Origin of the sequence: Ureibacillus chungkukjangi (assembly GCF_003217295.1) — a bacterium.
Lineage (GTDB): Bacteria > Bacillota > Bacilli > Bacillales_A > Planococcaceae > Ureibacillus > Ureibacillus chungkukjangi.
Genome location: NZ_QJTJ01000008.1, coordinates 57672 through 115342, shown reverse-complemented (window position 1 = coordinate 115342; position 57671 = coordinate 57672). Strand labels below are relative to the sequence as shown.

Annotated in this window: 58 protein-coding genes, 2 pseudogenes and 1 riboswitch (2 of these 61 cut by a window edge); of the genes and pseudogenes, 45 read left to right on the top strand and 15 right to left on the bottom strand. The window is 36.3% G+C overall.

Annotated features, from left to right (window positions below):
- Positions 1 to 896: the 5' portion of a bifunctional metallophosphatase/5'-nucleotidase gene (locus BJ095_RS08440; RefSeq protein ID WP_107934678.1), read on the bottom strand. Its footprint begins 574 nt before the window's first position; 896 of the gene's 1470 nt are visible here — the first part of the coding sequence; the start codon lies at positions 894 to 896; the stop codon falls past the left edge of the window.
- A gap of 86 nt (positions 897 to 982) precedes the next feature.
- Positions 983 to 1159: riboswitch (cobalamin riboswitch) on the top strand.
- A gap of 132 nt (positions 1160 to 1291) precedes the next feature.
- On the opposite strand from BJ095_RS08440, the gene BJ095_RS08435 reads away from it, so the two are divergent.
- Genes BJ095_RS08435 through nrdF form a run of 4 tightly spaced genes read left to right on the top strand, consistent with a single transcriptional unit; the run spans position 1292 to position 4924 of the window.
- Positions 1292 to 1516: a glutaredoxin family protein gene (locus tag BJ095_RS08435; RefSeq protein ID WP_107934679.1), complete on the top strand. Its 225-nt coding sequence runs from the start codon at positions 1292 to 1294 to the stop codon at positions 1514 to 1516.
- Complete coding sequence (gene nrdI, locus BJ095_RS08430; RefSeq protein WP_107934680.1) at positions 1513 to 1869, top strand: class Ib ribonucleoside-diphosphate reductase assembly flavoprotein NrdI; 357 nt, start codon at positions 1513 to 1515, stop codon at positions 1867 to 1869. Before BJ095_RS08435 ends, nrdI begins: the two co-directional genes overlap by 4 nt.
- Positions 1869 to 3962, top strand: coding sequence for a class 1b ribonucleoside-diphosphate reductase subunit alpha (nrdE, locus tag BJ095_RS08425; RefSeq protein ID WP_107934681.1), 2094 nt, complete (start codon positions 1869 to 1871; stop codon positions 3960 to 3962). The genes nrdI and nrdE overlap by 1 nt, the downstream gene beginning before the upstream one ends.
- Positions 3950 to 4924, top strand: a complete 975-nt coding sequence (gene nrdF, locus BJ095_RS08420; RefSeq protein ID WP_107934682.1) for a class 1b ribonucleoside-diphosphate reductase subunit beta — start codon at positions 3950 to 3952, stop codon at positions 4922 to 4924. The genes nrdE and nrdF overlap by 13 nt, the downstream gene beginning before the upstream one ends.
- Here the strand turns inward: nrdF and BJ095_RS19530 are convergent.
- Positions 4921 to 5028: pseudogene (locus tag BJ095_RS19530) on the bottom strand (hypothetical protein); the annotation flags it as partial. The gene nrdF and the pseudogene BJ095_RS19530 sit on opposite strands and share 4 nt — an antisense overlap.
- A 27-nt stretch (positions 5029 to 5055) precedes the next feature.
- Between BJ095_RS19530 and BJ095_RS08415 the strand changes: the two are divergent.
- From BJ095_RS08415 to BJ095_RS08395, 5 genes are all read left to right on the top strand, one after another.
- Positions 5056 to 5631, top strand: coding sequence for a MerR family transcriptional regulator (locus tag BJ095_RS08415; protein WP_107934683.1), 576 nt, complete (start codon positions 5056 to 5058; stop codon positions 5629 to 5631).
- Positions 5632 to 5773: 142 nt separating this feature from the next.
- Positions 5774 to 6766 carry a bile acid:sodium symporter family protein gene (locus BJ095_RS08410; RefSeq protein WP_107934684.1) on the top strand — a complete coding sequence of 331 codons (993 nt, stop codon included), beginning with the start codon at positions 5774 to 5776 and terminating at the stop codon, positions 6764 to 6766.
- A gap of 168 nt (positions 6767 to 6934) precedes the next feature.
- A complete protein-coding gene (locus BJ095_RS08405; RefSeq protein ID WP_107934685.1) occupies positions 6935 to 8155 on the top strand; it encodes a methyl-accepting chemotaxis protein in 1221 nt (406 codons plus the stop codon).
- Between the two features lie 167 nt (positions 8156 to 8322).
- Positions 8323 to 9510 (top strand): MDR family MFS transporter, encoded by a 1188-nt coding sequence (locus BJ095_RS08400; protein ID WP_306460156.1) that lies wholly within the window; start codon positions 8323 to 8325, stop codon positions 9508 to 9510.
- Positions 9511 to 9528: 18 nt separating this feature from the next.
- Positions 9529 to 10038, top strand: coding sequence for a YfiT family bacillithiol transferase (locus tag BJ095_RS08395; RefSeq protein WP_107934686.1), 510 nt, complete (start codon positions 9529 to 9531; stop codon positions 10036 to 10038).
- Between the two features lie 261 nt (positions 10039 to 10299).
- On the opposite strand, the gene BJ095_RS08390 is transcribed toward BJ095_RS08395, so the two are convergent.
- A complete protein-coding gene (locus BJ095_RS08390) occupies positions 10300 to 12057 on the bottom strand; it encodes a sulfatase-like hydrolase/transferase (RefSeq protein ID WP_235867614.1) in 1758 nt (585 codons plus the stop codon).
- 135 nt (positions 12058 to 12192) lie between these two features.
- Here BJ095_RS08390 and BJ095_RS08385 point away from each other — a divergent pair, with 135 nt between their 5' ends.
- The 3 genes from BJ095_RS08385 (at position 12193) to BJ095_RS08375 (ending at position 13285) form a co-directional block, all read left to right on the top strand.
- Positions 12193 to 12423: a hypothetical protein gene (locus BJ095_RS08385; RefSeq protein WP_107934687.1), complete on the top strand. Its 231-nt coding sequence runs from the start codon at positions 12193 to 12195 to the stop codon at positions 12421 to 12423.
- Positions 12424 to 12524: 101 nt separating this feature from the next.
- Complete coding sequence (locus BJ095_RS08380; protein ID WP_107934688.1) at positions 12525 to 12953, top strand: SRPBCC family protein; 429 nt, start codon at positions 12525 to 12527, stop codon at positions 12951 to 12953.
- Entirely contained in the window at positions 12953 to 13285 is a 333-nt protein-coding gene (locus tag BJ095_RS08375) for an ArsR/SmtB family transcription factor (protein ID WP_107934689.1), read from the top strand. Before BJ095_RS08380 ends, BJ095_RS08375 begins: the two co-directional genes overlap by 1 nt.
- 107 nt (positions 13286 to 13392) lie before the next feature.
- Here the strand turns inward: BJ095_RS08375 and BJ095_RS08370 are convergent, their stop codons facing one another.
- Positions 13393 to 13644, bottom strand: a complete 252-nt coding sequence (locus tag BJ095_RS08370; RefSeq protein ID WP_107934690.1) for a hypothetical protein — start codon at positions 13642 to 13644, stop codon at positions 13393 to 13395.
- A 135-nt stretch (positions 13645 to 13779) separates the two neighbouring features.
- Here BJ095_RS08370 and BJ095_RS08365 point away from each other — a divergent pair, with 135 nt between their 5' ends.
- From BJ095_RS08365 to corA, 6 genes are all read left to right on the top strand, one after another.
- A complete protein-coding gene (locus tag BJ095_RS08365) occupies positions 13780 to 14619 on the top strand; it encodes a DUF2268 domain-containing protein (RefSeq protein WP_107934691.1) in 840 nt (279 codons plus the stop codon).
- A 529-nt stretch (positions 14620 to 15148) separates the two neighbouring features.
- Positions 15149 to 16330: a betaine/proline/choline family ABC transporter ATP-binding protein gene (locus tag BJ095_RS08360; protein WP_107934692.1), complete on the top strand. Its 1182-nt coding sequence runs from the start codon at positions 15149 to 15151 to the stop codon at positions 16328 to 16330.
- Positions 16327 to 16974 carry an ABC transporter permease gene (locus tag BJ095_RS08355; protein ID WP_107934693.1) on the top strand — a complete coding sequence of 216 codons (648 nt, stop codon included), beginning with the start codon at positions 16327 to 16329 and terminating at the stop codon, positions 16972 to 16974. Before BJ095_RS08360 ends, BJ095_RS08355 begins: the two co-directional genes overlap by 4 nt.
- Positions 16971 to 17885 carry an osmoprotectant ABC transporter substrate-binding protein gene (locus tag BJ095_RS08350; protein ID WP_107934694.1) on the top strand — a complete coding sequence of 305 codons (915 nt, stop codon included), beginning with the start codon at positions 16971 to 16973 and terminating at the stop codon, positions 17883 to 17885. Before BJ095_RS08355 ends, BJ095_RS08350 begins: the two co-directional genes overlap by 4 nt.
- Positions 17885 to 18574, top strand: a complete 690-nt coding sequence (locus BJ095_RS08345; protein ID WP_107934695.1) for an ABC transporter permease — start codon at positions 17885 to 17887, stop codon at positions 18572 to 18574. The genes BJ095_RS08350 and BJ095_RS08345 overlap by 1 nt, the downstream gene beginning before the upstream one ends.
- 231 nt (positions 18575 to 18805) lie before the next feature.
- Positions 18806 to 19768, top strand: a complete 963-nt coding sequence (gene corA, locus BJ095_RS08340) for a magnesium/cobalt transporter CorA (RefSeq protein WP_107934696.1) — start codon at positions 18806 to 18808, stop codon at positions 19766 to 19768.
- A 13-nt stretch (positions 19769 to 19781) separates the two neighbouring features.
- On the opposite strand, the gene BJ095_RS08335 is transcribed toward corA, so the two are convergent.
- From BJ095_RS08335 to BJ095_RS08320, 4 genes are all read right to left on the bottom strand, one after another.
- Positions 19782 to 20054: a YqhV family protein gene (locus BJ095_RS08335; protein WP_235867613.1), complete on the bottom strand. Its 273-nt coding sequence runs from the start codon at positions 20052 to 20054 to the stop codon at positions 19782 to 19784.
- A gap of 131 nt (positions 20055 to 20185) precedes the next feature.
- Entirely contained in the window at positions 20186 to 20413 is a 228-nt protein-coding gene (locus BJ095_RS08330) for a phosphate-starvation-inducible protein PsiE (RefSeq protein WP_107934697.1), read from the bottom strand.
- A gap of 154 nt (positions 20414 to 20567) precedes the next feature.
- Entirely contained in the window at positions 20568 to 21689 is a 1122-nt protein-coding gene (locus BJ095_RS08325; RefSeq protein WP_107934698.1) for an alpha/beta hydrolase, read from the bottom strand.
- A 151-nt stretch (positions 21690 to 21840) separates the two neighbouring features.
- Positions 21841 to 22143 (bottom strand): YunC family protein, encoded by a 303-nt coding sequence (locus BJ095_RS08320; RefSeq protein ID WP_107934699.1) that lies wholly within the window; start codon positions 22141 to 22143, stop codon positions 21841 to 21843.
- Positions 22144 to 22576: 433 nt separating this feature from the next.
- Here BJ095_RS08320 and BJ095_RS08315 point away from each other — a divergent pair, with 433 nt between their 5' ends.
- Positions 22577 to 22732 carry a YpzG family protein gene (locus BJ095_RS08315; protein ID WP_107934700.1) on the top strand — a complete coding sequence of 52 codons (156 nt, stop codon included), beginning with the start codon at positions 22577 to 22579 and terminating at the stop codon, positions 22730 to 22732.
- A 146-nt stretch (positions 22733 to 22878) separates the two neighbouring features.
- Entirely contained in the window at positions 22879 to 24444 is a 1566-nt protein-coding gene (locus BJ095_RS08310; RefSeq protein WP_235867612.1) for a BCCT family transporter, read from the top strand.
- A 47-nt stretch (positions 24445 to 24491) separates the two neighbouring features.
- On the opposite strand, the gene BJ095_RS08305 is transcribed toward BJ095_RS08310, so the two are convergent.
- The gene (locus BJ095_RS08305) at positions 24492 to 24866 is read right to left on the bottom strand and encodes a hypothetical protein (RefSeq protein WP_107934702.1); all 375 of its coding nucleotides are present in this window, start codon (positions 24864 to 24866) and stop codon (positions 24492 to 24494) included.
- Positions 24867 to 25178: 312 nt separating this feature from the next.
- On the opposite strand from BJ095_RS08305, the gene BJ095_RS08300 reads away from it, so the two are divergent.
- From BJ095_RS08300 to BJ095_RS08240, 14 genes and pseudogenes are all read left to right on the top strand, one after another.
- Positions 25179 to 25739, top strand: a complete 561-nt coding sequence (locus BJ095_RS08300; protein WP_107934703.1) for a C40 family peptidase — start codon at positions 25179 to 25181, stop codon at positions 25737 to 25739.
- Positions 25740 to 25902: 163 nt separating this feature from the next.
- Entirely contained in the window at positions 25903 to 27159 is a 1257-nt protein-coding gene (locus tag BJ095_RS08295) for a cytochrome P450 (protein WP_107934704.1), read from the top strand.
- Positions 27160 to 27272: 113 nt separating this feature from the next.
- Positions 27273 to 27752 (top strand): DinB family protein, encoded by a 480-nt coding sequence (locus BJ095_RS08290; RefSeq protein ID WP_107934705.1) that lies wholly within the window; start codon positions 27273 to 27275, stop codon positions 27750 to 27752.
- 131 nt (positions 27753 to 27883) lie between these two features.
- Positions 27884 to 28306: a VOC family protein gene (locus BJ095_RS08285; RefSeq protein WP_107934706.1), complete on the top strand. Its 423-nt coding sequence runs from the start codon at positions 27884 to 27886 to the stop codon at positions 28304 to 28306.
- Positions 28307 to 28316: 10 nt separating this feature from the next.
- A complete protein-coding gene (locus BJ095_RS08280) occupies positions 28317 to 28763 on the top strand; it encodes a VOC family protein (RefSeq protein WP_107934707.1) in 447 nt (148 codons plus the stop codon).
- A 359-nt stretch (positions 28764 to 29122) separates the two neighbouring features.
- Positions 29123 to 30766, top strand: a complete 1644-nt coding sequence (abc-f, locus tag BJ095_RS08275) for a ribosomal protection-like ABC-F family protein (protein ID WP_107934708.1) — start codon at positions 29123 to 29125, stop codon at positions 30764 to 30766.
- 129 nt (positions 30767 to 30895) lie between these two features.
- A pseudogene (locus BJ095_RS08270) lies at positions 30896 to 32512 on the top strand (spore germination protein).
- The gene (locus BJ095_RS19245; protein WP_235867611.1) at positions 32502 to 32957 is read left to right on the top strand and encodes a GerAB/ArcD/ProY family transporter; all 456 of its coding nucleotides are present in this window, start codon (positions 32502 to 32504) and stop codon (positions 32955 to 32957) included. Before BJ095_RS08270 ends, BJ095_RS19245 begins: the two are co-directional and overlap by 11 nt.
- Positions 32954 to 33601, top strand: a complete 648-nt coding sequence (locus BJ095_RS19240) for a GerAB/ArcD/ProY family transporter (protein WP_235867610.1) — start codon at positions 32954 to 32956, stop codon at positions 33599 to 33601. The genes BJ095_RS19245 and BJ095_RS19240 overlap by 4 nt, the downstream gene beginning before the upstream one ends.
- On the top strand, positions 33598 to 34803 hold the full coding sequence (locus BJ095_RS08260; protein ID WP_107934709.1) for a Ger(x)C family spore germination protein: 1206 nt from the start codon (positions 33598 to 33600) through the stop codon (positions 34801 to 34803). The genes BJ095_RS19240 and BJ095_RS08260 overlap by 4 nt, the downstream gene beginning before the upstream one ends.
- A gap of 183 nt (positions 34804 to 34986) precedes the next feature.
- Positions 34987 to 35847: an EAL domain-containing protein gene (locus tag BJ095_RS08255; RefSeq protein ID WP_107934710.1), complete on the top strand. Its 861-nt coding sequence runs from the start codon at positions 34987 to 34989 to the stop codon at positions 35845 to 35847.
- 39 nt (positions 35848 to 35886) lie between these two features.
- Positions 35887 to 36870, top strand: a complete 984-nt coding sequence (locus BJ095_RS08250; RefSeq protein ID WP_107934711.1) for a GGDEF domain-containing protein — start codon at positions 35887 to 35889, stop codon at positions 36868 to 36870.
- A 279-nt stretch (positions 36871 to 37149) separates the two neighbouring features.
- Positions 37150 to 37416 (top strand): CD3324 family protein, encoded by a 267-nt coding sequence (locus tag BJ095_RS08245; protein ID WP_107934712.1) that lies wholly within the window; start codon positions 37150 to 37152, stop codon positions 37414 to 37416.
- Between the two features lie 108 nt (positions 37417 to 37524).
- A complete protein-coding gene (locus BJ095_RS08240) occupies positions 37525 to 38157 on the top strand; it encodes a FusB/FusC family EF-G-binding protein (protein ID WP_107934713.1) in 633 nt (210 codons plus the stop codon).
- A gap of 49 nt (positions 38158 to 38206) precedes the next feature.
- Here BJ095_RS08240 and BJ095_RS08235 read toward each other — a convergent pair whose 3' ends face one another.
- Positions 38207 to 38977 (bottom strand): TSUP family transporter, encoded by a 771-nt coding sequence (locus BJ095_RS08235; protein ID WP_107934714.1) that lies wholly within the window; start codon positions 38975 to 38977, stop codon positions 38207 to 38209.
- A gap of 241 nt (positions 38978 to 39218) precedes the next feature.
- Here BJ095_RS08235 and BJ095_RS08230 point away from each other — a divergent pair, with 241 nt between their 5' ends.
- The 10 genes from BJ095_RS08230 to BJ095_RS08185 all read left to right on the top strand — a co-directional run bounded on the left by BJ095_RS08230 (position 39219) and on the right by BJ095_RS08185 (position 51152).
- Positions 39219 to 39551 carry a PadR family transcriptional regulator gene (locus tag BJ095_RS08230; RefSeq protein ID WP_107934715.1) on the top strand — a complete coding sequence of 111 codons (333 nt, stop codon included), beginning with the start codon at positions 39219 to 39221 and terminating at the stop codon, positions 39549 to 39551.
- 1 nt (position 39552) lies between these two features.
- Entirely contained in the window at positions 39553 to 40548 is a 996-nt protein-coding gene (locus BJ095_RS08225; protein ID WP_107934716.1) for a hypothetical protein, read from the top strand.
- Positions 40549 to 41071: 523 nt separating this feature from the next.
- Positions 41072 to 42706, top strand: a complete 1635-nt coding sequence (locus BJ095_RS08220) for a peptide ABC transporter substrate-binding protein (RefSeq protein ID WP_107934791.1) — start codon at positions 41072 to 41074, stop codon at positions 42704 to 42706.
- Positions 42707 to 43289: 583 nt separating this feature from the next.
- Positions 43290 to 44918, top strand: a complete 1629-nt coding sequence (locus tag BJ095_RS08215) for a peptide ABC transporter substrate-binding protein (protein WP_107934717.1) — start codon at positions 43290 to 43292, stop codon at positions 44916 to 44918.
- Positions 44919 to 45050: 132 nt separating this feature from the next.
- The gene (locus BJ095_RS08210) at positions 45051 to 45980 is read left to right on the top strand and encodes an ABC transporter permease (RefSeq protein ID WP_107934718.1); all 930 of its coding nucleotides are present in this window, start codon (positions 45051 to 45053) and stop codon (positions 45978 to 45980) included.
- Complete coding sequence (locus tag BJ095_RS08205) at positions 45980 to 46909, top strand: ABC transporter permease (RefSeq protein ID WP_107934719.1); 930 nt, start codon at positions 45980 to 45982, stop codon at positions 46907 to 46909. The genes BJ095_RS08210 and BJ095_RS08205 overlap by 1 nt, the downstream gene beginning before the upstream one ends.
- 16 nt (positions 46910 to 46925) lie before the next feature.
- The gene (locus BJ095_RS08200) at positions 46926 to 47984 is read left to right on the top strand and encodes an ABC transporter ATP-binding protein (protein ID WP_107934720.1); all 1059 of its coding nucleotides are present in this window, start codon (positions 46926 to 46928) and stop codon (positions 47982 to 47984) included.
- On the top strand, positions 47974 to 48882 hold the full coding sequence (locus BJ095_RS08195) for an ABC transporter ATP-binding protein (RefSeq protein ID WP_107934721.1): 909 nt from the start codon (positions 47974 to 47976) through the stop codon (positions 48880 to 48882). Before BJ095_RS08200 ends, BJ095_RS08195 begins: the two co-directional genes overlap by 11 nt.
- A 374-nt stretch (positions 48883 to 49256) precedes the next feature.
- Positions 49257 to 50327 (top strand): ribosome small subunit-dependent GTPase A, encoded by a 1071-nt coding sequence (gene rsgA / locus BJ095_RS08190; protein ID WP_107934722.1) that lies wholly within the window; start codon positions 49257 to 49259, stop codon positions 50325 to 50327.
- Between the two features lie 216 nt (positions 50328 to 50543).
- Positions 50544 to 51152, top strand: a complete 609-nt coding sequence (locus BJ095_RS08185; RefSeq protein ID WP_107934723.1) for a DedA family protein — start codon at positions 50544 to 50546, stop codon at positions 51150 to 51152.
- Positions 51153 to 51418: 266 nt separating this feature from the next.
- Here BJ095_RS08185 and BJ095_RS08180 read toward each other — a convergent pair whose 3' ends face one another.
- Positions 51419 to 52627, bottom strand: coding sequence for an MFS transporter (locus BJ095_RS08180; RefSeq protein WP_107934724.1), 1209 nt, complete (start codon positions 52625 to 52627; stop codon positions 51419 to 51421).
- Between the two features lie 511 nt (positions 52628 to 53138).
- Between BJ095_RS08180 and BJ095_RS08175 the strand changes: the two genes are divergently transcribed.
- Positions 53139 to 54377 carry an MFS transporter gene (locus tag BJ095_RS08175; RefSeq protein ID WP_107934725.1) on the top strand — a complete coding sequence of 413 codons (1239 nt, stop codon included), beginning with the start codon at positions 53139 to 53141 and terminating at the stop codon, positions 54375 to 54377.
- Positions 54378 to 54461: 84 nt separating this feature from the next.
- Here BJ095_RS08175 and BJ095_RS08170 read toward each other — a convergent pair whose 3' ends face one another.
- The 4 genes from BJ095_RS08170 to BJ095_RS08155 form a co-directional block, all read right to left on the bottom strand.
- On the bottom strand, positions 54462 to 55646 hold the full coding sequence (locus tag BJ095_RS08170; protein WP_107934726.1) for an NAD(P)/FAD-dependent oxidoreductase: 1185 nt from the start codon (positions 55644 to 55646) through the stop codon (positions 54462 to 54464).
- A gap of 37 nt (positions 55647 to 55683) precedes the next feature.
- Positions 55684 to 56106, bottom strand: a complete 423-nt coding sequence (locus BJ095_RS08165; protein WP_107934727.1) for a DUF1641 domain-containing protein — start codon at positions 56104 to 56106, stop codon at positions 55684 to 55686.
- Positions 56107 to 56493: 387 nt separating this feature from the next.
- On the bottom strand, positions 56494 to 57057 hold the full coding sequence (locus BJ095_RS08160; RefSeq protein ID WP_181418002.1) for an isoprenylcysteine carboxyl methyltransferase family protein: 564 nt from the start codon (positions 57055 to 57057) through the stop codon (positions 56494 to 56496).
- Positions 57058 to 57059: 2 nt separating this feature from the next.
- Positions 57060 to 57671, bottom strand: the 3' portion of a protein-coding gene (locus BJ095_RS08155) for a type III polyketide synthase (protein WP_107934728.1). Its footprint extends 471 nt past the window's final position; 612 of the gene's 1083 nt are visible here — the last part of the coding sequence; the start codon falls outside the window, past its right edge — the gene reads right to left on this strand; its stop codon occupies positions 57060 to 57062.

Genomic DNA, 57671 nt, shown 5'->3' with positions numbered 1-57671 from the left:
AGCCTGGAGGACAATAAACCCTTATATGAATAGTCATCCTGTATGTATGTGAGCTCTTGATCTAACCATTCTTCAACTTCTGCTGGATAAGAAAATTGACTATCCTCTAGTTGATGGAAGATTGCATGACTATGTCCCTCTTCAAAATCGATTTGAACCTCGAAAAAACCATTGCTGTGAGAAGTCGGTTGAATAATCAAAGTGTTCTGCAGCCTTGTATTTATATATAAATGCTGGTGACCAGTGATAAGTAAATCAATATCCTGAATCGTTTCTAGAATTTCATTTGCTTGATTTTCACCGGTTCTCGCTTGGAATACAGCCTCTGTTGAAGGGTCCTCGGAAAAGCCTCCATGATAGGAAACGATGAGATAATCAGGTTTTTCATGCTCTTTTACATAATCTACCCAGAAATGCAGTGCTTTTAAAGCGTCCTCAAATATTAGCTCCTTCACATATCCATGCTCGTCCCACATAGGTGTAAAGTGAGTAGTAGCACCTACAATGACAAACTTTTTTTCGTTAATGTTTTGCACGTAATACGGTTTAGCGAAGTCTTTGATATTGCAGCTAATCCAAGGAAAACGACAATCAGAGCGTAATTTTTCTAGAGCTAGAAGACTGTTATGAAATTCATGATTTCCTAAAATCGCAATATCATAGATTTGATTTGCTAGCTCAATCATTGGATGCTGGCTTTTTTGGATGTGCTGATAATAAAAAGTGGCTGGACTACCATCAAGAAAATCTCCGTTATCAATTACTAAATCAGCATTTAAGGATTTCATTTGCTTGACTAATTTCTCAAAACGATCGAGTCGTCCATGGATATCACTCGTAACTAAGATGGAAAAGGACATATTTTTCACCACTAATTCTCTGTCTTTTTTTATCATATTTTTAGTATAGCAAATGAAGATTTACTCATTTACATAATATTAGAATTTATGCTACACTTATCTTCGTAAATTAAAACTATATATTGTGTTTGTTTTAACTAGGTACTACTACATGTAGTTTAATAGGGAAGTTCGGTGTAATTCCGACGCTGTCCCCGCAACTGTGATGCTGACAATGATTCGATACCACTGTGTTTTCATGGGAAGGGAATCAAAGGGTGAAGCTAAGCCAGGAGACCTGCCTAGTAAAACAGATCATTCATTTCTTCGGGGATTGAGAAATGGGGACGTACCCTTTTTCAATTCACTTAGGACGTTTCCATTTTTAGGCTATCTCTTTTCGAAGAGATAGCCTTTTTATTTTGAAAAATTACCACAAGGAGAGAGATTCGATGAAATTATATACAAAAACGGTATGTCCAAAATGCATGTGGGTAAAATCAGAGCTGGAAAAAGCGAAAGTTATAGTCGAAGAGGTCAATATCGATCATGAACCACATGAAAAAGAATTTCTTATTCAGTCAGGGTTACTAACAGTTCCAGTTTTAGAAATTGAAGGGCGCTTGATAGGGGACGTTAAAGAGATCATTTCGCAAATCGAGTTGGTTGCACAATGATTGCTTACGCAAGCAGAACTGGGAATGTACGTTATGTCGTTTCCAAAATACAGGGTGAAGCCGTGGAGATTAAAGAAGGACTTCAGCTGGACAAGCCTTATTTATTAATTACTTATACAGATGGGTTTGGAGATATTCCGACAAAGGTTGCCCAATTTTTAGAACATAATGGCTCTCTCTGTAAAGGTGTTGTAGTCAGTGGCAATAGCAACTTTGGTCATCACGTATTTGGTGGAGCAGGAGACAAAATAGTCTCACGCTATCAGGTGCCATTGGTACGGAAAATAGAATTGCGTGGATATCAAAAGGATTATGAAATGATTCAACAGTTTTATGAAACGAGGGTGATGTAATGAAGACGTATTTAAAGTTAAATAATGATGTGCTCAATCGCTATAACACAACGGGACAATTAGAGCTAGAAAAGGATCGTGAGGCTACACGACGTTACTTTTTAGAATATGTGAACGTTCGCTTGCGGTACTTTATCGATATTGAAGAAAAGCTTCGTTATTTAGTAGAGGAAGGTTATTACGAGAAAGAGTTTATTGAACTGTATGACTTAGAATTTATTAAACATTTATATAAAAAAGCATATGATTACAACTTTCGCTTTCCCTCTTTTATGAGTGCAAGTAAATTTTACGATAGTTATGCTATGAAGAGTCGTGATGGTGAAGAGATTCTTGAAAAATATGAGGATCGTATTGTGATAATTGCGTTGTATCTGGCTCAAGGAGATGCAGAATTAGCAGAACGAGCTGTGGAGGCGATGATGGAAGCCTATCAACCTGCTACACCAACAGCTTTAAATAGCGGGAAGAAGGCACGTGGGGAACTAGTAAGCTGCTTTAAGCTATCGATGGACGACTCTATGAATAGTATTGCTGAAAATATTGGCTATTGTTTGGAGCTTTCACGCCTTGGTGGTGGGGTGGGTGTTAACTTAACGGACTTGCGCCCATTAGGAGATCCAATTAAGGAAATCCAAAATCGGGCAAGTGGTGTAATACCGGTTGCTAAGCTTCTAGAAAATTCCTTTAGTTATTCTAATCAGCTCGGCCAACGTAACGGTTCGGGCGTTGTATACTTAAATATTTTCCATGCTGATATTGAGAATTTTATTTCTTCCAAAAAACCAAATGCAGATGACAAAATCCGTTTAGCGACATTGTCTACTGGGATAATTATTCCGAGTATTTTCTTTGAACTGATGAAGCGGGATAAGGATATTGTGCTCTTTAGTCCATACGATATTTACAAAGAATATGGAAAAAGAATGTCTGAAATTTCAATTTCGGAAATGTATCACGAGCTACTGGATAATCCAAGGGTTCGAAAAATTAAACGATTAAATGCGCGAAAGCTTTATACAGAAGTGAAAAAAGCGCAATTTGAATCTGGTTACCCTTTTGAAATTTTTGATGATAACGTGAATGAAGTGCACCCACTGAAAAATATTGGGCGCGTTCAAATGTCAAATCTATGTACGGAAATATTACAGGTGCAGCAAAAGAGTATTATCACAGATCAAGATGAACCGAATGACTATGGTTTGGATGTATCCTGTAATCTAGGCTCAATTGATATGCATGAGGCAAGTAAGGTAGCTGATTTTGGGAAGTTAGTTGATACGGCAATGAGGCTGTTAACGAATGTATCCCAAATGACTTATATCAAAAATGTACCATCTGTTGCTAAGGCAAATAAACTCATGCATTCAGTTGGTCTCGGTGTGATGAATTTGCACGGGCATTTAGTGACGCAAGGCATCATGTATGGCTCAAAGGAATCTATTGAATTTATAGATGGCTTTATGGAAGCTTTAAACTATTATTCTCTAAAAAGCTCGATGGAGATTGCGAAAGAGCGCGGAGAGACTTTTTATGGATTTGAAGAGAGTGAATATGCAAATGGAAACTATTTTGACTCGTATATCAATAAAGAGGAAAAGCCTTTCCAGACTGTTACAATACGAGCCCTAGGGAATGTGCCGATTATAACAGCAGCAATGTGGAAGGAGCTAGCTAAAGGTGTGAAAAAGTATGGTTTGTTCAATAGCTATAGAATGGCTGTTGCTCCTACTGGATCCATAAGTTATATAAGATCCTGCACGGCTTCCATCGCCCCCTCTACAGAACGCGTGGAGGTACGCGATTATGCCGATAGCCGCACCATTTACCCAATGCCATTCTTAAATAATGATAATGCTCACCTCTATGTTGAAGCATATGATGTCAATGCTTATGACCTAATCGATTTATATGCTGCTGCCCAAAAGCATGTGGACCAAGGGATTTCGATGACGCTCTATGTAACGGATGCGTGGACAACTGAACAGCTAGCCAAAATCTATATCTATGCTTGGATGCGCGGCATTAAATCAGTTTACTATGTACGTCAACGATTACAAACATTAGAGGAGTGTATAGCATGTCAAATATAATTTATGAGGCCGTCAATTGGAATAAACCGACAAGCGAGCTTGCACAAGTTTTTTGGGACCAACAATGGAAGCAGATTTGGTTCCCAGAAGAAATTGCAGTTAGTAAGGATGTGAAACAGTGGCAAAGCTTTGAGCATCAGGAAACATACAAAAAGGTATTTGCTGGGCTTACACTCCTTGATACCGTACAAACTAATATTGGCATGAACCAAATTGCTACCTATGCAACAGATTTACAGGAAAAAGCTGTTTTCACTGTTTTCGGGGCTTTTGAAGCCATCCATGCAAAATCTTACTCTTATATTTTCACTACTCTATGTACAAACACAGAAATTGACGAATTATTTGAGTGGGTAAAGAAAAACGAATATCTTCAGTACAAGGCAACTAAAATTGCGGATATCTACAACAATATAGAGGAAGGAAATTCAGAAAGCTTATGGAAGGCGATGTTCTCTTCCGTTATGCTAGAGTCCTTCTTATTCTATTCCGGCTTTTTCTATCCTCTCTATTTGGGCGGTCAAGGAATCCTGCGTAATTCAGCAGAGGTCATTTCGCTCATTTTACGAGATGAATCTATCCATGGAGTTGCAGTGGGCTTCTTTGCTCAGAATTTATTCAAGCAATTTTCGAAGCAGAAGCAAGAGGAGCTAACGGTTTGGGGATATGACCTTTTACTGGATTTATATCAAAATGAAATGGACTATACTGATGATTTATATGCAGAAACGGGCCTTTCCCCAGATGTAAAGGCATACGTACGCTATAACGCCAATAAGGCCTTGATGAATGTTGGCTTTGAAGCGATGTTCCCAGAGGAGGAAGTAAATCCAATTGTGATGAATGGGATTCGCAATGAAGGGTCTACTAATGACTTTTTTAGTCAAAAAGGCTCTTCCTATGCCAAAGCCAAAGTAGCATCTATTACTGATGAAACCTTTAATTTTAAAAATAGAATTTAAATATGAAACTCATAAAGGCTAAACTCTTGCTTTTGTGAGTTTTTCTTGCAATACATGTCTATATTTGTAGAACGATTTTTAAAGGAATGTAGTAATTTTTTGCGAACTGTATAGAGTAAGGGGTGATATGTATGTCAGATATAGCGGTAGTATCGGATACATCAACTGGTGAAGACCTTATTTATAATACGGTGGCAGTTAGTAAAATAGTAGGTGTTCAGGAAAGAACTCTAAGGAATTATTGCAGGCTAATGCAAAAGCATCATTACGACTTCCAAAAGAACAAAAATGGACATTTCATTTACTATAAAAAAGACATTGAAATGATTAAAAAAGTAGTCGATCTTAAAAACTCTAGCTCCCTGACGATCAAACAAGCTATAAGTGAAATCCTTGGTACAACTCCAGACGAACTAAAAGACAGTCTACAAAAAAAATTCACAGAAATGCACGACATAAACAATCTTCTAGAGGAATTTTCAGTATTTAAAAATGAGCAAATGGAATTCAATAAGAAGCTTCTTGAACAGTTAATTCAACAAGAGCAAACCTTCAAAACGAGTATTGAAGAGAGAGATAAGAAATTAATGTTTGCCATGAAGGAATCTATGGAAACAAGAAGGCAGCTTGCAGTAGCAACTGCTGAAGTAGAAGCGGTAAAGGAAAGGGAGAGAAAGAAAAAACGATGGTGGCAATTTTGGAAATGACAGAAAATCAATTTAATAGCGATTAGCGGTAGCTTGCGAATGATGATGACGCAGGCTATTTTTGTTTTTAAAGAACTATTTACCAACTACTGTAAATTGGAGTATAGTAAAGTTTATAGAATTTTTAGAAAGAAGGGCTTCGATGTTAGCTGATATTAATAAACGCCTCCAAAAACTCATGCCGATCCTAACACCCCTTAGCTTGATAATTGGTGTATTACTCGAGGATATAGGTGGGCAATTAGCATTTCTTGTTCCTGTGTTATTCGCTTTTATGACCTTTGCTGGTAGTTTAAGCATGAATTTTCAAGGCCTGCGAAGCTTCATGAAATACCCCTGGGTTATCCTCACTACCATTGCATTTTTACATATTCTTATGCCTGTTTGGGCGTATTTTATCTCAACCCTCTTATTTGATGATCATTTATTAATCATAGGCTTTATTCTTTCCGTTGCCGTTCCTACTGGAGTAACGAGCTTTATTTGGGCGAGTATTTGTAAGGGGCACCTACCGCTATGTTTATCAATCATTTTAATTGATACAATTCTTTCACCAATTATCCTACCAACCTTAGTTCATTTTGTAGTAGGGGAAAAAGTTGAAATTAACACAATGTCCATTATGCTAGATTTAATGTGGATGATTGTATTACCCTCGATTGCAGCTGTTTTACTGAATGAGTGGACTAAAGGAGAGATCAATCAAACACTGGGGAAAACACTAGCCCCTTTTCAGAAGCTGAGTTTGTTTTTAATCGTAGGTATCAATAGTAGCGCCATTGCACCTTATTTGAAAAATATAACATGGGAAATCATTTGGATTATAGTAGTAGTTTTATTACTAGCCATCTCAGGCTATATAATGTGTTTGCTATTGGGTCACTTCTTATTTAAAGACTTTGAGGTCATTACAACTATTGTATTTACAGGGGGGATGCGTAATATTGCCGTCGGAGTAGTAATCGCTAGTACTTACTTTCCACCAAAAGTGGTTATGCCGGTGGTCTTCGGAATGCTCTTCCAGCAAATACTCGCCTCACAATTTAGTAGAGTGCTAGAGAGGTATAAGGAAAAATATAATGAAAGATGTCTTTCAAAGGAAGAGCTGCTAAAACATGAGAGCTCCTCTGTCTAAGATTAGAGATTTATTAATTTAATAGTAAAGAGTGGGAGGTATGAACTAATATATCTCTCATTTTTGTTCAACAAAAGTCCTTGTTCGGCTACTTTTGTTCTATGGCTAAGTATTCAGAAAAATGTTACTTTTGTTATAGGAATAAATTTAGAAGGAGTTGTAAATCACATGGGCATAAAAGCAACAAGAGGACTTTATGTAGGAAATTTATTGGTAATTGTTCTTTTGATAGCTAATATTTTATTCACGGCATCAATGGAAATAGTGATCATAAGTGCGGTAGGAATCGGTATATTAGTAGTAGGTACACTCTATACATATAAATCTATTACAAGACCTTTAAAAGAAACGTTAAAGATAGCAAGACAAATTACAGCAAGAGAACTTGAAATAGATAAAGCACCAAAAGTGAAAAATGAATTTGGGGAGCTGTCTCAATTTTTACATGAGATGGGGGAAAATCTTAAATCAATCTTCGTTCAGTTAAATAGTGTGTCAGATCAATTAGTGACATCATCAAGTAGTTTAAAATCCTCAACTGAGCAAACGAATGTATCAACTAACCAAATGGCTGCATCTATTCAAGAGGTTGCTAGCAGTGTAGACATACAAGGTAAAAACATTCAGGAAAGTGCTACGGCAATGAGTGAAATCACTATCGGGATTGGTCGTGTTGCCCAAACTACAAATAATGTGGCTGAATCTGCTTCTGAAACGACAACACAAGCAAATCTAGGAAATAATTATATCCAAAAAATCGATGAACAAATGAACTCAATCTATAAGGTGAATCATGAAACGAATTCAGTTATGAAGGAGTTAGAGGATAAATCTACGAAGATTGGTAGTATTATCGGCGTTATTACTGGAATTGCTGACCAAACTAATTTATTAGCATTAAATGCAGCCATTGAATCGGCACGTGCAGGTGAGCATGGAAAGGGATTTGCGGTTGTTGCAAACGAAGTAAGGCTTTTAGCTGAACAATCAAAAGAGGCTTCAAAACAAATTGAAGAAATTATCAAGTTGATTCAAGAAGATACAAACCAGGCTTATGAAATGACGAACAAAGCAACAATAGAGACAAAAAATGGATTAGAGCTAGTGCAGATTACAGGGAAAACATTTACTCAAATCTTAACATCAATTGAAAATGTAAGTGCTCAAACTCAAGAATTATCTGCAGTAGTGGAAGAAATGTCTGCAAGTACGGAACAAGTGAATGCATCGTTCGAGGATGTGTCACAGCTAGCTCAAAACTCTACATCTAAAATGGCAGAAATTGCAGCAGCATCTGAACAAAATTCGTATGCATTAAATGAAGTATTCTCTTCGACTGGTGCCTTAGCAGAAGTTGCAGAGCAGTTGCAAGGAATGGTAAAGAAGTAAGAGGCTGATTAACTTAAAGGAGTGTCAAAGCCGGTACGTTCGGATGACACTCTTTTTTGTTTTAACTAAAAGGAATAGCAAAGTCATGATAATTCTAAAAATTCAAATAGTACTAAATACACTTTATTTTTAGATAGTTATTAGCTACAGTAGTGGAATAAATTGAGGTGTATATTTTGAAGGGGTTAAACTATTTCCATCCATTAGTATGGAGTATTTTACTTGGTACTATTTTTACAAGGGCAGCAAGCTTTATGACCATTCCATTTCTTGCTTTATATCTGCATAATGAGTTACATGCTACGCCATTAGTGATAGGAGTAACATTAGGTGCAGCCCAATTATTTGCCACCTTTGGAGGAATCTTTGGGGGATATTTAACAGATAAATTAGGCAGAAAGCTTGTCATTATTTTCACTATTTTTGTTTGGAGTGGCGTATTCATAGGCTTTGCTCTAGTTCAAAATGTGTTGTTGTTTATAATTCTTAGTAGTTTAAATGGCTTGTGTCGCTCCTTTTTTGAACCGGCCACACAAGCACTAATGATTGATTTCACAGAAAAAGAGAAACGTAGAAGACTATTCTCAATTCGATACACTAGTATCAATATTGCTGGTGTAATCGGTCCGGTTTTAGGAGTATGGATTTCAAGTTTGTCAAGCGCAGTGATGCCTTTTGTTATTACGGGAGTGATGTATGCTGCGTATGGATTTGTTCTTATCGGCTTATTGAATCATTTTGAAATGCGTCAACAACTTGCGTCTGGAAGGCAGACTCTTCCCCAAATGCTAAAAGTGGTAGGTAAAGATACGAAGCTTCTTCTATTACTTGCTGGCGGTGTGCTAATCAGTCTTGGTTACTCCCAATATGATTCTACCTTGCCACAGCTAGTTAATCTTTCGGTAGAAGAGGGAGTGAAATTATATTCTATTTTACTCGTTATCAATGCTGCCATCGTTTTATTGTTACAGCTACCAATAAGCGTGTATACGGAAAAAATCTCGTCCTTCAAAAGCTTGAGTTTTGGTATGTGTTTCTTCGCTGCAGGTTTTATCTTATTTAATATGGCATCGAGCTGGGCATTGTTTATTATTGCAATGATTGTTTTTTCGATAGGTGAGATTTTTGCCTTCCCTATGATGAATGCAATGATTGAAGAAATCGCACCAGATACACAAAAGGCTACATATTTAGGCGCATCCCAACTTAAAAATCTCGGCGGCTTTATCGGACCGATTTTTGGCGGGTGGCTTCTAACTCATTACATTGGAGAAATATACTATGTTATGGCAGTCATCGTATTGTTAAGTCTCGTATTTTATAAAAAGGCACTATCTATGAATAAAGCAATTTGATTGTGGAGGGGTTTAAGCGTGAATGACAGGTATCCAATTGGAAAGTTTTCGTGCAGTGAAAGTATTTCTTCTGAAGAGGTACAAGGATGGGTTGACGATATAAAAAGTTTGCCAGCTAAATTAAACGAAGCCTTAAAGGAATTAGATGTGAAAGTGCTTGAAAATACTTATCGTGAGGGTGGGTGGAGCATCCGCCAGCTTGTCCATCATATCGCGGATAGTCATTTGAACTCCTATATACGCTTTAAATTAGCTTTAACCGAGGATAATCCAACCATAAAACCTTATTCAGAAGAGAAATGGGCAGAGCTTTCAGATTCCACTCTCCCTTTAGAAGTATCCTTATCTTTGATTCAAGGCTTACACGAAAGGTGGGGATTCCTGCTTGAAAATCTCACACCAGCTGAACTGGAAAAAACCTTCACTCATCCAGAATCTGGTGTTATTACCTTAAAGGAAAACATCTGCCTCTACGCATGGCACGGGAATCACCATCTAGCTCATATCAAAATCGCACTTGAAAAATAAAAGTGTCACTCCTTATCGAAAGAGACAGGAGTGACACTTTTTTTGAATGAACTGAGTATGGAGCAGTTTATACGGGAGATGAAGTGGGTTACAAGTAGTGAATGCTGATGCGATGCAGTTCATATAGGAGATTATAAGTAGAAAATGCCGGTGTGATGCAGTTCATATGGGAGATGAAATGCATTGCGAGTAGAAAAAACAGCCACGATGCAGTTCAACCAGAGAATGAACTGCATCACAAGCAGAAAATCCCCCTGTACATTATTTATTACTCGGGTAAATTCTTTTTTGCTTTCGTTGCTGCTTTAACACCTGTGATAGGAGAAGCTGGACTAATTTTATTTCAGGGGTCTCGTGTAAAGGGTGCACTAAGTTACATTTTTCTAAAGGGTCCCTAGTTAGATTATATAATTCATATTCCTCTTCTACTGGTTCGGTTTTGGTTGAATTGACGAACATGCTTGCTTCTTTTGTATCTGAAAGCTTCGTTGTGAAAATTTTCGTTGTTTCAATATCCTCACAATTTGGAGAGCTCCAAAATTGTGGGTTATCAAAATAACGTACATATTTCCAAATCTCTTCTGTATCATTTTCACCGGTAGGCAGCTTTATAATGACACTCTCTATATGATTTGGCTGACATACAGGTGTATAGGGCTCACCATCTACTGTTGTTTGGTTTAAGCCTTTTGTCACCTCGTCATCTGTCATAAAGTAAAGGGGCTCATTTACCTGAATTAAAGGCTCTTCTCGCTTAATGAAAGGAGTAAGATTTTTGCCGACAAAAGGGTGTACCTCAGAGTGAGTTTTACGTAATTCATCCTGCACCTTATCTATATCGATGCCAGCTAGCCCTAACAATGTTGGAATAACATCTACATGACTAGTTAACATTTCTGCTTCACGAGGCTCGGCAAATAGCTTTGGACTATGGATGACGAAAGGTACATGCAGCGCTTCTTCATATGCGCTATGCCATTTTTGGAACTGGCCACCATGAGCCCCAAGTAAACTGCCGTGATCAGATGTGAAAATAATGATAGTATCTTCGTAGAAAATGGAATTTGCCAGGGCTGTATAAATTTTGAATAGTTCTTCGTCCACCCGTTTGTGAAGTGAATAGTATAGCTGTCTATAAAATTCTGAGTCAATTGTTGGCTGAAAGGCGTTCTGATAAACATCTCTATAGCTCATTTGAGCCTTTGGTTTTGTACGTAAATCCTCCTTTGATGTAGGAGAAGGTGGAATCTCTGGTATCGAAGGGTCAATTTCAAAATTATAGTGCGGGCTTAGTCTAGAAAGTGATCCGTAAAGAGTGATATCGTGCGGGTTTACCAAAGATGAGACTATGAGCCAAGGCTGGCTTGACTTCGGGTTCTGTTCCAATGATTGAATTAATTCCACAACCTCTTCTGCGTAAATTTCATCGCGTCCATTTAACCCGACTTTGGCTGAGGATCCAGAATTTCGAGGATCTGCTCCATGAGGTTCAGGTCCAATCCAATCATCAAAGCCATATGCATTCAATCGATTTGCCATTCCATAGAGCTTTACTTTTGAAGAATCAGAAATGCCACTTGAATCATAGCTTGGTAAGGCATTATGTGTACCAGGAATCAAAATGCCCTCGCTTGAAAGATGCCATTTTCCCTTCCAAAATGTTTGATAGCCTGCTGTACGAAAATAATTGCCTAAAGTCGGAACTGTATTTGCTCCAAGCCCAAATACGTTTGGGTCAAATGCTCCTTTGGCTGCCCCCGTAGTTTGCGTTACACCATGGAGAGAAGGGTATTGCCCGGTAAAAAGTGTCGTTCTGCTCGGAGAACACGCAGTACTGCCAATATAGTGGTTTAAAAAGGATAGTCCTTTTTCCCGTAAAATTTCTTGTGTAATTAAATTTTCCTTTCTCCATTCCTTTATAGCTTCGGTTTCATAACAGGGCGGGTAACGTTGCTCATCGACGATTAAAAAAAGAATATTAGGTCGTTTAAATTCTATAGGATCATTTGTCGAATACAAAATTTTCACCCCTTTAATGTATTATTATATGTAGCACTGCTTATAAGGGTTAGAATAATTGTATAGATTACTGTATGTCGAATCCTTTCAGTGCATGAACGCGTTAGTAATTAAATAGAAGAAAGGGAGGTTCTTATGTTTAATATTTACAGAATTATACATATTGTTTGGACAGCTATTTTTGCTTTTTTCATTTCCATACCAATTTTGGAAGGCGGCTTTGAAAGAGCTGTATATGATGATGCCTTTTTTGTAGGGCTTTGGATTATTGGAATCGTGTTCTTATTTATTAAGAAGCTGACGAAAATCGGTTTTATATTAACGATAATTCCATTACTATTTGCTATATTTATTTTCATTTTTTAAATACCAATTCCTGTTGAAGTTTGACATAACACCTTTAGGTTATATATAATCGGCAAATAACACCTAATAGTTATATATTGATTTAAAGGAGCACTTATCACATGTCAAATGAACATAAAAATCTACCGGATATTGTTCAAACAATAGCCATAAACGCACCGATTCAAAAGGTATGGGAATATGTATCAACAGCCCAAGGAATTGCTGAATGGTTTATGCCAAGTGATTTCAAATTGGAGGTTGGACACGAATTTACAGTTCAATCCCCATTTGGTCCTTCTCCTTGTAAAGTAATAGAAGTTGAAGAGCCGAACAAAATTTCGATTCAATGGGATACAGATGGCTGGGAGTTATCTTTCCTTCTAAAGGATTTGGGCAGTGAAACAGAATTTACTGTAATCCATGGCGGATGGAAAGAAGGAGATGCGATTGTTCCTAAAGCGCAGCGTCCACAATCAGCAATCCGCGAAACAATGAATCTAGGTTGGGCAGGTATTGTTCAAAAATTAAAACAAGTGGCTGAGGCTTAATGGGTTCTGAACTACAAAAAGGGGATATATTTCAGGCAATAGCCGATCCAACTAGGAGAGAAGTAATTCGACTACTTTCGGTAAAAAACCAATCTATTGCCGAACTCTCTTCTCATTTTGAAGTAAGTCGAAATGCAGTTGTGAAGCATCTCAATGTTTTAACGGAAGCAGGATTAGTACGTGGTGAAAAAAGCGGCAGAGAAAAAATCTATCAACTGCAACCCGAGCCCTTGAAGGAATTACAGGAGTGGCTCTCTTACTATGAGAAATTCTGGTATAACAAATTAACGAAATTAAAGTATGTAGTTGAAAATGATACTTTAAATAAGTAGAAAAGAATCTATTTTAGATGTGTGTGTCTAAAATAGATTCTTTTTTGACGGTTAAGGAATAACATTAACTCGTTTTATTCTAGCCGAGTTTTGTACTTCTACCTAGATTACCACCAAAATGCGTTTGCTAAAAAGATTCCCGCAATGGCACCGATTGCAATGCCAATCCCTAATCCGCCACCACCGAAGCCCCAAAAACCAAGTCCCAATCCACCAAAACCACTCTCTGGCATAATCCAAACCATGTTTCTTTCAACTCTAGTAATTGTTCCGACATGTCGACGGCCGGACGTTTCAACAATGCGAACTTTTTTTCCCATATGACGGCAGCAAAGCGCATATGCTTCTCTTGGATGCATCCTATTCCCTCCTTTTTAGTAGACTAATAATCAATATATGAAACTTATTTTTGCTGACACATGTTAGGAGTCTAATGGATATTTCTATTAAGCAATAAATTATAGAAATAATAGTTTTAAGAGGGAGAGAAATAGATGTCAGTAGAAGATACGGTTTCAATACTAAAAAACTTGAGTGAATTATCTAAAAACCTCCAGGGGAACTTAGAAGAAGTTCATCGAAAATTGATAGCCAGTCCGTTAAAGGATTTCTTTCCACAAGCTACACCAGAAGATATCCAGAGAGAGTTATTAACAAGGGGATTGTTTAATCCAGATGAGAGTCCGGCAATCGATGAGATATTGAGGGATCTTGAAAATGAGCAAGTATGGGAAACCATTAGGAGTGAATATAAGTACTTACAACAGGAATGGGGTGGACCGGATGTGCCTATTTTCATTTACCCTCTCACAAAACATCGACCGATAATGGAAGGTGTGGAAGTTAGGAAGAACGGTGTTTCCTATAATGGACTACTATTTTTATTTGTAGGTGCAAAACTAGAATCAGAAGAATTAAAGGCGTTGCTGGCACATGAGTATCATCATATTTGTAGAATGTCCTATTTAAATAAGTCCCCATATAAAACGGAGTTGCTTGATACATTAATTATGGAAGGGATGGCTGAATATGCTGTGGAAAACTTATATGGGGAGCAATGGCTATCCCCGTGGACAAAGAGATATTCACAGGAAAACTGTCTGGACCTGTGGACAAAATTCTTTGTGCCAGCATTAAAGGTGAAGGGTGTGGATAACCACTTCTCATTTTTATATGGTAATTTGGCAGAAGGAATCCCCCATTGGAGTGGCTATTGTATCGGCTACAGAATCGTCTGCTCATATATAGAGAATCAGGATATCAACGACATAACTGAATTGTTTAAAATGAGTGCAGCTGAAATTTTGAAGGGCTCAGCTTTTAAATTGAGTTAACCCGTCGTTATTTGCAAAGAAGTGCAATTTGCTAAGCTATATCAATCAAATCACCAGCATTTCAAACCCAAACTGCATCATCAACAGCCAAACGCTTTCAGATGAGCTTTATAAATTGATTTTCCCCCCTCAAAATTTGGAGCTTTACTCAGTGAGTTAGCGATAAGCGACTTCCTTTTAATTCGCGAAAGTGAAATAAATCTCTCCTTTTTTAATATTCGCGTTTTAACCTTCACTTTTAAGGGTATCTAATAAAAAAGTCGTATGGCTTTTTGTCAAGCCTCTAAAATTTTTTTATCCAAATAGCTTATTTTTAGCTTACTTGTATTTGAAATTTTTTGGAGGGGTTCTAAATGGCTTTGTATCAGTAGATTGAGAGGTTGTTTAATCTAATATATTTGTAGATAAATTGTCACAAAAATTACCTAAAAAGTTCGTTAATTTGTCACAATTATATATTGCAATTAATCTAGTTCTTTGTTTTGTTGTGAATTCCGTGTAACATTAATAGTGAGGAAGGTGATTGAGAATGTTAAAAATTGAAAATTTAACGAAGGTATATCGAGGTGGCAAGGTTGCTGTCGATAAGTTAAACCTTGATATCCAAGAGGGAGAGTTTATTGCTTTTATCGGTACAAGTGGAAGTGGTAAAACGACTGCACTGAGGATGCTTAACCGAATGGTTGAACCGTCAAGTGGGAAGATGACCTTGAACGGAAAAGATCTGACCAAGATGAATGCCGTTACTTTAAGGAGAAGTATTGGCTACGTAATTCAGCAAATTGGTTTAATGCCACATATGACGATACGGGATAATATCACGTTAGTTCCACAGCTTTTAAAATGGTCAAAAGAGAAGAAGGATGAGACGGCTCGCCGTTTGATTGAACTTGTCAATTTACCCCAATCCTACTTAGATTATTACCCAGCCCAACTATCAGGTGGTCAGCAACAGCGTATAGGTGTATTGCGTGCCCTTGCTGCAAACCAAGACATTATCTTAATGGATGAACCATTTGGAGCACTTGACCCGATAACCCGAGATACACTTCAAGATTTGATTAAGGATATTCAACAGCGACTGAAAAAGACGATTATTTTCGTTACGCATGATATGGATGAAGCTATTAAACTAGCAGACCGAATTGCAATTATGCATGAAGGGAAATTGATTCAATTTGATACCCCCGATAATATATTAGCAGCCCCAGCTAATGATTTTGTAAAAGAATTTATCGGTTCACATCGCCTCATTCAACAAAAACCAAATGTTAAAACCGTTGATGAAGTAATGATCAAACCTATCTCCATAACAATCGAAAAAAGTCTTGATGAAGCAATTCGTTTAATGGTGGAAAAACGAGTAGATACGCTATTTGTGACTGATGGCGACAATCGACTACAAGGATATTTAGATGTAGAGAGCTTTACCGGTGCACGTAAGACGAAAAAAAGTGTTTCAGAATGCTATGAAAAAGAAGTCTTCTACGTAAAAACTGGTTCTAAATTACAAGATTCTGTTCGCAGAATTTTAAAGCGAAACTTAAAAAATATCCCTGTCGTCGATGAGGAGCACCGCTTGGTCGGGTTAGTTACTCGTGCAAATATAGTTGATATCGTATATGACACAATCTGGGGAGATGAAGAGCAAGAAGTCTCAGTTGAAGGTCAGATTGGTTCGGAAGACTTGAAGGAGTTGATTAGTGGATGATTTCCTTTTTCACTGAAAACAGCTCAGATATCTTATTGAAAACATGGGAGCATTTTTATATTTCGATGATTGCTTTAGCCTTAGGTGTCATTATTGCAGTTCCAGTTGGAATTATTTTATCGAAATCAAAATTTCTCTCTAAAATCGTTTTAAGCATCACGAGTGTTTTGCAAACTGTCCCATCCCTTGCACTACTAGCTATAATGATTCCGTTATTCGGCGTGGGGAAGGTGCCGGCAGTTGTGGCATTATGTATTTATTCGTTATTGCCAATCTTGAATAACACATTTATCGGTATGCGCTCTGTGAATGGAAATACAAAGGGTGCAGGAATTGCCATGGGGATGACAACATTGCAGTCGGTATTGTTAGTTGAGCTTCCGTTAGCAATCCCTGTCATTATGTCTGGGATACGACTATCAGCAGTGTATGTTATCTCATGGGCAACGCTAGCTTCCTATATTGGTGCAGGTGGCCTAGGGGATTATATATTTAATGGTTTAAATTTATATCAAGCCGAATTGATCATTGGTGGAGCAGTGATTGTTACTCTTTTAGCATTGCTAGCTGACTTCCTATTATCAAAATTAGAAAAAGTAGTAACACCTAAGGGCTTAAGAATTGAAGGGAGTCGTGCTTCATGAGAATAAAACTCCTACTAGTTGGTGTCATTATTTTGTCTTTAGTAATAGGTGGTTGCTCGCTAACAGGAAATAAAAGCAATGGCACAATTAAAATCGCTTCTGTTGTAACAACAGAGAGCCAGATATTGGCCTATATGTTGAAGTATATGATTGAGCATTATACAGAGGAAGAAGCAGAGGTTATAAATAATCTCGGTACGAGTACGGTAGTCCATCAGGCAATGGTTAATAGGGATGCCAATGTATCAGCAGTCAGATATACAGGTACAGATTTGACTGGGGCATTACAGGCAGAGCCTATTAAAGATGCAGATGAAGCCTTGGCTTACGTACAAAAGGAATTTACAAGCCAATACAACCAAACCTTCTTTGATTCGTATGGGTTTGAAAATACCTATGCCTTTATGGTGACGAAAGAAACGGCAGAAAAATACAAATTAAAAACCGTAAGTGATTTAGCTTCTGTAGCAGGTGAACTCGAAGCTGGAGTAGATACTTCATGGATGAATCGTGAAGGGGATGGCTATAAGGGGTTCGTTGAAGAGTACGGATTCGATTTCTCTCGTACCTACCCTATGCAGATTGGTTTAGTTTACGATGCAGTCGATTCTGGAGAATTGGATGTTGTATTAGGCTATACAACAGATGGCCGTATCGCTTCCTATGATTTAGTCGTATTGGAGGATGATTTGAACTTCTTCCCACCATATGATGCGAGTCCGTTTGCAGATAATGAATTACTTGAGAAAAATCCAGAAGTCAAAGCTGCAATGGAAAGATTAGTTGGAAAAATTTCAACAAAAACAATGCAGGAGTTAAACTTCCTAGCAGATAATAATTTAATCGAACCAGCTGTTGTAGCAGAGGACTTCTTGAATGAGCATGATTACTTTTCAGGAGGTGATGAGTAATGCAGGATATGACACAGATGTCTACAACAGAGCAATTTTTGTTTTATATACAGGAGAATGGCTGGTATGTATTTAATCAGTTTTTAGATCACTTTTTAATTTCTATTTATGGTGTATTACTTGCTGCACTTATAGGAATTCCACTAGGAGTCCTTATTTCAAAATATGGAAAGCTCTCTAATGTGGTCATCACCTTAGCAAATATTATTCAAACAATACCGGCACTAGCTTTAATGGCTATTTTAATGCTTGTGCTGGGGCTAGGCAAAACTACTGTTATCGTGACGGTATTCTTTTACTCATTACTGCCTATCATTAAAAACACATATGTCGGTATTACAACCATTAATAAAAGTGTTACAGATGCAGGGCGTGGTATGGGGATGACTAAGATTCAGGTGCTTTATATGGTTGAATTGCCATTGTCACTCTCCGTTATTATCACAGGTATTCGAATTGCGCTTGTAGTAGCCATAGGTATTACGGCAATCGGTGCATTCATTGGTGCTGGTGGATTAGGGGATATTATTATCCGAGGTACAAACGCAACGGACGGTACAGCCATTATTTTAGCGGGTGCCTTGCCAACAGCCTTAATGGCAATTTTGTCTGACATCATACTTGGAATTATAGAACGCAGATTAGACCCGGTGAAGCGTCAGCAAAAGAGAATAAGTGCAACGGTTTAATATAAAAATGCCTGGTCTCATATAAATAGAGACTAGGCATTTTTTAGACCTTAAAGCTAAGTTTTCTAATCCGATGAAGATTAACCACTTTCACTCAGTCACATACTATTACTTATAAAAGTTTCTCCTTCTTGTTTGTTCAAAAGAGTACATGTCCAGTTCTTAAGTTTATTTTCTCGTCAAAAAGGGAATATCCTTTTACTATTGAATGTTTTGAAAGGGTTTAATCCAATGATAAATTTTATAGGCATTACAAATGACAATCATTTAGAAAAAAATATCGCCATTAATCAAGCGGTTCTATCGGATTATAAATGGTTTTGGGTAGACTTTAGTGAGCCTACAGAGGATGAAATAAAACATCTTTCCGAAACATTTCACTTCCATCCACTTGCCATTGAAGACTGTGTACATGATTTTCAGCGTCCTAAATTAGACTATTATAAAAGCTATACATTTTATGTAACTCACATTCTCAGAGAACAAGACGAGCGTATTATCAAGGATGAATTAGATTTTTTTGTTGGTGAAAGCTGTATCGTTACCTTTCATAAGGTACCTTCTGAAGAGGTATCGAAAGTATGGAGCAGGTTTTTATCACAAGAATCCTTAACAGGCTGGGATCCGTATTATATTTTTTATGAGATATTAGATAAACTCGTCGATAATTATTTCCCACTTATTTATAAGATAGAAGATGAATTAGAAAAAATGATTGAGAATACAAACAAGAAATCAATGAATCATCTCATGGATGAGCTGTTTGAAACAAGAAATATGCTATTAAATCTATTGCATTCCGTGAATCCAATGCGGGATTTACTTTACCGGATATTAAATTCTCATCATTTAAATGTTAATCGGATTGGGGAAAGAAGAGAATACTTTTCCGATATATACGATCATCTACTTAAGCTTTCGGAAATGGTTATGTCAAACCGAGAAGTCACGGCCGATATTCGGGATAGTTATTTATCATTAAACTCTCATCAAACCAATAATGTCATGAAGCTACTTACCATTATTACATCTATATTTGCACCATTGACCTTTATAGCGGGTATTTATGGAATGAACTTTGAGAATATGCCGGAGCTGTCGTGGAGATATGGGTATATATTTTCACTATTCTTAATGCTGTTAATCGGTGCTGCTATGTTACTTTGGTTTAGAAAAAAAGGCTGGTTTAAATAAGGGGATAATTAAATTATTTCATTTTTAAGCTCAGTAAAATTAACAAAACACCGCTAAATATGCAAATGATTTTAGGGAAAGAAATCTTATCTCCTAATCCAGCAACGCCTAGTCCAGTCGTAAGAATTAGAACGCAGGGTCCCACTAAAGCCAGCATGGAATTTAGTGCTAAAGCTTTTTCCAAATCATGAGTTTTATACATTAGTCCAGCAACTGTAAGCTCTAAACTTCCAGATATTACGCGAATCAATACCATATAAAGTAATGCAGACGCCACATACACCATCCTTTCGCTTTGATAAGGAAAGTCTATGCTTGTCCGGAAGTGAATATTTGTTAATTTATTTTAAAATATAGAGCTAAGAACATATAAAAGAGTCGCTCCTTTTAAATAAGCGACTCTTTTATATGTGGGAATTATAATTTATTAATTGTAGCGTGAAGAGTTTCTGTAAGCTCTTCATCATATTTAGCAAGTTCGATAAGGTTTGCTAAACGTTCACGTAAAATATGACGTTCGATAACTAATTGTTCATCTAATACACTAACTAATAGTTCAATAATTAAGTTATTACGAATAGCCAATGCTTCACTTTCGCGTTCTGGACTAATTTTAGCATTTGGTTTTATAACTGAGTTACCCATTGAATATTCTCCCCCTAATGTGGTTTCGCTTTATCGATTTGATTTTAACACATTATTGATGAATTATAAATGTTGGACATGGAGATAAAAAGGATATAGTGAGTTTTAAGAAATAAAAATAGAGACGTCAATTCATAAGAACGTCTCTATTTAATTAAGAAGCTTTTTCGGAGGATGTTTTGATTTCGTTATACTTTCTTGTACGGTAAGGGTTTTTTCGTTCTGGATACATAATTTTATCGATAAAGTTCATGGTTTCATCCACATTGGTTACATTTCTTATATCATTATCTCCGTGTGTTGCATTAATGTGAAGTTTTAACGATGCTTGTTTTTTTTCGGTTACTTGATTGATTTTCTTTGCGAAGTCAACAGATTGCTCGAAGGGGACGATTCGGTCGTTTGTGCCATGTATCATATATATTGGCGGGAAGTCCTTTGTTACATGATAAATAGGGCTAGCAACCTTTGCTTCATCTGTTTTTTCTCGAACATTGAACCCCATAAGCCTGTTTGCAATATTGATACTGGCATCTGGAAGGGTTGTAATGTCTGAAATTCCGTACCAGGATACAACTCCTTGTACCTCAGAGGAAGCTTTAGGATTGCCCATTGAAAGATCCTCCATCTCTTCCATCCCATTGGTTGCAGCGAGCATACTCGCCAAATGTCCTCCGGCTGAATTCCCCCATACGACGATATTCCGTGTGTCAAATCGATATTGCTTTGCATTGGCCCGTATATATCGGATGGCAGCTTTTACATCATAAAGCTGAGCTGGCCATTTTGCTTGGTCTGATAGACGATAACCAACATTTACTACTACATAACCTTGTTGTGCAGCCATTTGAATATTCCTAAGAGATGCGGATTTACGGTCTCCGCTTGACCATCCACCTCCATGAAGTGCCACGATTACTTTATAAGGCGGATTCCCGAATGGCGGAAATACAATGTCTAATTGTTGTCTGTCGTTATCTGATTCAGTATAAGGAATGTCAAGATATCTTTTTCTAAATTGGTCCATATCGATGTATTGATTTGACCCTCTAATGGATTCCTCTGCATCGATTTCCTCTTCGCTTTCAGCTTTTAAATTTGTAGTAAGTTGATCGAGGAGCTGTTCATCTGCCTCACCTGTAATGGTTATATCTACATTGGGGGATTTGGATTCAACGGCGTCGGTTTCTTGATTTTCTTGTGCAAGAATTAGAACGGTACTTCCTAAACTAAAAAAAAGTATGAAACTAATTATGATTTTAGGAAATTTTTTCATAGTTTCACCCCTGTTAACCTAATTTTGAGATTGGATTTATTTTAACCGTTAAAATTTTGGCTATACGGTGAGAAATATCTTGTTATAGCTTATTTTTTTCAATATGAAGAACGAAAAAGACCCGAGAATATAATTTTCTCAGGTCTTTTTGTTAAATCATCATTTTTAATGCGTCTTCACCGACTGTACCTTTTACAATACCTAATTTTTCTGCTTCATGAGTAACGGACTCTAGTGGCGCTTTTAATAACTCATCGATTGTTTTTACTCCGACAGCACGACCAGCAATAATTTTACGATCGGCCAGCTTGCTATTTAGCAAACCAACATCCAATGCCCCGCACATAATGTAGCCGTTTTCGTTTGAAACAGTTAAAAGTGTCGTTTTTGGTAACCGTACAGTAACAGCAGTAAACATGTGTCCGTCTATTTCAAGTGGTTCTATCGAAACCATATTTATCGCCCCTTTCCTTTATAAAATATGGAAGGGGGAAAAAAGTGTTCCCCTACGATTGAGATTTTCTAAAGAAAGTGGGCAAAGAAGTATTATTTTTTTAGAGGAATAAAAAATAAAAAACATTCCATACTAATTACAGCTTCACAAAGATATAAAACATGATGAACAGGGGTGTTACCGTTGCAGCATTAGGATGCAAGTCCAAATGTCTCTAGAACACTAAAGCTAATTTAGCGTAAAGGCTTTTTTAGTTTTATGCATCATGGAAGTTTTGTGAACATGCCCGGAATTTATATTCCGGGTTTTTTCTTTTATTAAAATAAATAGTTCCCATGAAAAAATAAAAATAACGCATGATTTACGGTGACTGCATCATACTAATTTTGATTTCACGTTAGAAATCTACTATCTTAAAACAGGGGTGTGACCGATGGGAAAAAAGGGCATTTTAGATCCTAATTCTTCAAAGAATCACCGTAACTGGGAAAAGCCGAAGTTTCATAAATCTCAGATGAATGGTGAAACGAAGATATCTCTTCATAACCAATTATTGAGAACGGCGGCGAAAGTTAGCAGATTTACGTAAAATCGAAAGCCCGGATTATTCCGGGTTTTTTCATTTATCTACATATATCTAAAAATCCTCGATATTAATGTGCTATTTATAATGTTTACTTCTGAAGCAATAGGGGAATATAAGTTAAGTTATCCGTTATGAGGAGTTGTTTTTTTGTGAAGGAAATTATAAAAAATCCTGTATTTACTATCGCCGCCTTAGTTATTTTATTATTAGTTATTTTAGGTGCGTTGTTTCCAGTCCGTTTTGGTGAAGTTGCTAGTAATATATTTGATATGACAACACGTAATTTCTCATGGTTCTATTTACTGGCAGTTTTTGTCATTATTCTCTTCTTACTATTCCTAGCAATCAGTAGATTTGGATCAATCCGTCTAGGGGGAAACGATGCAAAGCCTGATTTCTCCTATATGACTTGGATTTCAATGCTGTTTTCAGCAGGTCTAGGAGTAGGGCTAGTCTTTTGGGGAGTAGCTGAACCAATGAGTCACTTTTTCACGACACCAAATGATAATGTGGAGCCTTTAACAACAGATGCAGCAAGACTTGCTATGGGCTATTCGTTCTTCCACTGGGGGATCAGTCAATGGTCTGTTTATGCATTGATGGGACTTATCATGTGCTATATGCAATTTAACAGAAAGAAGGATTTGCTTATCTCGACGTCTTTAGAGCCGATAGTAGGCTCAAAAAAGGGGATAAAGAATCTTATCGATATTTTTGCAGTAATAGCAACAGTTATGGGAGTAGCAACCTCTATAGGATTAGGGGTTTTACAGACGAATGGTGGGTTGAATGCGGTATTTGGTGTGCCTATTAATTTTTTAGTACAGGTCGGAATCATTGGGCTGATGTTTATTGGCTATATGCTATCCTCCACAACTGGTTTACAAAAGGGTATTAAAATTTTAAGTAACGTCAATATGGGATTAGCCATACTTTTACTCGCCTTTGTATTTATTATGGGACCAACAGTGTTTATCATGGAAACCTTTACGTTAGCGGTAGGAGATTATATATCGCATTTCGTTGAATACAGTTTGCGCCTGCAGCCTTATAAAGAGGATACTTGGGTTAAGGATTGGACAGTGTTTTATTGGGCTTGGGCTATTTCTTGGTCACCGTTCGTGGGAGCCTTTATTGCGAGGGTTTCAAGAGGGAGAACAATACGAGAATTTATATTCGGTGTACTAATTGTACCTCCAGTAATTTCTTGTTTTTGGATTGCAACATTTGGTGGGACAGCGCTGTGGTACGATTTACATGAAAATACGGGTATTGCGACATTGGTAAATGAAGATGTTACTGTTGCTCTATTTCAAACCTTAAATAATCTACCCTTATCGATGATTGCATCTGTTATTGGAATCATTCTTATTTTCACATTCCTAATAACATCAGCCGATTCAGCAACTTTTATCATGGCTAGCATGACCTCGAATGGTGCTATTAATCCGGCAGTTATTACGAAATTAACATGGGGAGTATTAATGGCGGCAATTTCTGGTGTTTTACTATATGCGGGTGGATTAGATGCCCTGCAAACAGCTTCCTTGATAGCTGCTTTGCCATTTATCTTTATCATTTTATTACTTGGTATCACCCTATGGAAAATGCTAAGCAAGGAAATGATCCCGATTAAAAAACACGAAATTAAACGATTAAAGAAAATGCGCGAACATATTGAGCGCGAGAACGAACAGCAGAAATTCCGTAAGTAATAAATATAGAATTATGTCCCGGAGATATATGCTCCGGGATTATTTTTTTAGCTTTCTTTAGTAGGAGGGGCGATTAATGCCTTAGCATCTGAACTTAAAGCATCATAAATTTTAGGATTTGATAATAACTCCTTCTGTAAAAAAGAGAAGCGTTTTATCTCAGCAAATCTAAAATCTCTTGCAAGCTTATTGATATGCTGAATGATCAGCAGTGTTTCTCTTGAGTACACATCTTTGTTATCCGCATCGCCATGAAAATTCAAAACAACATTTACCAAGGCTAGTGCTTCCATACTTAATGTTGAACGGACAAACTGTTTTTTAAATTTATCGATATGTAGTTCGATAATTTTGCGAGCTTGTGGATAATCGCTTTGTGAAATTGCTCGTTCTAACAATTGGACTTCTCGGTCTATTTTCATATAGTCTTCTCCTTAAAAATAAAAGGTAAATATAATTAGTCTTAAGATATTATATAGTAACTAAAGTTCTGAATCAGCAGATATGTTTTTGGATTAAAAATTTCTTTTAAAAGGGTTCTATTATCAGAACTCTTTTCATAAAAACAACTATGCTATTGTTTAGCTTTTATGCACGGTTATTATAGGACTCTTATCAATGAAAACAGTGAAACTACGTCTTAGGTCTTATACTTAACTATTTCCTCAGTCGGTTAACAGAACAAAGTCGGTATTCTATTATTAATAGTGAGATATAAACGAAGGGGTAATAGGATGGAAAGGAAGAAGGTATATTTATTACTGACTGATACAGGTACGATGTTTACAAGGATGGTTAAGCTATATACAAAAAAGCCTTATAACCATGCATCGATTGTATTTGATGAAAATTTCAACGAAGTCTACAGTTTTGGACGTAAAAGACCTCGGAATCCTTTTATTGGTGGATTTGTAAATGAGGATGTAAGACAAGGATTATTTAAAAATGCGAGATGTGCTATTTATAGTTTTGACGTATCGGAAATTCAAATTAATAGAATGAAATCTTTTATCTATAAAATTGAGATGGAAAAACATCTTTATCGTTATAATCTTATAGGACTTATTACTTTTATAATCAATAAACCGTATCAAAGAAAACATGCTTTCTTTTGCTCAGAATTTGTTGCTCAGGTTTTAAATGAAGGCGGAATTAGTCAAATCCATAAGCCCATTTCCCTTGTGTCACCAAATGATTTGCGAAATATGAAGAACCTTCGATTAGAATTTGAAGGACAATTAGCAGACCTGCTTGAAAATGATGCTTCAAATCAGGTTTATCCTATTATTTATTAATTTCGCTAACACCAAATTGCTGTATCAGAAGCATTTTGGTGTTTTTTAGTAGATAAAAAAGGCTTGGCGATAAGTCATGTTTTCTAATATTGTGTGAGGGTAAGTATAAACAATAATGGTTTACAAAGACTAAAAGAAGCGAACGGAAAAAGAGGTGACAAATATGGAAAATCAAATGCCAAAAGATGAAGGAATCGATCATAGTATTGCGCTTTTAAAAGAAGGATATCACTTCATCCTAAATAGAAGTGAAAAGCTTAGTTCTAATGTATTTGAGACAAGGCTTTTAGGAAGAAAAGCGATTTGTATGATCGGAGAAGAGGCTGCACAAATTTTTTACGACCCGCAAAAATTTCAAAGGAAAGATGCTGCCCCTAATCGAGTAGTCCAAACCTTATTTGGAAAGAATGCTGTGCAAACCTTAGATGATGAGGAACACCAAAACCGTAAAAAAATGCTGATGTCGGTAATGACTGAAGAGCATTTGAATCATTTACTTGAGCTAACAGAGATGCAATGGGAGCAATCTATTGTTAAATGGAGCAAGATGAAATCCATCGTCTTTTATGAAGAAGTAAAAGAGTTGCTTTGTAATGTAGCGTTCAAATGGATAGGGTATCCCATACATGAAAATGATGTTAAAAAAATGACGAAAGAGCTCGCCTCCATGTTTGAAACAGCTGCAGCAATCGGTCCAAACCATTGGGCTGGAAGAACCTATAGAAACCAAGCAGAAAAAATGATTCAACAGCTTATACAAGATACGCGTGATGGAAAAATAAAGTTTCCTCAGAATACAGTTCTACATCAATTTGCATTTTATAAGGATACAAAAGGAAATCTTTTAGATATTGAAACGGTTGCAGTTGAAGTCATCAATATGCTAAGACCAATCGTTGCTATTTCAATCTATATTAATTTTTCTCTTCTCGCACTCCACGAATTCCCAGAGGAAAAAGAGAAATTGCAATCCTTTAATGACTACTCCAAACTTTTTGTGCAAGAGGTAAGAAGGTTTTATCCATTCTTCCCGTTTGTAGTGGCAAAAGTTAAATCTGATTTTGTTTGGAATAGCTATGAGTTTAAAAAAGGCACATTAACACTATTGGATCTTTATGGGACAAATCACGATCCAGTGAAATGGGAAGACCCACACAAATTTAACCCTGAACGATTTGCACATTGGCCAGGAAGTCCATTTGGCTTTATTCCACAGGGTGGTGGTGATTACTATTTAGGTCATCGCTGTGCAGGGGAACAAATTACACTTGATGTAATGAAGGTAAGCCTTGATTACTTAGTAAACCGAATGGAATTCACATTACCTGAACAGGATTTGAGCTTTGAAATTGATGATATCCCTAGCATACCAAAAAGCAAGATTATCCTTGAGCATATTGTAAGAAGCCGAAGTCATTAGTGATTTCGGTCTTTTGTTTTTCTTTTTACTGAAAAATGTCGAATAAGGAAGGAGTTTTTTAAATCTTCCACGAATAATAGAAAGTAAAAGAAAACCTATAGGAGCTGAAATTCTTGCACCAAAACAAAGAGGAAATCTTAATGCATTATGAGAATTCTGTCGAGTGGGTAAGGAATTTGGATAATTTAAGTGAGGAGCAGTGGAGAACCCCGATTGCAGAAGGGAAATGGACAATCGCAGAAGTTATTGGTCATTTACCAGCATGGGACCAATTTATTTTAGATAGTCGCCTACCTTATTTATTTAAGAATAGGGCACTTCCAGAAGGACCAGAAGTAGATGAATTAAATCAACAGTGTTCCTTGGAAAGTCAATCAAAGACAAAGGAAGAAATCATTTCAAAATTCATTAAAGTAAGAAGAAGTCTAATCATTGCAGTAAATAATATTGAAGATGACTTATGGGAAACGAAAGTTAACATTGGTTCAACGGCTTTAATATTGACAGACTACTTAAAGGGTTCGATTGAGCATGATCATCATCATTTCAAGCAAATTGAGAATATATTAGAGGGTTCTAAGAAAGTTACATGAGCTAAAAGCAGATAGAAGAAACTTATCTAAGTAAAGAGACTTTAGCAGCTAGAACTACATAAAATGATAGCCCCCATTCGAAAAATAGTTCTTTTTCAAATGGGGGTAAATAATATTAGGAGGATAGAAAAATGAACTCAAGGCTAGTAAGGGTAGGGACTATCTATTTACCAGTAAAGGAAGTTGAAGTATCAGCCAGGTGGTATAAGGAAAAGCTAGGAGCTGAAATTTCCTATATTGATAATACCAAAGCAATTCTAAACTTTGCTGATCAAAGCTTCTTTCTAGTGCAGGCTCCACCGAGTGAAAGTGCTAACTTTAAAGATAGTGATGGTGAAGAACGATTTTCAATAACCTTTGAAGTGGACGGGATAGAAGAGCTGCAGCAAATTTATGAGGAGTTCAATAGAAAACAAATTAAAGTGGGTAAGATAGAGGATCGTGGACATGCGGGAAGGAACTTTATATTTCAAGATTTAGATGACAATAAATTCGATGTATGGAGTGAGCTAAGTCCGAAGTATAAAGAGCGTCTAGTTTCTAAGAACGTATAGGAGGATAACGATGAATCGACTAAATTTACTAACATTAGGTGTAAAAGATATGAAGGAATCTCTTCAATTTTACAGGGATGGCTTAGGGTTTGAGGTAGTTGTGTATGGGGAGGAATCAAACCCAGATGTAATATTCTTTAATAATAACGGGACAAAAATATCTTTATTCCCACTTGAAAGATTAGCCAAGGATATAAGTGAACAGCAACCACCAGAAATAGGTACTGGCTTCAGTGGGATTACTTTAGCTTACAACGGGAAATCGAAGGAAGAGGTCGACGAAGTATTCACTTTGGCTGAAAAAGCAGGAGCTAAAATAGTTAAAAAGCCAGAAACAGTGTTTTGGGGTGGATATAGTGGCTATTTTCAGGATCCGAATGGTTTCTACTGGGAAGTGGCTTACGGCGAAATGTGGGAATTTGATGAAAATGAAATGCTTATTATAAAGAAATCATAATAGTAATTTTTCATAAAACGATAGCTATGCTATAATTTAGATTAACTTACAACGAAGGGAAGATGGGTGGCCGATGATTAAATAATCTTATTTTTATTTTTGAAATTTAAATTCAAGAATCTAAAATAGGATTAGTCTGCCCATTTTTCAAAGAACGTTCAACTACTATTGCTCTCAATAGCTTTTTTGATATTGGTAAAAGCTGAGTTTTTTACTAATATAGTAGTTGCACTTTATGTATAGGAAAGCATGAAGCTTCTCTATCTGTCAAAATGAGACTAATCCTTCCACGAAATTTGGGAGGATTTTTATTTTTTTAAATTATCAATTCTCCCTATAACGAAGGGATGCGTATATAAATGCAAGAGCTACTAAAGCTAAAGGACATTACATTTGAAATTTTAGATAATATTATTTTTAAGAATGTTAACGGGACAGTCCATGATGGAGATGTAATTGGGATTATAGGTAAGAATGGGGTGGGTAAGACAACACTGCTACAGATAATTTCAGGAAATCTTTCATTGTCTAATGGAAAGATAAATTGGCTTAAGCCACAAGTATCAGTCGAAATGGTCGAACAGGAAACAGAAGATTTTGCAAGCGAGCATACCGGAACAAAAGAAGCACAAATGTTAGCTAAGTGGAACGTGCTTACCAATAGCTATAGTAAGCTTAGTGGTGGAGAGAAGCTTAAGGTAAGACTAGCAAAGGGCTTCTCAAGAAATGCACAGCTTTTACTATTAGATGAACCGACGAATCATCTAGATGAACAATCAACTGAAATTTTGATAGAGCATATTAAACAATACAAAGGAACAATCATTCTCATATCCCATGATCGCTATTTCTTAGACAAAGTAGTCACGAAAATTTGGTCATTAGAAGACCAGCAATTAATAGAGCACAAAGGAAATTATACGAGCTACATGAAAGCGAGAGAGCAAAGACGGTTGACGCAGAAGAGGGATTATGAAAAACAGCAGCAAATGATTCAAACCATTGAAGGACAATTAAAAGAGTTGACTTCATGGTCTCAAAAAGCTCATGCAGATTCAACGAAACAAGAAGGAATGAAAGAGTACCATCGCGTAAAAGCGAAACGTACAGATGCCCAAATAAAGTCAAAAAGAAAACGCCTTGAAAAAGAATTAGAGAAGTCAAAGGTAGAACAAGTAAAACCAGAATATGAGGTGCAGTTTACTCTTAAAGCAAATGACAAACGAGGGAAACGATTTTTAGAGGTGAAAACCCTGCAAAAATCGTTAAACAAGCGTGTACTATTTAAAGACGTTAGCTTTACCATTCAGCATGGTGAAAAGCTTGCATTAGTTGGACCAAATGGTAGTGGGAAAACTACTTTTTTAAAAATTGTAATGGGTGAAGTAATGGCAGATGCCGGCGAAGTTTGGATTTCTCCAGCAGCTAAAATCGGATATTTAACACAAGAAGTGTTTGATCTACCACTTTTAAAAACGCCAGAAGAGCTGTTTTATAGAGAAACCTTTGAGGAGCGTGGAAAAGTACAAAATCTAATGAAGCACTTAGGTTTTTCAACTGCTGCCTGGAAAGAACCGATAGGGAATATGAGCATGGGAGAAAGAGTGAAGTGTAAGCTAATGGTTTACATTCTAGAAGAGAAGGACGTGCTAATGTTAGATGAACCAACGAATCATTTAGACCTGCCTTCACGTGAACAGCTAGAAGAGACTTTATCAACCTACAATGGAACGTTACTCATCGTTTCCCATGATCGCTATTTCCTCGAAAAAACAACGAATAGTAGCTTGGAGATAAAAAATAAGAGCATTCATAAACAGTTAAAAGAAATGCCAGCTCAAAAGGATACACAAAAAGAGGCACTATTAAAGCTAGAAACAGAGAGACAGGAGGTTTTAGGAAAACTAAGCTTTATGACTGTTAAAGATTCACAATACCCCGAGCTTGACGCCAAATTTAGTGAAATAACAAAGCAAATTAATCAGTTAAAGAAAAATATGTGAGAAATGAGCCCTAAAGGATTCTGTAAAGATTCTTTAGGGTTTTTATGTTGTAAAAATTATGTATGGCAATTCTTGAGCATCACATACTAACTTTACGATTGCCTAAAATTATAGGAAGAAGGTGATTCGATGTCACCGTTCTTTAAAAAGAGAACGAAAAGTGAACAACCAACAGAAACAGTAACAATACCAGATAGCGAAATCTTAAAAGACAAAGAGGGAGAGAGGGTTTCGTCTGATTTAGAAGAGAACATTGAAGGGTTTAATAAGATTTTTAAAAATGATATTGATTTTCTTATTCGGCGATTTGCTCTTTTTGGTACACAGCCGGCAGCACTTCTATGTTTGAAGACATTAGTTGGAAAAGAAGACATCGAAAGAGATATAGTGAAGCCTTTGCAAGAAAGTAACTACCCAATTGATCAATCGATGAATGAAATTGATTATATTTTAAACAATGTTCTCTATTATTCAGATGTGAAAACAATTACTGATAGTGCGGAATTAATTCAATCACTTACTTTAGGCAAAGCAGTCATTTTCGTAGACGGAATTGAAAAAAGTCTTGAATTAGATGCAAAGAAACCTGAAAAACGTGCAATTGAACAGCCTGAAACAGAACGAGTGGTTCGCGGAGCTAGAGATGGGTTCATTGAACAAATCGGTACAAATGTAGCATTACTAAGATATCGGCTACCTGTTCCGGAATTTCGAATAGAATCCACAGAGGTTGGAACAAGAACGAGGACGAAAGTGGTCGTTTGTTATATGGAGGATATAGTAAACGAAAACTTACTTGTAGAAGTTAAGAAGCGAATCGATGCTATTAAAATGGATGGCATTTTAGATGCTGGCTAAATTGAGCAGTTTATACAAGAAAATCCTTGGTCTCCCTTTCCTCAAATTCAAAATACAGAACGGCCAGATAAAGTAATAGGAAATATATTAGAGGGGAGAGTAGCAATTTTAGTAGAAGGAAGCCCTTTTGCCTTAATAGCACCAGCAACATTTAATCAATTTTATCAAACAAGTGAAGATTACAATGATCGTTGGATAATCGCCTCTATTATTAGATTAATTAGGATTATTGCACTGGTATTTTCACTACTCTTTTCATCTTTTTACGTGACAGTCCTTTCGTTCCATCCTGAATTAATACCAGCCAAATTTGTTGTGGCCGCATCAAGTGGTAGACAGGGCGTACCGTTTCCTGTTTTTATAGAAGTTTTAATAATGGAGATAGCGATGGAAATCTTGAGAGAGGCGACCGTCAGAATGCCACAGCAAGTTGGTGGTGCTTTATCTATTGTTGGTGTGTTAGTAGTGGGACAAGCGGCTGTACAAGCTGGTTTTGTAAGTCCGATTACGGTGGTAATCATTGCAATGTCAACAATTGGATCCTTTGCAACACCTTCTTACAATGCGGCAACGGCATTCAGAATGCTACGCTTTATACTGATTATTTTAGCAGGTACTTTGGGATTATTAGGAATGGCTGTAGGAATAATTATTATTCTGAACCATATGATTGGGTTGCGTTCTTTTGGAGTGCCTTATATGTACCCGTTTTCTCCAGGAAATGCGCATGCCTTAAGAGATTCCGTGATACGTTCGCCTTTTAATTGGTTAAAAAATCGCTCGGATAGTATTAAGCCAAAAGATACGAAGAGAGTAGGGAAGCGGGTCAAAGATAAAACGACCTATAATTTCTTGGAAGAGGATGGAGGAAATCGTGATGAAACATAGTGATTCTATTTCCTCAATTCAATTAGCAGTAATCCTCATTAGTACGATGCTTGGTGTATCTTTATTAATCCTGCCTAAGATGGTAACAGAGTTTGTAGGGGTTGCTGCTCCACTCGCTACTTTAATGGGTCTTTTCATTTCATTTTTGGGAATGATGGCTTTTGCATTATTAGGTAAAAGATTCCCTAAAGAAACGTTAATTGGCTACAATAAAACCATTTTGGGAAAAGTCTTCGGAAATATATTCAATATAATTTTTATGGTAATAACTCTTGTTTTATTTGGTTTGGAAGCAAGGCAATTTGCTGAAGTGCTAGCAGGAGCACTTCTTCCCAATACACCAATCTATGTTTCCATATTCTTAATGATTGTGATTTGTGCATCTATAAATTTTAGTAATGTATCCACTTTTGCATATATTCATTTTTTTATCTTCCATTTATGATTATTCCGTTATTCATCGTGATTGGACCATCCTTTGCGGATGCAGAAATGTACCATGTATTTCCGATTGTTGGCCATGATGTATCAGGGAAAGAGTTTTATGAAGGGGCAAAGATAATCTGTCAGGGGATTACAAATTATATTATCATCTCGATGATAATTCCTTATATGAAAAATGCGAAAAGCGTTGTGAGAAGTAGTATATGGGGATTTTTGGTTGCTAGTATGTTTGTTTTTAGTACGGTTACTATTTGTTTAGCTGTTTTTGGAGAAATAAAAATTCTTGATATGTATTGGCCAACATTGGTTTTAGCACGAATGGTTCATGTACCAAGTGAGCTTCTCTCCAGAGTGGATGCGATATTTCTTATTGCTTGGATATTTGCAGTTTTTACTACAGTGCTTTCTTATTATTTTATGTTTGTACGGGGCATGGCTGAGCTTTTTAAGACTAAAAAGTTTCAGCGCATTTCATTTATAGGGATACCGATTGCTATGTTAATCGCTCTAATTCCCCAAGATACGTATGAGTTGTATCGTTATATTAAAAATACAGCTTTTATCGATATCTTTCTTGTTATTGTTTATCCCATATTGTTGCTGGTAATTGCAAAAATCAGGCGTAAAAAAGGGAGTGCAACATGAAGAAACTATTTCTACTTACCCTTATGATAATGACCTTACTTTTTTTAACAGCATGCTGGGACCGTTATGAACTAGAAGAGCGTGCCAATATATTGGGCATTGCAATAGATTATGCAGATGAATCAACTGAAGATTTTACAATTCCAGAGGTCTCGCATCAAAAAGATAAATTTCCAGGGAATAATAAGAAATTATATAAAATAACTGCACAATTGGCGGTACCTGGAAAAATTAAATTAGGCCCAGAAGGTGATAGTAGTGGAGGATCAGGGGAGACATCTTGGGTATTGGAAACAGTAGGGTATACCATGAAAGATGCGCTACTGAATCTGCAACAGCAGTTAGCAGAAAAACTCTACTTAGGACATCTTCAAATTGTAATTGTAAATAGTGAAATAGCGAAGGACGGTCTCGAAGATATTAATGACTTTTTAAGAAGGGATTACGAAGTTAGAAGAACGGCATGGATGGCAATTACTGAACAAAAGGCATCAAAGGTACTCCAAACGGCACCGCCAATGCAAACTGTTCCAGCACTTTATTTAAGCCAAACATTAGATAATGCCATGCGTTTTGGGAAGTTGCCCAAAGGTTATTTGGGGAAGTTTTGGGTGGATTTGGATGATATGGGTATAGATGGCAATCTCCCGCTAATAAAAGTGATAGAACGGGATCGTATTATGGTAACTGGGGTTGCCTACTTTATAGACGATAACATGGTTAGCAAAATGTCTCCAATAGAATTGGGTGGATACCTAGCGATGAGAGAAAGGAATCCTGGGGGATATACAGTTGCTGTATCAACAGATGATGGTGGTGTCTATCTTGTAGAATCATTACGAAGAGATTCTAAAATCAACATTACTATTGAAGATGGAAAACCTAATGCTGTTATTAATGTTGAAATCGAAGCGCAGATAGAGGAAGAAACAAAAGCGAATGACTTAGGCTTGAAAAAGTTAGAAGAAGTAGAACTGAAAGTGAATGATTTAGCGAATCAAGTTTTCAATGAGGAGATAAAAAGTTGGCAGGAAAAAGGTGCAGATTTACTTGGCATCGGGGCAAGGGTTAGAGCCTTCCATTCTAAATATTGGCATCAGGAAGTTGAAACAGAAGAACGTTGGAGAGAAATTTACAAGGAAATGGATATCCAGGTTAAAGTAGATTTTAAAATTGAACGTACAGGAATGGATTGGAAATAAGATGTATATAAAAGAGTCTTAAAAGTTATATTTAACAAGCTTTTGGGACTTTTTCTATGTCAAAAGTATGGAAAATTTACCTCTGTTCATGGGCATTTACAAATGGTTAATAAAGGATTAATAGTACATTAACATAAGAAGCATATGATAGGTATTAATCCCCTGTTATAACAAGGAGTAATTATGAATTCAGTATCATATTCAAGAGAGCATTCTCTTAATTTATTTTCGTATTTAAAGTATTTATATAATAAAAGGCAAGAAGATATTTTGTACTATAAAAGATATAACGAATTGAAAAAAATTATGCAAAATGAGTCGCTAGAAACATTTTTTCAGCCAATTGTGAATCTACAAACGGGACAGACCTTTGGGTTTGAAGCTTTGAATAGACCAGGGCAACCAGAGTTTTTTAGTAGTGTAGATCATTTCTATGAATTTGTTGGTCAAACAGACATGGTATTTGAGTTTGAAAAATTTTGCAGAAATCTATCATTAAAAAGGTATATTGCAGGGTTAAACGAAAAGCTTCAAGACGAGGATTTTAATCTATTTATCAATATTCATCCACATGTTTTGCTGGATAAGCATTATCACAGTGGGGATACATTGCAGCTATTAATTGATATTGGAATTCGCCCCGACCAGGTCGTGTTTGAGTTAACTGAAAGAAGTGCTGTTACGGATTTCCAGGAGTTTGAACGTGTATTATCCCATTATCGTTCACAAGGATATAGAATAGCGATTGATGATGTTGGTTCAGGCTACAATAGTTTGAAAACATTAATCTTTCTAAAGCCTGAATTTATAAAATTAGACCGCTCACTCATTCAAAATATTGACGAAAGTAAACCCAGCCAACAATTAGTATCTCTAATCTATGACTATGCCGTACAATCCGATACAAAAATCATTGCAGAAGGTATAGAGCGAAAAGAAGAGATTATGTACCTCCAAAAGCTTGGGATACACTACGCCCAAGGATATGCGTTAGGGAGACCAGGTAGAACAATTGAATGTGGTGAATTACCAAGTTTAACTTGAAAACTAAATGTAAAAACGATGCAAATGGGTGAGAATATGATGACGAAAACAGGTGAAGCAGTATCGAATATCGGACGAATAGTTAATACCGTACCCTCTATTTCTCCAACTTTAAAAAATAAAGAGGTAGACAAATTATTTACTGACAATCCAGATTTACGCGGAATAGTAGTCGCCCATCATGAAAAACCAATTGCTCATATTACAAGAACTCATTTCTATCAAAAAATTGGAACGTTATATGGTTATAATTTGTATATGGGAAGAGAAAGTAATTTACTAGCAAAGACAAGCCCTCTAATCGTTGATTTTCATCAGCCCATTACTGAGGTCAGTAAACTAGCTATGGAAAGAGAAGAAGAAGCATTATATGATGATGTGATTGTAACGAAGGGCGACAAATTTTTTGGTGTTGTAAGTATTAGAGCACTACTCATGGAATTTGTTGATATCCAAGTACAAACGGCTAGTTTCCTGAATCCATTAAGCAAATTGCCTGGAAATCACGTAATTGACCAAAAGCTAACTGAAATATTGTATTTAGAGAAATATAGCATTCTCTATTTCGATATTGATTACTTCAAAACCTATAATGACCTATATGGTTTTAATAAAGGAGATAAGGTTCTGCTTCACTTAACAGATATCCTCAAAAGAAATATTACGCAGCAAGGATATTTTTTAGGGCATATAGGTGGGGATGACTTTATGGCTATTCTTCCACTATATAAGGTTGATGAAATCTGTGAAACCATTATTAAGGAATTTGATGAAACAATTCCTATCTTCTATGAGGACTATCATTTAAGTGACCCGAACTTTAAGGTGAAGGGGCGATCAGGTAGTTTAGAGAAATTTACAATCATGTTTTTATCAATTGCTGTTTTGACAAATCAAAAAAGGCAATTTGTCAAAATAGAGGATGTATCCAATGCGGTCGCAGCTATAAAAAGAAATTGCAAAAAAGTAAAGGGGAGCTGTTTTATTATAGATGAGACAGATTGCTGTTCCCCAACGTATTAATTATAAGCATCGAATGAAAAGGGGCAGCTACTTTTCCATTCGATTTTTTTATTGCCCAATGTATAATAGAACTTATAAACTGTGTTTTAAAAGGATGTGACGTAATGGCCGGAATCAATGCGCCATTTAATGGAACTACTCATGCAAAGCCTATGAATAATATGGCGATACTTTGCGTGAGGTAATTAGATTATTAATCGCCCTAACTGTATAGTCACTTTGTTCATGTGTGCTTTGCCCTTCACTTGAAAGTTAAAAAGTAAAGGAGCGAAAGTTCAAATGCGTTACGTAAATGCACATGAAGTTTTACCAGAGGAGCTATTGATGGAAATTCAGAAGTATGTTCAAGGAGATTTAATTTATATTCCTAAGCCTGAAAAAGAACGAATTCAATGGGGAGTCTTATCTGGTGAAAGACAACGACTACAAAAAAGAAATGAGCAAATAAAAAAACAGTTTCAACAGGGGGTAGCGCTTCAAGAGTTAGCGGAGCAATACCATTTATCTACTGAAACGATAAAAAAGATAATATATAGGAAAAGGTGAACTGGTGAAATCTCAGTTCACCTTTTTATGTACAGTTTGATTTTAAAAGAACTTGCCAATTGCTGTTTTTGGCACATTTATGTACCCTTATCTTAAGGAGTGGTGAAAATGCAATTTATGACGCCAGAGCAGTACCAATTTATTAAAAAACAAGCTAAAAAAATACTGAACACATATACAACCTCAAAAGATCAAAAGGTCATTCAGGCGATTCAAGCCCTTGTCCAAGAAGAAATTGATAGCAAGCTAACCTTTAGTGAAATCGATCAGCAGCTAGTACTACAGCCTATTTTTCATATTCAGTCCAAGGATCAGTTAGAAAAATTTCTAACTGATATCAAGCAATATGTGGAACCGTTTATTCAACCAACAGAAGCTCAATTGAAAAAGCTGTTTCCAAAGGATAAAAAATTAAAGCTTCCGAAGCTTGAAGCCTTTGATTGGCAGGAAACCTCTTATTTGAGCTGGTTTGACCCAGGGACAAATCGAAAATACATTGTGTATAGAGAAGACGGGGCTTTAAAAGGTGTGCGCGGTACATTTAGCAATTCAGCAAAGGTAGGAATCTGTACAGTATGTAACCAGCATGCTAAGGTTGGCTTGCTTTTAGTATCGAAAAAGGGAGCAGATTTAGGCACATACACGAAAAGAGGGAACTATATTTGTGAGGATAGTGAATCATGTAATGGAGCATTATCAGACTTAGAAAAATTCACTAATTTCGTTAACAACTTAATGTAAAAAAAATAAAAATCGAGGTGCGAGTAAAAACGCAGGCTCGATTTTTTGCTTAGTTGTTAAAATAATCATATGCGTTCTTAGTTAGTAAAAGAACAGTTACGACAATAAATAAAATACGAACGTAGCCACTTCCACGACTAATGGCGAATTTAGAACCGCAAATTGCTCCAATAATTTGGGCGACCCCCATTATAAGACCATAGGCGAAATTAATTTGCCCTAAAAATAAGAACATCACCAAAGCGCCGATATTGCTTGCGAAATTTAAAAATTTCGCATTACCAGCAGCCTTTAAGAAGTTAAAACCAATCATTAAAAAGGCGAACATAAGAAAAGACCCAGTACCAGGACCTAGAAATCCATCGTAAAAGCCAATTGCCGAAACCAAGAAGATAAAGCCAATATATTTTTTTGTTGTCAGTTTCTTGTAGGTAGAAATACTTCCCCAATCTTTCTTAATAAGTGTATATATCGCCACAGCTGCTAACATGATGAGCATTAGGGGTTTTAATACATTAGGGTCCATCAAATGGACAACCCATGCTCCGAGCATCGCCGCTAAAAAGACAAAGGGAAAAATCTTGGCAATAGATTTGAAGTCGATATTTCCTGAACGGTAAAACGTAATGGTGCTAGTTAAAGAGCCCATTGTTCCAGCAAGCTTATTTGTTGCTACTGCTGCTGAGGGACTTAAGCCTGTAAACATTAATGCGGGTAAAGAAATTAACCCACCCCCACCAACGACAGAATCTATAAATGCAGCTAAAAACCCAAAAACAAATAAAATAATAATAAGGGTAGGATCTAAATCAAAAAACATATTATAGTAACTACCTTTCAGTAAACTTGTTATATTAATAGTTTGTCATACACATAATAGTCTTAATAAAGATAGTTTTCAAGATGTTTGGGAAAATAACCCACTAATTATCCTCGCTGTAAGAATGATAAAAGTGAGGATAAATTTTTTATGTTAAAAAATATGAATAATATTGTTGCACATATAATACTGTATGACATACACTGTATAGTATACAGCATGGAAATTCGGAGGTGATTCCTTGAGTAATTTACTGGATTCGTTAAGTACAGAGCTCAGAAGAGGTACATTGACTTTAGCGGTATTAAGTCAATTGCAAACACAGCAATATGGTTATTCATTAGTCCAGTTACTGGAGAAATCCGGAATAACGATAGAACAAAGTACGCTATATCCACTACTTCGACGACTAGAAAAGCAAGAACTAGTGGAAAGCGTTTGGGATACAACAGAAGCCAGACCAAGAAAGTACTATATTCTAACGGATTATGGTGCTGAGGTTTATGAAAAGCTTAAAGAAGAATGGCTAAAAAATTCGAAAGAGCTTTATAAATTATTGGAAGGAGATGATTAAAATGAATTTAATTGAGGTTTATATATATGAAGTGACTCGAAGGCTCCCTAACAAAAACCGTGAGGATATTGGTCTTGAATTAAAATCTACTATTGAAGATATGCTGCCTGAGAAGTATTCAGAGGATGAGGTAAAAAAGGTCCTTGTGGAATTAGGCAATCCTGCTGTTTTAGCAAGCGAATATAATGAACGGCCGATGCACTTAATCGGTCCAAAATATTATGATCTGTATATGTCCTTATTAAAAATGATTGTACCAATTGCTGTTGTGATCGCATTTATTAGCGTTGTTGCAAAGTATCTTGTGGGCTTTGAAGGTGGCGATACAGTATTAAATATGGGTCTAATGATTTTGGGTGAAGGGATATGGAGTATACTTAATGTTTTTATGCAGGTATTCTTTTGGCTGACTTTAACATTTGCCATTCTAGAAAGAACTGACCATAACGAGGATAAGTATCCACGTACAATGAGTCTGCAAAAATGGACACCTGATGATTTAAAGAATATATCCTATATACCCCAGAATAGAGCTGTTTCAAAAGGTTATGTATTTGGTAGCTTACTGTGGACAGCTATTTGGGGAACGATTTACTTTAATGCCGATCACTTAGCTGGTGTTTATGAAGGCACTGGAGAAGGACTTGAGTTTATATTGCCAGCATTAAACCAAGAGGTATTGAACTCATTTTGGCCCCTTATCGTTATTGTTATAGGATTAGAAATTGTTTTTGCCCTAACCCTTTTTATAAAGAACCAGTGGACAAAGAAAATTGCATTTTTTAATGTGATTCGAGAGGTTATAGCTGTAATTGTTTTAATATTCCTTATTACGAATTCAAATCTACTCAATCCGGAGTTTCTAGCATATATGAGTAATATCCTGAATATTGCTGCCGACCAAATTAGAAACTTTATTATTGGGTTAACGTTAATTTTATTTCCTATCTTTTCAATTTATAACAGTGTGGAAGGCTACCGAAAAGCGAATAGATAAAAAAGCTTAGGCATCTTTAATTATGAGATGCCTTTTTATCATACAACAACTATGTAAAACTACCCTTTTTATATATAATTTACTATTTATTACATATCTTTCTTCCTAATCGTTGTTTATATTTTGTTGAAATTTACGTCAAATTAACAAATTTTAATTTTTAAGAAAAAAGTATTTTGGGTAAGAAATCTACTAAATAATTTAAATTTGGATAGATAAAATTGTGCTATGAATAAATTTGGAATTGCCAATGAAACATCAATGTTTTAGAGCGTTTTCGGGCTCTTTATCTCTGTTGGACACTAGTATTTTTACAACAATTATCACATAATAAGTGTAAAAACTAACAATTAATAGAATTATACTAATATAACTACTTATCTAAATTTTCGTTTAACAGTGAATTTTTTGTTTATTTCGTAAATCTTTTTTGATATGATGAGAATTGTTAATCCTATTATCAGAAAATAGGGAAAAAACAAAAAGAGGGGGATTCGCATTGAAAAAGCGCAATCTATTTTTAATGCTTATGTTACTAGCTTTAACTCTAGTACTTGCAGCATGTAACTTCGGAGGCGAAAAAGAAAACGCATCTGAAGAAGGAACAACAAATGAAGGCACTTCTGATACAACAGAAGGTGGCTCTAAAGAGATTAACTTAGTAGTAGCATCTGAACCACCATCATTACACCCACAATTAGCAACAGATACAACATCTGGAGTTATTATCCAAAACGTATTTGAAGGTTTAACAACTTTAGTTAATGGTGAAGTAGAAAATGCAGCAGCTGAAAATGTAGAAGTAAGTGAAGACTTAAAAACTTATACATTTACATTAAAAGATGCTAAATGGTCAAATGGTGACGCTGTAACAGCAGAAGACTTTGCTTATGCTTGGACTTTTGCATTAACACCAGAAAACGCATCTGAATATGCTTCAATCCTTTACCCAATTAAAGGTGCAGAGGCTTTCAACTTAGGTGAAGGTTCTGTTGAAGACTTAGGAATTAAAGTAGTAGACGAAAAAACATTAGAAGTAACTTTAGAAAACCCAACGCCATACTTCTTAGAATTAACGGCGTTCAAAACTTATTATCCAATCCACAAAGCAACTGCAGAAGCTAATGATACTTGGTTTGCAGAAGCTGGAGATTCTTATGTATCAAACGGTGCATACACTTTAGCTGATTGGCAGCACAATGGTTCAATGACTTTAGAGAAAAATGCAAATTACTGGGATGCAGACAAAGTTGCAATCGACACAGTTAACATTTCAATGGTTGAATCAGAAGCAACTCAAGCAACTATGTTTGATGCTGGTGAAATTGATTATTTAGGTGCTCCATTCGGAAGCATTGCTCTTGATGTTATTGATCGTTATAAGCAAGAAGGCATTTTAACAATTGCTGACTATGCTGGTTTATATATGTATAAATTCAACACAACTGGTGAATTTACTTCGAATGCTAACATTCGTAAAGCTTTAACTCTTGCAATCGATCGTCAAGCTTTAATTGATAACGTATTAAAAGGTGAGCAAGCACCAGGTGTAGCTCTTGTACCTGCTGCTATTAAAGGCTTTGAAGAAGACATGGGTTACATCAAGGATAACGATATTGAAGAAGCAAAAGCTGCTTTAGAGGCAGGTTTAAAAGAGCTTGGTCTTTCTGATGCAAGTGAACTTAAACTTAACCTTTCATTCAATACAAGTGAAGCACATGCTGCAATCGCTCAATTCATCCAAGAAGGATGGCGTACAAACCTAGGTATCGAAGTAACTCTTGATAACTCAGAGTGGCAAGTATACTTAGACAAAGTTTCTAACTTAGACTACGATGTAGCTCGTATGGGCTGGATCGCTGACTACAACGATGCTTACACATTCTTAGAAATGTACAACTCTGCTACAAACGGTAACAACGATACTGGTTGGGAAAATGCAGAATACACAGCATTATTAAATCAATCAAACACAGAATCTGATCCAGATAAGCGTTTAGAGTTAATGAAGCAAGCAGAAGCAATCTTCATGAAAGATTTACCAATCGCGCCTATCTATTACTACACAAACCTTTCTGTTAAGAAAGACAATGTACAAAATATCGAACCAGATTCACTTGGTAACATTAATCTTAAATACGTAGATATCACAGAGTAATCTTTTCTAATACTAAAAGGTTACGCATCTTAAGGCTGCTTACAATCGAGAAATCGATTCAAGCAGCCTTTTTTTCTGAATATATATATTCTCCTAAAACACCTAATAGGACTCTGAAAAGTCTTGAAGAAGCGATAAGTGCTTTTTAAAGGACAAGTAAAAAATGGGCAAAAGAAGTATTATTCAACCTTCGATTGATGGATGAATTATCAGCTTCTTTTATGCCAAACTAATTTATAAATTGAGAGCTAGAGGAGGAAAGGGAAAGTTAGTTCGATATTTATAATAAGAATATTAGGAGGATTCGTTATATTCAGAAAATAATAATAGTTATTAATTGAATAATATTTCAAACAATTTAACAATTCAGATTACAAAAATTTGAAATTAACGCAGGAAAAATGAGCATTTTATAAATAAATTAAATAATAAGTTAGAAAAATAAAATTTTTGTTTATTTAGTTAAAACTTTTTGTTAATATAGTAAACGTCAGCTCTAATATTTCTGAAAAATGAATCTTACTGAGCTGAGTTTTCTGAAAAATGGGAAATATATTACAAAAATAAAGTTAGGGGGATCCTCATGAAGAAAAATAACTTTCTACTTCTTTCATTGTTATTAGTGCTTTCTGTAGTGTTAGCAGCTTGTAACTTTGGAGGATCAGAAAAAGATAGCAGTACAACTGATGGGAATGGTGCTAAAGAACTTAATTTAGTTACTGCATCTGAACCACCATCATTACATCCACAATTAGCAACAGATAGTTCTTCGGGGGCTATTCTACAAAACGTTTTTGAAGGTTTAACTACAGTTAAAGACGGAGAAGTAGTAGAAGCTGCTGCAGATAAAATTGATATTAGTGAAGATTTATTAACATATACTTTCACTTTAAAAGATGCTAAATGGTCAAACGGTGACACTGTTACTGCTGAAGATTTTGCATATGCTTGGAAATTTGCATTAAACCCAGAAAGTGCTTCTGAGTATGCATCAATTCTTTACCCAATTAAAGGCGCAGAAAGCTATAACCTGGGTGAGGGTACTGAAGAAGATTTAGGAATCAAAGTGGTTGACGAAAAAACTTTAGAAGTTACTTTAGAAAACCCAACTCCTTACTTCTTAGAGTTAACAGCATTTAAAACTTACTATCCAATTCACAAAGCAACTGCTGAAGCAAATGATACTTGGTATGCAGAAGCTGGTGATAGCTATGTAACAAATGGACCATTCACATTAGCTGATTGGAAACATAGTGCATCAATTACATTAGAGAAAAACGACCAATATTGGGATGCTGAAAATGTTGCTTTAGACAGAGTAAACATTTCAATGGTAGAAAATGAAGCAACTGCTTCAACTATGTTTGATGCAGGAGAAATCGATTTCTTAGGTGCTCCATTCCAAACAGTAAGCTTAGATGTAATTGATCGTTATAAACAAGAAGGAATCTTAAATATCCAAGATTTCGCTTCAATTTATATTTACAAATTTAATACAACTGGTGAATTCACATCTAATGCTAACATTCGTAAAGCATTAACACTTGCAATTGACCGCCAAGGATTAATTGATAATGTTTTAAAAGGTGAACAAACACCAGCTTTAGGTATGGTACCAACTGCAGTACCAGGATTTGAAGAAGATCGTGGTTACTTCAAGGATAATGATATTGAAGAAGCAAAAGCTGCTTTAGAAGCAGGTATGAAGGAACTTGGTATTTCTAATCCAAGTGAAATCTCAATTGGTCTTTCTATTAATACAAGTGAAGCACATTCATCTATCGCTCAGTTCATCCAAGAAGGCTGGCATTCAAATTTAGGTATCGACGTAACTATCGATAACTCTGAATGGCAAGTTTACTTAGACAAGCTTACAAGCTTAGACTTTGATGTTGCTCGTATGGGTTGGACAGGTGACTACAACGATGCTTATTCATTCTTAGAGTCATATGATTCTGCAGATAATGGTAACAACGATACTGGTTGGGAAAATCCCGAATATGCACAGTTACTAAAGCAATCGCTTACAGAAACAGATGAGAATGCTCGTTTTGACTTATTAAAACAAGCAGAGGGAATTGCAATGGCTGAATTCCCAATTGCACCAATTTACTATTACACAAGTCTTCATGTGAAAAAAGATTATGTACAAAACATGGAGCCTGATGCATTAGGTAACGTTTATCTGAAATATGTAGATATTAACAAGTAATTATTTAAGAAGTTACTATTTACTAATTTTTAAATGGTACTTAGGCTGCTTAATTCATTAATTCAATTTTATGATGACGAGCAGCCTTATGTACTATTATTTTTTTCTAAAAATTTAAAGGAGGGGACAAAATTGCTAAAATATATTTTAAAAAGATTAGGTTATATCTTGATTGCACTTTATTTAATCGTAACTGCTACATTTTTCTTAATGCAATTAGCACCGGGGAGTCCTTTCGCTAGTGAAAGATCATTCCCACCACAAATTGAAGCGCAGTTAAATGCAAAATATGGATTAGATAATCCTTGGTACATTCAATATAAGGATTATTTAATCGATACTGTGACTTTTGATTTTGGAGAATCCATGAAATACAAAGGTCGCTCAACGAATGATATGATTGCGGAGAGTTTCCCTATCTCCTTAACTTTGGGGATAGAAGCAATGCTTTTAGCAGTAGGGTTTGGTATTTTATTAGGGGTTATTGCAGCACTATATCACAATAAATTCCCTGATTACCTTGCATCTACAATTGCAGTACTAGGTATTTCGGTACCTTCATTTATCTTAGCTGGTTTAATGCAATACTTCCTAGCATTTAAAATGGGACTATTCCCTGTAAGTGGTTGGAAAGGCTTTATCTATAGTGTGCTGCCAGCATTCGCAATTGCTATTACACATATGGGGTTCATCGCAAAGCTTACGCGTTCTAGTATGCTAGAGCAAAGTAGCAGTGATTATGTTAAAATGGCCCGTGCAAAGGGGCTTGGGAAGTGGACAACGGTATTTAAACACACTTTAAGAAACGCTTTACTTCCTGTTGTTACATACTTAGGACCATTAACTGCTGGGGTTGTAACTGGTAGTTTCATCATTGAACAAATCTTTGCAATTCCTGGTTTAGGTAAACACTTCGTAACAAGTATTACAAACCGTGACTACACAGTTATTATGGGTACGACGGTATTCTATTCAATCATCCTACTATTCGCAGTTTTAATAGTAGATATTCTATACAGCGTAATTGATCCACGAATCAAATTGAAAGGAGCGAAAAAATAATGACACAAAAGCAATTTGATAAGTTCTCACCTGAAATGTTTAAAGTTGTCGGTGGACGTCAGAGTGAAAATGAAAAATTGGCTGCTAAGTCAGTTTCCTTTTGGAAGGAAGTTATACTTCGCTTCTCTCAAAACAAATTAGCAATATTCGGTATTGTTGCTTTAATCGTTGTAGCTTTGTTGGCAATTTTTGTGCCAATCTTCAGCCCATATAGCTATCGTGAGCAATTGGGTTTATATAATGCTGCACCATCAGCAGCACACTGGTTTGGTACGGACGATCTTGGACGAGATATCTTCGTTCGTGTTTGGCAAGGTGCACGTATTTCGTTATTTATCGGTATAACTGCAGCGGTGATTGACTTAATCATCGGTGTATTCTGGGGAAGTGTTTCCGGACTTGCAGGTGGACGTTTAGATAATATTATGATGCGTATTGCGGATATTTTATCTGCTGTTCCTTACCTATTAGTAGTAATTATCTTATTGGTTGTATTACAGCCAGGTTTAATACCTATGATTATTGCGTTATCGATTACAGGTTGGGTTAACATGGCCCGTATCGTGCGTGGAGAAGTATTATCCATTAAAAATCAAGAGTACGTATTAGCTGCTAGAACATTAGGAGCAAATACAGGACATCTAATTATGCGCCACATTGTTCCAAATGCATTAGGTGCAATTTTAGTAACAATGACTTTAACAATTCCTTCAGCGATATTCACAGAAGCATTCTTAAGTTACTTAGGACTAGGTGTACCAGCTCCAATGGCGAGTTGGGGTACGATGGCTTCTGAAGGAAACAAAGCATTAACTTCGGCACCATGGCGTTTATTCTTCCCGGCGTTCTTTATTTCTTTAACAATTTTCGCGTTTAATGCTGTTGGAGACGGCTTGCGAGATGCACTAGATCCAAAATTACGTAAATAGAAGTAGGTGAAAAAAGATGAGAAAAAAATTGTTAGAGGTTAATGATTTAAAAATTAACTTCAAAACATATGCAGGTGTTGTCCAAGCTGTTCGTGGAGTAAACTTTGAGCTATACGAAGGAGAGACACTAGCAATCGTTGGTGAATCTGGTTCAGGTAAAAGTGTAACGAGTAACTCTATTATGAAATTATTACCACAGCCACCTGCTATTTATGCTGGTGGGGAAATTCTATTTAATGGACGCGACCTTGTGCCATTAAGTGATAAAGAAATGGCAAAGGTTCGAGGAAATGATATCGCAATGATTTTCCAGGATCCAATGACTGCTTTAAATCCAACAATGCGTGTTGGGCGTCAAATTACTGAGGTTATCTTAAAGCATAACAAAAACATTTCAAAGTCTGAGGCAAAAGACCGTGCAATTAAATTATTAGATCTAGTAGGAATTCCAATGCCTGAAAAACGTTTCCGTCAATTCCCGCATGAATTCAGTGGTGGGATGCGCCAACGTGTAGTTATCGCAATTGCCTTAGCTGCAGATCCAAAATTATTAATTGCCGATGAGCCAACAACTGCACTTGATGTAACGATTCAAGCACAAATTTTAGAGCTAATGAAAGACATTCAAAAGAAAAGCAATACATCAATCATCTTTATCACACACGATTTAGGTGTAGTTGCAAACGTTGCTGACCGTGTTGCGGTTATGTATGCCGGGCAAATTGTAGAATATGGAACAGTAAATGATATTTTCTATAATCCAAGACATCCGTATACTTGGGGATTATTAGGATCAATGCCTGATCTTAAAAATAATGCAAAAGAAGAGTTACGTACGATTCCAGGTTCTCCACCTGATTTAATTCACCCACCAAAGGGAGACGCTTTTGCAGCGCGTAATGAATTTGCAATGGCAATCGATTATGAACAAGAACCACCAATGTTCAAAATTTCTGATACACACTATGCAAAAACTTGGTTATTGCATCCTGATGCTCCAGAAATTCCGATTCCAGCTGCAGTTCAACAAAGAATTGATGGATACTTAAAGGAGGCAGAAGAAAGTGGCAAATAAGTTATTAGAAGTTAAAAACTTAAAACAGCATTTCGGCTCGCCTTCTAGTCCTATTAAAGCTGTAGATGGTATTACTTTCGATGTATTCGAAGGAGAAACTCTTGGTTTAGTAGGAGAGTCTGGTTGTGGTAAATCGACAACTGGTCGTTCAATCATTCGCTTATATGACATCACAGAAGGCCAAATCCTATTTAAGGGTAAGGATATTCACGCTAGTAAATCACGTCAGGAGTTAAAGGAATTTAATCGTGAAATGCAAATGATCTTCCAGGATCCATATGCTTCATTAAATCCTCGTATGACTGCTGGTGAGATTATTGCTGAAGGCTTTGATATCCATGGACTATACAAAAACAAAAAAGAACGTCGCGAACATATTGGAGATTTACTTGAAGCAGTAGGTTTAAACCGTGAGCACGCTAACCGTTATGCTCATGAGTTTTCAGGTGGTCAACGTCAACGTATCGGGATTGCTCGTGCATTAAGCTTAAATCCAAGCTTTATCATTGCTGATGAGCCAATCTCAGCTCTAGACGTATCGATTCAAGCACAGGTAGTTAACTTATTGAAAAAACTACAAAAGGAACGTAACTTAACGTATTTATTCATCGCCCATGATTTATCGATGGTAAAATATATTAGTGACCGAATTGCGGTTATGTACCGAGGAAGAATTGTTGAACTTGGTGAAGCAAACGAGATTTATAACAACCCAATTCACCCTTATACAAGATCTTTACTTTCAGCAGTACCACTGCCAGATCCACTAACTGAAAGAAAACGTACTAGAATTCAGTACAGCCATGAAGAAACAACTGAAGAAATCAAAGTACACGAAGTATTACCAAACCATTTTGTATATGGGTCAGATACTCAAATCAAAAAATGGACTAACTAAACTTTGCGAATCGCTTTGGTTAAGCAATAGAAAGAAGAGACATCTCAATATGGGGTATCTCTTCTTTCTTTAAAAATAGGTGAATAATTGATTGACATTTCTGAGTAGTGTGACATATAATATGAGTAATAATATGGAAAAGAGGTGAAGTTTTATGACAAATGTATATGCGATTGTAAACAAGCGATTTGGTTTGTCTAATTTCACTCACCTCAAAGAACGGTCTTAACTACCTTCCTTAATGATAACTATTAAGGTGTATTTAATTTACTCTTTGAATGTGTTGAAACCTTTGACTGCCAAATCGCAGCTCAAACGGTTTTTTATTTTGCAAAATTTTTGTGAAAACAACACATTTATCGGAGGAATTTAAATTGAATATAAAATCATTAGGATTAACTACTTTTTTTGAGGACCAAATAAAGGGGTTTTCAGAAGAGAATAAATACGAAAACTGCGTACCTGCTCGCGTGAGTTTAGAGCATAAACATGCTTATCGGGTGATTTCTGAAAATGGTGAATGGCTGGCATCTGTTTCAGGTCTTTATGCATACGAAGCAATTAATCGTGCAGAATACCCAGCTGTCGGTGATTGGGTACTTGTTGAAAAAATGAATGGTGAAGATCGAGCAATCATTCATAAGCTTTTAAATCGAAAATCTCAGTTTTCTCGGAAGATTGCAGGTCGAGAAATCGAGGAGCAAATTGTTGCGGCAAATGTAGATATTGTATTGCTGGTAATGAGTTTAAATGCAGATTTCAATATTCGTCGATTAGAGAGATATTTAGTAGCTGCATGGGACTCTGGAGCAACTCCTATCGTTATTTTAACTAAATCGGATTTATGTAAGGATGTCGACCACTATTTCAGAGAAGTGGAAGCTGTAGCAATGGGCGTAGATATTTTTATAACAAGCTCTTATACAGGCGAGGGAATCGAGGAAATTCGTGCGTTATTTAAAGAAGGGGTTACTGGGGCATTACTCGGTTCTTCAGGTGCTGGGAAATCCACGCTCACAAATGCATTATATGGTGACGTAAAAATGGATGTATCAGATATACGAGAAGACGATGCTAAAGGAAGACATACAACAACACATCGTGAGCTTGTGGCACTACCAGGAGGAGGTTGTTTAATCGATACACCTGGTATGAGAGAGCTGCAACTATGGGATCAAGGAGATAGCTTGTCTTCTAGCTTTAAAGATATTGAGGCGTTCGCATCGGATTGTCGTTATAGAGATTGTACTCACAAAAGTGAACCTGGCTGTGCAGTTAATTTTGCTATTGATAATGGAAATCTTGAGCAAGCGAGATTACAAAGTTATTTTAAACTGCAAAAGGAACTGGCATTCCTAGAAAGAAAAACGAATGCCCAGGCAAAGCTGGCCGAGCAACGAAAATGGAAGCAAATTTCAAAGGGTCAAAAGAAAAAGTATAAATAATCCTTTTCAATAGGAACTTTTGAAATATAAAGTAGTCAATATATAATAATGTTACTATGGCCAACGGAAATTCTCGTTGGCTTATTTTTTTATAAATAATATCGTGAATGAATAAAAGAAAAATTGAATAGGTTGTAATAATAGAGTAGCATTAGAGTATAGAAAAGACAGTGATAGATTCATCACACTATATATTTATACATAAGGAGAGACATAATGGAGACGTGGATAACAACGATAATGGAGGACTTTGGATACTTAGGGGTATTCTTATTAATCATGCTTGAGAATTTATTTCCCCCTATTCCTTCAGAAGTGATTTTAACCTTTGGCGGGTTCATGACGATTTCTACAGATTTAACAGTAACAGGCGTTATTATTGCATCCACAATTGGCTCAGTAGCAGGTGCCATCATTCTTTACGGTGTTGGAGCGATTGTTGGCATTCATAGAATTGAACGATTTGTAGATAAGTGGGGTAGAATTTTACGATTAACAAGTAAAGATATTCATAAAGCCAATGCATGGTTCGAGAAATATGATGTCTGGACAGTATTCTTCTGTCGTTTTATTCCGTTGATTCGTAGCTTGATTTCTCTGCCTGCGGGTCTTGCCAAAATGAACTTTTGGATTTTCCTAGTGCTAACAACCTTTGGTACACTAATTTGGAATATGGTATTAGTCAATTTAGGAGCGGCATTAGGGAACTCGTGGGAAACAGTTGTTCATTACATGGACATCTATTCAAACTTCGCATATGCAGCTATCGTGGTGATCTTTTTAGTTGTAGTTATTCGATTCTATAGAAAAAAGATGAGAAGTTAAACAGGAATGTCCTTCATCCAAGGTGATGAAGGACATTTTTTTAATGGATTGTAGGTTTTATTTTATTGTGGTAATGAAGGGTATTTCTATGGTGCGCTTCATAAGTGGAATGAAGTGCTAACGAGCGGGAGGTGTCGTATGGATGTGGTTCATAATCGGAATGAAGTGCATCCCGCACACCACCCCCAGACTGCACTCCATATGCCAACTGCAGCTCCCAGAATCACTCAAAAAACTCAGCCTCTAGACACAAAAATTTAGATGCTTCACGCTGTGCGTTCAACTTTATCCTTCGGCAGGAAGAAGGCAACTATTAAAAATAGCGGTAAAATGGAGACGATTTTTATTGTAGTCTCGATACCTACATAATCGAGTAAAAAGCCAATCACGACTGCCCCTATCGCTCCCATTCCGAAGGCGAAGCCGGTTGTAAGACCAGCCATTGTGCCGATTTTACTTGGCACTAATTCTTGTGCATAAACTACTGTCACGGAAAAACTAATCATAATTAAGGTGCCGATGATGATTAAGAAAACAAGCACTAACCAAATCGGCATATAGGGTAGTAGTAAACAAAACGGAAGCGGTCCTACTACTGAAAGGATAATAACGTTCTTACGTCCAATTCGGTCAGATAGTGAGCCCCCGAAAAATGTACCCACCACACCAAATGCCATAAAGGTAAAAATAAAGACCTGTCCCATTCTCAGGGTTAAGTCATAGTGATCCATTAAATAGAACACGTAGAAGGTTGTTATATTCGTCGTATAGAAGGAACGAGCAAAAATTACTGTAAGCAGTAATCCAAGTGCAATACCAACCTGCTTCTTTGTAAGTGGTGGTAAGGAGGAGACGAGATTTTTTTTCTTTTTCTTTTCTAATTTTTCTTCTTGGAGCTGGCGCAAATACCAGCGTGACAATTTAAGCAAAATAGCGATACCAATTGATGTTAATAGAAGAACGATAGCGGCTCCATGTTGGCCATACACATCTAGTATGAATGCGCTGATTAATGGTGCTAGTGCTTGTCCTGAATTCCCTCCAACCTGATAAATCGATTGCGCAAGGCCCCGTTTATTACCCGCAGACATAAATGATACCTTGGAGCCTTCTGGGTGAAAGATTGCTGAGCCAAAGCCTAAAAATAAAACCGAGATAAGAATCACCCAATAGGATTCTGCTAAAACAAGAATAAGTAAGCCGACAAAGGAACTCATCATGCCGATGGGTAAGGCATAAGGCATTGGTTTCTTATCACTTACGAAGCCAACAACTGGCTGAAGTGTCGAAGAAAACATATTTAAGACAAAAGATATAATACCAAGCTCTGTAAAGGATAGATTTAGTTCACGCTCCAATAGTGGAAACATTGCAGTAACAACAGACTGCATCGTATCGTTGATTAAGTGCGCAACTCCAATGGCAATCATTACTGGATAAATAGGATTATTGGAGAGGGCATTTTTGTCATTCATATTTTGAAATTCCTACCTTCTATAGAAGCTAATATTTACAATTATACCCTTTTCCACTTGATTTCAAAGGGCAATTTCACGACTCAAAAAATTAACCAATCTCTTTACAGAAACTTAAGTAAGGATTTACCTTTTCTATAATATTAAAGGGTGAGGATGTGTTACAATATAATTTCACTTATAGGAACGGAGGGTTTTCAAAAGATTCAATCAGTTAGACTACGTCACCAAATTTCGAACCACTAATTACATGCTTTCAAAGCTCTGTCATTTGCAGAGTAACTGGGATTGGTCTAACGATTTTGGAAACCTATATTTTATATTCGAGCTCAAGAGGGAGCAGTAACTCTCGTTAAATCGAATTAGGAAAGCTGTTATTGATTTCTTCCACATCAGATCAATACCAACCAACTACAAGAAAAAACAGACAGTGTTTAATGAACGTATTGTAATATAACGGTTCTAATAAGGTTTGAACAATTAAATGACCATTAGAAAAGGATGTATTATTATGAGTCAATCTGAACAAGTTACAGTACAAAATTGGAAGAAAAGCATCACGTTATTTTTAGGAAGCCAAACTATTTCATTATTTGGCTCAGCTCTCGTTCAATATGCCATCATGTGGTATATTACTTTAACTACTCAGTCTGGGATTATGATGACAATCTCAATCATCTGTGGATTTGTCCCAACATTTTTCCTTTCACCATTTGGGGGAGTTTGGGCGGATCGATATAATCGGAAGGTTTTAATACTATTAGCGGATTCGATGATTGCCATTTCTACGCTAATCTTAGCGATTTTATTTTTAAATGGATTTGATTCAATGTGGTTACTGTTTGCCATTTCAGCTGTCCGAGCAGTTGGAACGGGGATTCAAACACCAGCAGTGGGAGCAATCTTACCTCAAATTGTACCAGCGGATAAGCTGACAAAGGTGAATGGTGCGAATGGAAGTATACAAGCACTTATTATGCTAGTAGCTCCTATCGCAAGTGCTGGGCTTCTTGCTACAACCTCAATTGAAATCATTTTCTTTATTGATGTTATTACTGCAGCAATAGCGGTATTTACATTATTATTTTTCTTAAAGGTGCCACTACACGAAAAAGCGAAAGAGGCACAAACAACTGGATATTTTAGTGATTTCAAAATGGGCTTAACCTATATTAATAATCATGCGTTTTTAAAGAAATTCTTTACATTCTTTGCTATGTTCCTCATATTAGCAGCACCGGCAGCCTTTTTAACCCCGCTACAGGTAACAAGGAGCTTCGGAGCGAACGAATGGTATCTATCTGCTATTGAAATTGCCTTTTCGATTGGGATGATGGCTGGAGGTATTATAATTGCTTCTTGGGGCGGCTTTAAAAATAAAACATATACAATGGCAATCTCTGCCTTTGGATTTGGCCTAGGAACAGTTTTACTTGGGATAGTACCTGTTTTTTGGATTTACCTTCTTGTTATGGCGTTAGTGGGATTAGTCATGCCGATGTTTAATACGCCAGCAACGGTATTACTTCAGGAGAAGGTTGAACCTGATTATTTAGGTCGTGTTTTTGGGGTTTTAACGATGATTTCTACTTCTATAATGCCTTTAGGTATGATTATATTTGGTCCTCTTGCAGATGTGGTAGCCATTGAGTGGCTTTTAATTGGAACGGGAATCTTACTGTTCATGCTAGGTTTTGTTTTACTAGGAAGTAAAGTATTGATCGAAGCAGGGAAACCAGATACAGAATAAAATAAAAAGAAGATTTCGGCTTACTACCGAAATCTTCTTTTTTTAGCATCAGGAATGCTTTATGAAAACCTTAAGCTTTAAGTATTAGTATGCTAAACCGAATAGGGCTTTAATATGTGATAAATAACGAACGTGACTAGCTTCTTTCATCAATGAAGCTGGGAGTCCTTTTAATGGGATATTGTTGCTTCCAACTGTAGCAACTCCATCTTTACGTCCAAGACTAGCAAGTGTACCAGAGTTTACAGGACTGAATACTTCAAGCTTTTGACCTTCAAGCGTTGCATATAGGTTATAACCTGCTGTTTCCCCCATTTGCCATGCTACTTGAGCAGTAGGTGCAAATAATGGGCGACCACCATCAGCAGGAAGTGCAACAGAAGCATCACCAACAACATAAACCTCTGGGTGAGATTTAGAACGTAAATACTCATCGATAACAGCTTTACCACGGTCACATTCAAGACCTGATTCTTGTACTAATGGAAGGGCAGCAACCCCACCAGTCCAGATGAATGTGTTTGCTTCGATAATTGAGCCGTCTTTAAGTGAAATTTTATTCCCTTCTACACCTGTAACAGGAAGACCAGTTAAGAATTCAACGCCACGTTTTGTTAAGCTTTCAGTAGCACGAGTAATAAGGTCATCTGGAAGTACAGGCAAGATTTTTGGACCAGCTTCTACAAGCTTGATGCTAAGGTCTTTAAAGTCCACACCGTATTTTCTAGCGATTTTAGGGAAGTTGTCCACGATTTCGCCAACTAACTCAACCCCAGTTAAACCACCGCCGCCAATAACAATTGTTGCATCAGCTGGATTTTTTGATTTTGCGTAAGCAGCAATTTTGCTTTCAATATGGTGATTGATACGGTTTGCATCATCAACAGATTTTAACACCATACTGTTTTCTTCAAGACCCGGAATGCCGAAGAAACCAGTTTGGCTTCCAAGAGCTACTACTAGGTTGTCATACTCCATTACAGAACCATCAACCATATGTACCTCTTTGTTTGCTACTGAGAAAGATTTAACTTCATTTACTACTATGTTTACATCTTTTTCCTTAAACAGCTTTGTTAAAGGGAAAGAAATTGAGCGTTCTGTAGTTGTACCACCAGCAAGGCGGTGTAATTCTGTAATCAGTTGGTGAGTTGGGTATTTGTTTACCACTGTCACTTTTGCTTCTTCTTTACTTACATATTTACGTAATGTTAGAGCAGTTAGTAAACCACCATAACCTGCACCTAAGATGACGATTTCTTTTGCCATGATAAATCCTCCGTCCATACTAGTTAAATATAGGAAACTATTCTTGAGTTTTACGTTCTGCTTGAACTTCTAAAAAAGCATTTGCAAAGCGGAAAAGCTTTTGTGCTTCAGGATCTTTTAATAATTTTAATAGACCAAATAAGCCGATTGTTTCATTTGTAGCATCAGCGCGGTCTTTTGCTTCGATAGCAGTAGCTGCCAGAGTTTTCACTGAACCAATAACTGGCTCTGACATTTCTTTAAGAGCACTTACTGTATCGCTTTTTAATACGTCATCTGTTGCAACTAATTGTGCTAAATCATAAGTCTTAGTTAAAAGTGTTACAACCTCAGTTAGCTTAGGTAATTGCTCTACTAAAGTAGTTAATGATTCTTGAACTTCAGGTTTTAATAATTGGTCAAGTAAATCTGTTCTTCCTGCAAGTAAGCCTTGCTGTGCTTGAGTCAATTCTTCTGACATATCCAATTCTCCTTTGCATTTTGCCTCATGTGCATTTTACTGTGAAAAAATTTGATAAAGCATTTCAAATACAGATATTAAGATGTACTGAAATCAGACCAAATTTTTCATCAATGTGAAATTTATACATCTTCCATGATAAACTAAATATTCTCGTAATCCTATAGTTCTTTGTTAAAAATCTAAATGTTAGTAATATGTTAGAAAATTTTTAATATAAAAATAATTTTATATCAAAACATATACTTTCTAAGAGAGAAAATTGTAGCTTAGGTGTTTTACAAAATGAATTATACGATTTAATTCTTGTAATTTCTAATAAAAAAAATTATTATCCTATTTGTCCACCTGCGAAAAACGTAATGCATACTTTTTTTTATAATAATTTTAATGCTGTTGGTCGTTAGGGATTATACCAGATACCTTCTTTTTAAACTCTTTACTATAATTTGTTGCTTCCATTAAAGCCTTTTCCTCTGTAGGGATTCGAACAGCTAACATTGCAAAATTGAGTAGGGTAAAGCAAATCGCTGTAAAATAAGCCTGAAACATTAAAGGGAGCAGTAAAATTTCAGTACAAACAATAAGATAGTTTGGGTGTCTGATAAATTGATAAGGTCCCTTTTTTACGACGTTTGCTCCAGGCAAGATAATGATTTTTGTATTCCAAAATTGTCCTAAGGAAGCCAAACACCATACTCTTAAGCCCTGCACTAGCAGGAATAAAACAAAGAGCCATAAAAACAAAGGGGAAATTACCCGTTCAAATACAAGCACTTCAGTAATCAAGCTAAGAAAGAAACTAACATGAAGGGCAATCATAAATGGGTAATGAGAAGCACCAGCCTCGAATGCCCCAGCAGCCAACATTTTCTTTTCATTTCTCCTAGCAATTACTACTTCCATTAATCGTTGTAAAATAACAATCGATACAAATAATAAAAAGAACATGATTAACCCCTCCATTGAAGTAATAATGCTTCGCCACTAAAGCCAGGTCCAAGTGCTAATAATAAACCGTAACTATCGGTGCTTGTTTCATTTAGCATAAATTGCTCTAAAACATAATGGACAGTTGGTGAAGACATATTCCCGTGATTTTGAAGTACCTCTCTAGATGTTGCCGTATGTTGTTCGTTCATATTTAATGTATCTTCATAGGCCGCTAAAACCTTTTTTCCTCCTGGATGTGCCACTAAATTCTTAATTTGCTCCTTAGAGAGCTCTTGTTCCTTTAAAAAGTCATCTATAAATGGTCCCAGCCATTTGTTAATAATAGAAGGGATGTCTCGAGAGAAAATGACATGAAGGCCATCGTTTTTTATGTCCCAGCCCATTACATTTTCAGAATCAGGCATCCATTTTGATGCGGTATTTACTATATAAGGCATTGGCTTTTTGTTTTTAATAGCTGCATTATCGCCACTAACTAAAAGGCAGGAAACGCCATCTGCAAAAAGAGAGGCACCTACTAAGTTACTTTTAGAAAAATCATTTGGTTGAAAAGTTAAGCTGCAAAGCTCTACACAAACAACAAGTACATTTGCATCTGGATGAGCTAAACA

What these genes read in the sequence shown, in the direction of transcription:
- BJ095_RS08300 (WP_107934703.1), top strand. Translation starts at nt 25,179, where the DNA reads ATGGAAAGGAAGAAGGTATATTTATTACTGACTGATACAGGTACGATG.
- BJ095_RS08385 (WP_107934687.1), top strand. Translation starts at nt 12,193, where the DNA reads ATGTTTAATATTTACAGAATTATACATATTGTTTGGACAGCTATTTTT.
- corA (WP_107934696.1), top strand. Translation starts at nt 18,806, where the DNA reads ATGATAAATTTTATAGGCATTACAAATGACAATCATTTAGAAAAAAAT.
- BJ095_RS08360 (WP_107934692.1), top strand. Translation starts at nt 15,149, where the DNA reads ATGTTAAAAATTGAAAATTTAACGAAGGTATATCGAGGTGGCAAGGTT.
- BJ095_RS08225 (WP_107934716.1), top strand. Translation starts at nt 39,553, where the DNA reads ATGAATTTAATTGAGGTTTATATATATGAAGTGACTCGAAGGCTCCCT.
- BJ095_RS08435 (WP_107934679.1), top strand. Translation starts at nt 1,292, where the DNA reads ATGAAATTATATACAAAAACGGTATGTCCAAAATGCATGTGGGTAAAA.
- BJ095_RS08320 (WP_107934699.1), bottom strand. Translation starts at nt 22,143, where the DNA reads ATGGTTTCGATAGAACCACTTGAAATAGACGGACACATGTTTACTGCT.
- BJ095_RS08375 (WP_107934689.1), top strand. Translation starts at nt 12,953, where the DNA reads ATGGGTTCTGAACTACAAAAAGGGGATATATTTCAGGCAATAGCCGAT.
- BJ095_RS08380 (WP_107934688.1), top strand. Translation starts at nt 12,525, where the DNA reads ATGTCAAATGAACATAAAAATCTACCGGATATTGTTCAAACAATAGCC.
- BJ095_RS08215 (WP_107934717.1), top strand. Translation starts at nt 43,290, where the DNA reads ATGAAGAAAAATAACTTTCTACTTCTTTCATTGTTATTAGTGCTTTCT.
- BJ095_RS08350 (WP_107934694.1), top strand. Translation starts at nt 16,971, where the DNA reads ATGAGAATAAAACTCCTACTAGTTGGTGTCATTATTTTGTCTTTAGTA.
- BJ095_RS19245 (WP_235867611.1), top strand. Translation starts at nt 32,502, where the DNA reads ATGAAACATAGTGATTCTATTTCCTCAATTCAATTAGCAGTAATCCTC.
- BJ095_RS08170 (WP_107934726.1), bottom strand. Translation starts at nt 55,646, where the DNA reads ATGGCAAAAGAAATCGTCATCTTAGGTGCAGGTTATGGTGGTTTACTA.
- nrdF (WP_107934682.1), top strand. Translation starts at nt 3,950, where the DNA reads ATGTCAAATATAATTTATGAGGCCGTCAATTGGAATAAACCGACAAGC.
- BJ095_RS08165 (WP_107934727.1), bottom strand. Translation starts at nt 56,106, where the DNA reads ATGTCAGAAGAATTGACTCAAGCACAGCAAGGCTTACTTGCAGGAAGA.
- BJ095_RS08240 (WP_107934713.1), top strand. Translation starts at nt 37,525, where the DNA reads ATGCAATTTATGACGCCAGAGCAGTACCAATTTATTAAAAAACAAGCT.
- BJ095_RS08405 (WP_107934685.1), top strand. Translation starts at nt 6,935, where the DNA reads ATGGGCATAAAAGCAACAAGAGGACTTTATGTAGGAAATTTATTGGTA.
- BJ095_RS08200 (WP_107934720.1), top strand. Translation starts at nt 46,926, where the DNA reads ATGAGAAAAAAATTGTTAGAGGTTAATGATTTAAAAATTAACTTCAAA.
- BJ095_RS08335 (WP_235867613.1), bottom strand. Translation starts at nt 20,054, where the DNA reads ATGGTGTATGTGGCGTCTGCATTACTTTATATGGTATTGATTCGCGTA.
- BJ095_RS08295 (WP_107934704.1), top strand. Translation starts at nt 25,903, where the DNA reads ATGGAAAATCAAATGCCAAAAGATGAAGGAATCGATCATAGTATTGCG.
- abc-f (WP_107934708.1), top strand. Translation starts at nt 29,123, where the DNA reads ATGCAAGAGCTACTAAAGCTAAAGGACATTACATTTGAAATTTTAGAT.
- BJ095_RS08280 (WP_107934707.1), top strand. Translation starts at nt 28,317, where the DNA reads ATGAATCGACTAAATTTACTAACATTAGGTGTAAAAGATATGAAGGAA.
- BJ095_RS08355 (WP_107934693.1), top strand. Translation starts at nt 16,327, where the DNA reads ATGATTTCCTTTTTCACTGAAAACAGCTCAGATATCTTATTGAAAACA.
- BJ095_RS08250 (WP_107934711.1), top strand. Translation starts at nt 35,887, where the DNA reads ATGACGAAAACAGGTGAAGCAGTATCGAATATCGGACGAATAGTTAAT.
- BJ095_RS08415 (WP_107934683.1), top strand. Translation starts at nt 5,056, where the DNA reads ATGTCAGATATAGCGGTAGTATCGGATACATCAACTGGTGAAGACCTT.
- BJ095_RS08285 (WP_107934706.1), top strand. Translation starts at nt 27,884, where the DNA reads ATGAACTCAAGGCTAGTAAGGGTAGGGACTATCTATTTACCAGTAAAG.
- BJ095_RS08325 (WP_107934698.1), bottom strand. Translation starts at nt 21,689, where the DNA reads ATGAAAAAATTTCCTAAAATCATAATTAGTTTCATACTTTTTTTTAGT.
- nrdI (WP_107934680.1), top strand. Translation starts at nt 1,513, where the DNA reads ATGATTGCTTACGCAAGCAGAACTGGGAATGTACGTTATGTCGTTTCC.
- BJ095_RS08220 (WP_107934791.1), top strand. Translation starts at nt 41,072, where the DNA reads ATGCTTATGTTACTAGCTTTAACTCTAGTACTTGCAGCATGTAACTTC.
- BJ095_RS08185 (WP_107934723.1), top strand. Translation starts at nt 50,544, where the DNA reads ATGGAGACGTGGATAACAACGATAATGGAGGACTTTGGATACTTAGGG.
- BJ095_RS19240 (WP_235867610.1), top strand. Translation starts at nt 32,954, where the DNA reads ATGATTATTCCGTTATTCATCGTGATTGGACCATCCTTTGCGGATGCA.
- BJ095_RS08315 (WP_107934700.1), top strand. Translation starts at nt 22,577, where the DNA reads ATGGGAAAAAAGGGCATTTTAGATCCTAATTCTTCAAAGAATCACCGT.
- BJ095_RS08255 (WP_107934710.1), top strand. Translation starts at nt 34,987, where the DNA reads ATGAATTCAGTATCATATTCAAGAGAGCATTCTCTTAATTTATTTTCG.
- BJ095_RS08160 (WP_181418002.1), bottom strand. Translation starts at nt 57,057, where the DNA reads ATGTTCTTTTTATTATTTGTATCGATTGTTATTTTACAACGATTAATG.
- BJ095_RS08235 (WP_107934714.1), bottom strand. Translation starts at nt 38,977, where the DNA reads ATGTTTTTTGATTTAGATCCTACCCTTATTATTATTTTATTTGTTTTT.
- BJ095_RS08205 (WP_107934719.1), top strand. Translation starts at nt 45,980, where the DNA reads ATGACACAAAAGCAATTTGATAAGTTCTCACCTGAAATGTTTAAAGTT.
- BJ095_RS08260 (WP_107934709.1), top strand. Translation starts at nt 33,598, where the DNA reads ATGAAGAAACTATTTCTACTTACCCTTATGATAATGACCTTACTTTTT.
- BJ095_RS08365 (WP_107934691.1), top strand. Translation starts at nt 13,780, where the DNA reads ATGTCAGTAGAAGATACGGTTTCAATACTAAAAAACTTGAGTGAATTA.
- BJ095_RS08180 (WP_107934724.1), bottom strand. Translation starts at nt 52,627, where the DNA reads ATGAATGACAAAAATGCCCTCTCCAATAATCCTATTTATCCAGTAATG.
- BJ095_RS08330 (WP_107934697.1), bottom strand. Translation starts at nt 20,413, where the DNA reads ATGGGTAACTCAGTTATAAAACCAAATGCTAAAATTAGTCCAGAACGC.
- BJ095_RS08370 (WP_107934690.1), bottom strand. Translation starts at nt 13,644, where the DNA reads ATGCATCCAAGAGAAGCATATGCGCTTTGCTGCCGTCATATGGGAAAA.
- BJ095_RS08345 (WP_107934695.1), top strand. Translation starts at nt 17,885, where the DNA reads ATGCAGGATATGACACAGATGTCTACAACAGAGCAATTTTTGTTTTAT.
- BJ095_RS08410 (WP_107934684.1), top strand. Translation starts at nt 5,774, where the DNA reads ATGTTAGCTGATATTAATAAACGCCTCCAAAAACTCATGCCGATCCTA.
- BJ095_RS08175 (WP_107934725.1), top strand. Translation starts at nt 53,139, where the DNA reads ATGAGTCAATCTGAACAAGTTACAGTACAAAATTGGAAGAAAAGCATC.
- BJ095_RS08245 (WP_107934712.1), top strand. Translation starts at nt 37,150, where the DNA reads ATGCGTTACGTAAATGCACATGAAGTTTTACCAGAGGAGCTATTGATG.
- BJ095_RS08305 (WP_107934702.1), bottom strand. Translation starts at nt 24,866, where the DNA reads ATGAAAATAGACCGAGAAGTCCAATTGTTAGAACGAGCAATTTCACAA.
- nrdE (WP_107934681.1), top strand. Translation starts at nt 1,869, where the DNA reads ATGAAGACGTATTTAAAGTTAAATAATGATGTGCTCAATCGCTATAAC.